The organism is Herbaspirillum rhizosphaerae, from assembly GCF_046025915.1.
Lineage (GTDB): Bacteria > Pseudomonadota > Gammaproteobacteria > Burkholderiales > Burkholderiaceae_D > Herbaspirillum > Herbaspirillum rhizosphaerae_A.
The window spans coordinates 170,764-228,174 of sequence record NZ_JAQQFR010000001.1 but is presented as its reverse complement, the minus strand read 5'-3'; the positions used below and the strand labels follow the sequence as shown (position 1 = coordinate 228,174).

Genomic DNA, 57,411 nt, shown 5'->3' with positions numbered 1-57,411 from the left:
CTTCCATGTTGCCGGTCATGGCCATGATGTTGCGGCGGTGGATCGGCACATGGCCGGGCGGCACCGGATAGTCGCGCCAGGCCCAGGCGTAGCCGGCGGCTTCTTCCGGGTCGATTTCTTCTTCCTTGTAAAACAGCGGATGCGGCGGGGCGCAATAGGCGACCTGGCGCTCCAGCATCAGTTGCGTGTATTGCAGCGCTGTCACGCGCCGCCAGAAATAGCCGATCGCCACCTGGATACTGCCGTTGATCAGCATCTCCTCCAGTTCGCTCGGCGTGCGCACCACGATATCGAGCCGCACTGCTTCGTCGCGCTGACGAAAGCGGCGTATCACTTCGGACAGGCGCGTGTTCTGATGCGTGGGCGTGTGGCCGATCAGGCCGATGCTGAGCCGCCCGACCAGTTTCTTGTCGAGGTTGCGCGCTTCCATGCCGAACTCGGTCAGCGCTTCGATCATGCGGCGCGCCGAGTCGGCAAATTTTTCGCCTTTTGCGGTCAGGCGAAAACCTGCGCGACCGCGTTCGCACAGGCGGTAGCCGAGTCGCGTCTCCAGCGCGCTCAGTTGCGCGCTGATGGTGGACTGGCCGACATTGAGCTTGGATTGCGCAGCCGACACGCCGTGGGCGTCGACTACCGTCAGGAAGACCCGGATCAGGCGAATATCCAGATCGAATACGTTGTTGAGCATGGTGCACGTTCCGGCAAGGGAAAGACCTCAGTCTATACATCGATCCGGATCGATGCAAACGTCGCGAGATACGCATATTTGTTTCCAAACTCCGTCGCTACAATGGGTAAAACCACTTCCCTTTACAAGGACGCGTATCGATGGAACATGCACTGTATCAGCCCATGGGCGGCAATGTGATGCCCCGTTTTGGGGGGATTGCCACCATGATGCGGCTGCCGTATATCGAAAATCCAGCCGGTCTCGACGTCGGATTCGTCGGCGTGCCGCTGGATATCGGCACCTCCAATCGTTCCGGCACACGCTTCGGTCCGCGCCAGATCCGCACTGAATCGGTGCTGCTGCGCCCCTACAACATGGCTACGCGCGCCGCGCCTTTCGATTCGCTCAAGGTCGCCGACATCGGCGACGTTGCACTCAATCCCTACAGCCTGCTCGACTCGGTGCGCATGATCGAGGAAGCCTACGACCGCATCTATGCCACCGGTTGCAAAACCATCAGCATGGGCGGCGACCACACCATGACGCTGCCCATCCTGCGATCCATCCATAAGCAATACGGCAAGGTCGGGCTGATTCACGTGGATGCGCATGCCGACGTCAACGACACCATGAACGGCGAAAAAATTGCCCACGGCACACCATTTCGCCGCGCGTTTGAAGAAGGCCTGCTGGATCCGCAGCGCGTGGTGCAGATCGGCCTGCGCGGCACCGGCTATCACGCCGACGACTTCGACTGGTGCCGGGCTCAGGGTTTTCGTGTGGTGCAGGCTGAAGAATGCTGGAACAAGTCGCTCGCGCCGTTGATGGCAGAAGTGCGCGCGCAGATGGGCGACGGCCCGGTCTATCTGACGTTTGACATCGACGGCCTCGACCCTGCGTTTGCTCCCGGCACCGGCACGCCGGAAATCGGCGGCCTGACCGTGCAGCAAGGCATGGAGATCATCCGTGGCGCCAAAGGCCTGAATATTGCTTCCGCCGATATCGTCGAAGTGTCGCCGCCGTACGACCAGGCCGGCACCACGGCGCTGGTGGCAGCGAATCTGGCGTATGAAATGTTGTGTGTGTTTCCCGGTGTGAAGTACCGCGCTTAGTGCGCTGTGCCGGTTCAGTCTTGTTAAAACGAAATCGAAGGATGGCATTCCATGAGTGAAACCCGGTTGTGGGGCGCGCGTTTCCGCTCCGCCCCTGATGAGGCCCTGATGAACCTGTCGCGTGGAGGCATGGCGCATTTCCGGCTGACGCATTTCGACATCGTGTCGTCGCAGGCGCATGCGCGCGAGTTGCTGCGCGCCAAACTGCTGACCGAGGACGAATGCAATGCCATCGTCGGCAAGCTCGGCGAACTCGACGCCGCCTTCGCGCGCGGCGAGATCACGCCGTCGCCCGCCGATGAAGACGTGCACACCTTCATGGAACGCATCCTCGTCGCCGCCCTTGGCGACACCGGCGCCAAGTTGCGCGCGGGACGCTCGCGCAATGACCAGGCGGCCAACAATCTCAAGCTGTACCTGCGCGCCGAGAGCCGCGCCATCGGTGACCTGCTGCTCGACTTGCAGGATGCGCTGATGGGACAAGCCGGCCAGCATCTGCAAACGCTGGCGCCGGGCTTCACGCATTTGCAGGCGGCGCAGCCTATCGTGTTTGCGCATCAGTTGCTGGCGCATGCCCAGACTTTCAGCCGTGACATGTCGCGCTTCATGGACTGGGATCGCCGCAGCGCGCGCTCTCCATTGGGCGCGGCCGCCATGGCCGGTTCGGCGATCGCCTTGCAGGCGGAGTTGTCGGCCGTCGATCTTGGTTACGACGCGCCGTGCGAAAACTCCATCGACGCCGTCGGCAGCCGTGATCACGTGGCTGAATTTTTGTTTGTGGCGTCCATGCTCGGCGTGCATTTGTCGCGCTTGTCGGAAGAAATCACGCTGTGGGCATCGCGCCAGTTTCAGTGGATAGCTCTGGACGACAGCTTTTCCACCGGCAGCTCGATCATGCCGCAGAAGAAAAACCCCGACATCGCCGAACTCACGCGCGGCCGCGCCGCACGCCTGATCGGCATGCTGACCACCATGCTGGTGGCGCTCAAGGGTTTGCCGTTTTCCTATAACCGCGATCTGGCGGAAGACAAGTTCGCCGCCTTTGAAGCGGTCGATGTGCTGCACAAGGTCTTGCCCGCGATGGCGGGCATGATCCGCACCATGCGCGTCAATACCGCGAAGCTGCGTCGCGACGCCACACAGGGATTTACGCTGGCGACCGAAGTAGCCGACTGGCTGGCGCGTCGTGGCGTACCGTTTTCCGCTGCGCATGAAATCACCGGTGCCATGGTCAAACTGTGTGAAGACAAGCAAGTGGAATTGCACGAACTGAGCGACGCCGAAATGACGGCAATCAGTCCCTTTCTGTTGCCCGAAGTGCGTAGCGTGCTTACGCCCGAAGCGGCGGTCAATGCACGCAGCGGCTATGGTGGCACCGCGCCGGCACAGGTCGCCGCACAATTGCAGCGGCTGCAAAAAACCGTCGCCGGCCAGCGCGTGTGGTGTGGCAATGAAGCCGGGCCGACGGCTTCTTCCGGTTCGTTCAATGCGGGTGCGGCATGACTACGCAATCTTCTTCCCCGTCGTCTTCTCCATTCGCCATCGATCACCTGAAGATCGTGCCGCGCCGTTTCTACGGACGCTGGTTGTCGGCGGCATTGATTCTGCTGGTGTTCGCCTTCATCATCAACGCCTTCGCGCATGGCCAGATCGAGTGGAAAATCGTCGCGCAGTTCATGACCGCCAAGGTCATCATGCACGGCTTGCTCAACACCATCCTGATGACTATCTATGCGATGACCATCGGCATCGTGCTGGGTGTGATCTTCGCCGTGATGGTGATGTCGCCCAACCCCATGCTCAAGGCCATCGCCGGTTTCTATATCTGGTTCTTCCGCGGCACGCCGCTGCTGCTGCAGATGCTGCTGTGGTTCAACCTGGCGCTGGTGTTTCCGATGATGGGCATCCCCGGCGTGTTTGAAGCGCGCACGGTGGATCTGATCACGCCCTTCATCGCCAGTCTGCTGGGCCTGGGCATCGGGCAGGGCGCCTACACCGCCGAAGTGGTGCGCGGTGGCATCCTGTCGGTCGACAACGGCCAGACCGAGGCCGCCAAAGCCATCGGCATGACGCGCCTGACCGCGCTGCGCCGGATCATTCTGCCGCAATCGATGCGCGTGATCATTCCGCCTATCGGCAACGAAGTCATCAGCATGGTCAAGCTGACTTCGGTCGCCAGCGTGATCCAGTTTTCGGAAATCCTGCACAACGCCCAGACCATCTATTTCGCCAATGCGCGCGTGATCGAGCTGCTGATTGTGGCGACCATCTGGTATCTGGCAGTGGTGACGGTGTTTTCCATCGGCCAGCATTTTCTGGAAAAGGCCTTCGCACGCAATCAGCGCAAAGCGGTCAAGACAGTAAAACTGAAAGCGACGCCCGTCGCCATCATCGAAGGAGCGCAACCATGAGCGCCGTCCCGCAAGCGCAAGCGGCCATGCCGATGGTGGTCGCGCATGATGTCCAAAAATATTACGGCAGCTATCACGCCCTCAAGGGCATTTCGATGGAAGTCGCGAGCGGCGAAGTGATGTGCATCGTCGGGCCGTCCGGTTCCGGCAAAAGCACCTTCCTGCGCTGTATCAACCAACTGGAGCGCACTGACGGCGGCGCGATCTGGCTCGGCGGTGAACTGTGCGGCTATCGCCGCAAGGGCAACGAACTGCGCGAACTCAGCGACAGCGAGATCGCGCGTCAGCGGCTGGCCAGCGGCATGGTGTTTCAGCGCTTCAATCTGTTCGGCCACATGACCGCCTTGCAAAACATCATGGAAGGCCCGGTCGTGGTGCAGCAGCGCAAGCGCGCCGAGGTGCGCGACGAAGCCGAAGCCTTGCTCGAACGCGTCGGCCTGGCCGGCAAGTCCGGCGCGTATCCAGGCGAATTGTCGGGCGGCCAGCAACAGCGTGTGGCGATTGCGCGCGCACTGGCGATGCGGCCCAAGCTGATGCTGTTCGATGAACCGACGTCGGCGCTCGATCCGGAACTGGTCGGCGAAGTGCTGGGCGTGATGAAGGATCTGGCGCTGTCCGGCATGACCATGATCGTGGTCACGCACGAGCTCGGGTTTGCCCGCGAGGTATCGGACCGCGTGGTTTTCATGGATCAGGGGCAGGTGCTGGAGTGCGGCACGCCGGCTGAAGTCCTGACGCATCCGCAGCACGCGCGCACCAAGGAATTTATTGCAGCGATTTTGAGCTGATCTTGAACTACTATTTTTAAGGGGAATCAAGTGCAACTATTTAACCGACTTCTGACCAACATGAGCTTGCGCAGTATTGCGCTGGCCGTCACCGCCATCACCGCAATGGGCGCATTGTCGGCACATGCCGCTGATCTGCCTCTGCCGGAGCGCATCAAGAAAGCCGGCAAACTGGTCATCGCGACACAAGCCAACTATCCGCCGATCGCCTACAAGAATCCGGAGACCGGCCAGCTGATGGGCCTCGACATCGAACTCGGCGAAGCCATTGCCAAGGAACTCGGCCTCAAGGTCGAGTATCAGGAAACCGCCTTCGCCCAGGTCTTCAGCTCGCTGGCCACCGGCCGCGTCGATATCGCCATGGTTGCCATCAGCGACACGGCAGAACGCCAGAAGGTCGCCGACTTCATCGACTACATGAAGACCGGCCCGCAGTTCTTCACGCTGCAAGCCAACGCCGCCAAGATCAAGGGTATCGCTGATGTCTGCGGCACCAAGGTCGGCGCCAGCCGCAACACCAACTGGCCGGTTCAGATCGCTGCCTGGAGCACCGATAATTGCGTCGCCAAGGGCAAGCCGGCCATCACCGTGATCGGCACCGAAGGTTCGGTGGATGCGCGCACGCAATTGAAGACCGGCCGTATCGACGTTGCCGTGCAGGGCAGCGAGACCCTGCCGTACTTCCAGACCATGGAAGCCAACACTTACGTGCTGCTCGGCCAGCCGCTGTTCCAGCAGGAAACCGGCATCCCGGTCTCCAAGACCGAACCGGTGCTGCGTGCCGCCGTGCTGGGCGCACTGCAAAACCTGCAACGCAACGGCACCTATGACAAGCTGCTGGCGAAGTACAAGCTGCAATCGTCGAGCATGCCGGTTGCCGTGAATCAGGGAAAATAAGCCATGACCGATGTTGCCGACGTTACCGACAGCGCGGAATGGAACACGCGCTGCGAGCTGGCGGCGCTGTACCGATTGGCGGCGTATTTCCGCATGACCGACATGATCGATACGCACATCTCGGCGCGGTTGCCTGGGCATGAAGATCAGTTCCTGATCAATCGCTACGGCGTGCTGTTTCATGAGATGCGCGCTTCCGATCTGGTCAAGGTCGACCATGCCGGACGCGAACTCAAGACCGGCAACGGCGCGCCTGCCGGGCAGCGCGTCAACGCTGCCGGTTTCACGATCCATTCGGCGGTCCATCATGCGCGGCCCGATCTGCATTTCGTGATCCATACGCATACCTCGGCCGGGATCGCCGTGGCAGCGCAGGAGCAGGGCTTGCTGCCGATCAGCCAGCATGCGATGAAGTTCTACGGCAAGCTCGGCTATCACGACTACGAAGGCATCGCTCTCGACCTGGCCGAGCGCGAGCGTCTGGTCGCCAACCTCGGCAACAACAAGGCGATGATCCTGCGCAATCACGGTTTGCTGGCGGCGGGTTCAACGGCGGCCGAAGCCTTCCACGAAATCTATTTCCTCGAACGTGCTTGCCAGGCACAGGTGGCCGCGCTATCGGGTGGGCAGACTTTGCGTTTACCGCCGGAAGCGGTGCGCCTGCGCACGGCGCAACAGTTCGCCGGCGACAACGCGAGCGGCATCATGGATCTCGCATGGCAGGCGGCATTGCGCCTGATCGAAAACGATCAGCCTGATTATCGTCAATGAGTTTCTGCTGAATTTCCACTGATCCTTTTGCCATGACCAAGCTTGTCTTTCTCGGCGTCAGCTCCGACATCCCTAAAATTGCGGTGCTGGCACGCGAGCGTACCGGCAACATCGAGGTCTTGCAGCCCGGCGACGCCGGTGCAGAAGAGGCTGAAGTCGCCGTCTGTTGGTCGCCGCCACCCGGCGCACTGGCGGCGTATCCACGGCTGCGCCTGATCCATGCAATCGCAGCCGGTGTGGACAACATTCTGTGTGACCCACACTTGCCGGCGCTTCCCCTGTGCCGCGTGGTCGCGCCTGACCTCACCGTCGCCATGACGGAATTCATCACCTGGGGCGTGCTGTACTACCACCGCGATCTGGACCGCGCCCTCGCCAATCAGCGCAACAAGATCTGGCATCGCACTGCGCCTGCTGCGGCGTCATCCTGTACGGTCGGCATCATGGGCGTGGGGCAACTCGGCGCGCATGTTGCCGGTGAATTGCTGCGGATGGGATTCAAGGTGCGCGGCTGGTCGCGTCAGGAAAAGACAGTAGAGGGCATGGAGAGTTTTTATGGCGAAAATCAATTTGATGATTTCCTCAGCGGCACCGATATCCTCGTCTGTCTGTTGCCGCTGACGGCACAAACGCAAGGCATCCTCAATCGCGCCACGCTGTCGGCATTACCTGCCGGCGCCGCCCTGATCCACGTTGGCCGCGGCGGCCATCTGGTATCGGTCGAGGTACAAGCCATGCTTGAGAATGGTCATCTGCGCGGCGCCATTCTCGACGTATTTGAAAAAGAACCGCTATCGGTGGACAGTCCGTTCTGGTCTATGCCCAACGTCATCGTCACGCCGCACATCGCCGCTGCTGCCAGCTACGACAGCGTGCTCGATCAGATCGAAGAAAACATCCGCCGCCTGCAACACGGCGAACCGCTGCGCAATCTGGTGGATCGCAGCAGCGGTTACTGAATCTGCTAAGCCAAGGCAGGTTTGGCACACCGCGCGGACATATTGTTCACGGCGAGCATCGACGTCAGTGCACCGGCCTACGTCCGGCCGGAGGCATCGAGTTCTGCGAACTCTTGCTCGGTCAGGCAGATGCGCGCAGCGGCGACGTTCTGTTCCAAATGTTTGACTTTCGACGTGCCGGGAATCGGCAACATTACCGGGCTGCGCTTGAGCAGCCAGGCCAGCGCGATCTGCGCTACCGTTGCATCATGGCTTGCCGCGACTTTCGCCAGCGTTGACGACAAGGCGCTTTGCAGCAAGTCGCCGCCCGCCAGGGGATACCAGGGGATGAAGCCGATGCCGTGTTGCGTGCAGTAGTCGAGGACGTCTTCGCTGGCGCGGTCGGCTAGGTTGTAGCAGTTTTGTACGGTCGCGACTTTGAAATGGCGCGATGCCGCTTCAATATCGGCCACGGTGACTTCGCTCAGGCCCGCATGACGGATTATGCCGTCGTCGATCAGTTGCCGCACCGTGCCGAACTGTTCGTCGGCCGGCACGCGCGGATCGATGCGATGCAATTGCCACAGGCCGATCTGTTCCACGCCCAGCCTGCGCAGGCTTGTGTGGGCCTGCTGGATCAGGTATTCAGGGCGGCCCAGCGGCACCCAATGGTCGGGGCCGGTGCGCACCAGTCCGGCCTTGGTCGCGACCAGAATGCCGCCGTAGGGATGCAGCGCCGTGCGGATCAGTTCTTCGGAAACGTTCGGCCCATACGAGTCGGCGGTGTCGATGAAATTGACACCCAGATCCGGCAGACGGCGCAGCGTGCGGATCGCTTCGGCGCGGTCTTCCGGTTCGCCCCAGATGCCGGGGCCGGTGATGCGCATGGCGCCGAAACCGAGGCGTTGTACCGGCGTCGTGCCGTCGATCAGAAAAGTGTTGTTGCCGTCTGCCATGTCAGATTCTCCGAAAAATAAAAAGAGCAGCTATGCGTGCGTTCGCATAGCTGCATTGCTCAACTTATGCCGCCAGTGCTGTGTCTGCGTTGACTTCGTGACTCACGTGGAAGGGATAATCGGTATAGCCGACGTCGGTGCCGCCGAAGAAAGTAGGACGATCATACGGGTTTAAGGCCCAGCCGTTGCGCAGGCGCTCCGGCAGGTCCGGATTGGCGATGAAGTCGCGGCCGAAAGCAACCAGATCGGCGTCGCCCGCTTGCAGGATCGCTTCCGCCGTATCGCCCTTGAAGCCGCCCGCCGCAATGAGGAGGCCTTTGTAATGTTTGCGCATGAGCTGGGCCGCGACCGGTGCCGGGTCTTTGCTGTCGTCGTCGACGTTGCCGAGCACGCGCGGCTCGATCAGATGCAGGTAGGCCAGGTCGAGCGCGGAGAGTTGCTGCGCGACGTAAGCAAACAAGGCTTGCGGATTGCTGTCGGACATGTCGCCCCAGGTGCCGCTCGGGCCGAGGCGCACGGCGACACGCTTGCTGCCCCAGACTGTGATCAGTGCGCGCGTGACGTCGAGCAGAAAGCGGCTGCGGTTTTCAAACGAGCCGCCGTAGATGTCGGTACGCTTGTTGCTGCCGTCTTGCAAAAACTGGTCGAACAGGTAGCCGTTGGCGCCGTGGATTTCCACGCCGTCGAAGCCGGCTTGCACGCCGCGTTCGGCGGCTGTGCGAAAGCTCTCGACGAGGTCGCTGATTTCCGCAATCGTCAGTGCGCGCGCCGGTGTGTTGGGAACCCAGCCGGCTTCGGTATAGGCGACGCCGCCGTGTTCCACCGCCGAGGGAGCGACCGGTTGGCCGCCGCCGGGTTGCAGCTGGCTGTTGGATTGACGGCCGGCGTGGTACAGCTGCAGGAAGATGCGGCCGCCCTTGGCGTGGACGGCGTCGGTGACCAGCTTCCAGCCGGCGATCTGGCTGTCGTCATACAGGCCCGGCGCGCCGAGGTAACCGTTGCCGTTGGCGGCGGCGATGGTGGCTTCGCCGATCAGCAGGCCGCCCTGCGAGGTGCGTTGTGCGTAATACTCGGCCATCAGCGCACCGGGAATCGCGCCGGCTTCGGCACGCATGCGGGTCAGCGGCGCCAGCACGACGCGGTGGGAGATTTCGTAAGGGCCGACGTTGACGTCGGTATGGAGTTTAGAGAGTTGGGACATGGTTTGCTCACTGTTGGATTCGATAGGTTGTTGTCTGCAAGACGCAGTGCAGGTTTCAAATGCAAGTGCGGTGTAGGCAATATAGGCGCTCGATCACTTAAGAAAAATAGCCCTGATTTCTCAACATATCGGACAATAGTTCTTGAATCGTTCGCTTGATTTCCTCACGGAAATCCCCCAACAGGACGTGTTAGTTACTTACTCCACCTTGGAACCGGATCATGGACAGCCTCAACGGTATTTCAATGTTTGTGCAGGTCGCGGAGACGCGCAGCTTTACCGAAGCAGGCCGTATTCTCGGCGTGTCGTCGTCGGCGGTAGGCAAGAGCATTGCGCGCATGGAAGAGCGGTTGCGCGTGCGGTTGTTCCATCGCAGCACGCGCAGTATCACGCTGACGTCCGAAGGGGCGCTGTTTCTGGAGCGCTGCCGTCGCATCCTCAGCGAAGTCGACGCCGCCGAGGCCGAGTTGTCGGATGCTGCCGGCAGTCCGCGCGGACGTTTGCGCGTGGGGGCGCCGCAACTGGTCAATCTGCTGATGCCGATCTTCGACAGTTTCATGGCGCGCTATCCTGACATCGATCTTGATATCGACATGTCGGACCGCATGGTGGACGTGGTGGAAGAGGGCTTCGATATCGTGATCCGCACCGGCGAGCAGACCGATTCGCGCCTGGTGGCGCGCCGGCTGGGTGCTTGCCCGCATGTGCTGGTGGCTACGCCCGGCTATCTCAAACAGCACGGCACGCCGACCCATCCGAGCGAATTGACCAGGCACGCCTGCCTGCAGCATCGCTTTCCCGCCACCGGCAAGCTGGAGCGCTGGCCTCTGCGCCGCGAAGAAACCGATCCCGAGCTGGTGCTGCCGGAAACCATCACCGTCAACACCATCGAGCCGCTGGCGTATTCGGTGCTGCAGGGGCGAGGTATCGCTTTTCTGCCTGCCTTCCTGGTGCGCGATGCGCTTGATCAGGGTTTGCTGCAGACTGTATTGGATGATTATCTCGACCGCACCGTGACGTTCTGGATACTGTGGCCGGCGAGCCGTTATGCCTCGCCCAAGCTGCGCGTATTCATCGATCACATGAGCCAGCATCTGCGCATCTGAGCGGGGAGGACATACCCCCGTGAATTGCCCGTGGAAAACATCCCTGTTCCGGCTTTCTCACACTGGGCTGCTTGTTTACACTAAACCGGTGTTAATGCATCTCTCGAAGTTTCCTTTCGGCATTGATTTTTCCGATGCCGGGAAGCCAGCAATTTATTCAGGACATCATGCAATCTGCAACAGCCCTAGCTGCTGACATGTTTCATCTGCATATCTGCCGATCATGAGCAGAGGCTATTCCGCTGCCGTGAGTCGGCTTATCGCCAACCAGCAGCAGCGCTACGCCTTTCCTCTGCCCGATGCCGGACTGCAGGCGTCGATGCCGCGCGTGATTCATCAGCATTTCACCGTAGCCGGCGAAAGCCGCGGCTTGCAGGCGCCGGCCTGGGGCGACTATGTCGGCCGCATTCTCGATTTCCCGGTGTCGCGCGTTCAGCGCGAGTTCGGTTTCAGGGGCGAGATCGATACCTATGTCCTGAGCGACATGATTTACCTCGACAGTCGTACCGACGCCCTGTCGCAGGCCCGCACCAATGCCCGCATCTCGCGCGACAGCGTGCGTGATTACGTTTTCCATGTTGCCGTGGAAGGCATCATGGAAACCGCCATCGGCACCGTCAAGGAGAGGAAATCGTCGCAGTTCGTGCCGGGCATTCTTGCGCTCGACATGGGACAGCCCATGCACATGGTGCGTCCGACCTATTCGCGGGTGCTGGCATTCTTCCTGCCGCGCGCGCTGGTGGAGCAAGAAATCCCCGATGCCGAATCCTTGCACGGCCAGGTCGTCGGGTATACGACACCGCTGACGCGACTTATTCTCGACCGTGTGACGAGCCTGTGTGCCGGCTTGCCGACGATGTCACAGGAACAGGCGGAGGAATCCATTCGCGTGTGTGCGGGGCTGATCCTGGCAGCCTTCAAGAAGCAAACGCGGCGCAGCACAGGTCCCCATGCGGCGGTGCAAACGGCGACGCGCAATCAGATCCGGGATTTCATCGAGCTTAACCTGCGCGACGGCGACCTGACGACGGAAGCGATCCTGCGGACTTTCCCGATTCCACGGCCGACCTTGTACCGCATGTTCGAGCATGAAGGCGGGATCGGCACCTACATCCGCAATCGGCGACTGCGCGAAGCGGCGGAAGAACTGGCCACCGCGCCGCATGTCAGTATCATGGAAATCGCCTACGGCTGGTCATTCGGCAGCCCGTCCGACTTTACGCGGGCATTTCGCCGGGCTTACGGCATGGCGCCGCAGGATTTCCGGGCGCTGGGCGTGGATCTACTCAGAAACTGAGTGCCGTCGGCAGCGTTCGCAGGTCTTGTCTGCGCTGCAAAATTGCCATTTTTTCATCAAAATCGCCGAAGCTGCCGCGCCGGTCGCTTTCCGGCAAAAGGCTTCGCCAACGCCAAAAATCCAATTCTCAAGGCATTCAGGGCGGCTTCGATGTAAACTACTGGCTGATTTTGTGTTGTGCGCCGAAAAGAAAGCGTCCGCGACTCGGAGTTTTGCGGAATTAACTTTCTTTTACGGCAACATTTCTTCTTTGAAACACTCTCCTCAGACTGTTTCAGCGCAATGAAGATTGACGACAGGAAGCGCCAATACAATCAGGCCTTGGCAAACGGCTGCACTGAATAAACACATAGAGAAGCAAAACCGACACATCAACAGCAAGGACGTCATCATGACCACAGATAAATCCACCATCATCTATACGCTTACTGACGAGGCGCCGCTGCTGGCGACGTACTCCCTCCTGCCGATCATCCGAACCTTCACCGCACCGGTGGGCGTCGATGTCGTGGAAAGCGATATCTCGGTGGCGACGCGTATTCTGGCCGAATTCCCGGATCGTCTGACACCTGAACAACGTGTTCCAGACAATCTGGCCGCGCTGGGCAAGCTGACACAAGATCCAAGCGCCAACATCATCAAGCTGCCGAACATCAGCGCCTCGGTGCCGCAGCTGCAAGCCGCCGTGCGTGAACTGCAATCGCGTGGTTACGCCATCCCTGATGTGCCGGAAGATCCAAAGACCGACGAAGAAAAAGAAATCCTGAAGAGCTATTCCAAAGTGCTCGGCAGCGCCGTGAACCCGGTTCTGCGCGAAGGTAACTCCGATCGCCGCGCACCGGCATCGATCAAGCGCTTCGCACGCAAGCACCCGCACAGCATGGGCGAGTGGAGCATGGCATCGCGCTCGCACGTTGCGCACATGACGCATGGCGACTTCTACCATGGCGAAAAGTCCATGACCATCGGCGCTGCACGCGACGTCAAGATGGAACTGATCGGCAAGAGCGGCAAGACCACCGTCCTGAAGGCCAAGGTTGCATTGAAGGCCGGCGAAATCATCGACAGCATGTTCATGAGCAAGAAGGCGCTGTGCGATTTCTACGAAGAGCAATTTGAAGATGCGCGCAAGACCGGCGTCATGCTGTCGCTGCACGTCAAGGCAACCATGATGAAGGTCTCGCACCCGATCGTGTTCGGCCACGCCGTCAAGATTTTCTACAAGGAAGCGTTTGCCAAGCATGGCAAGCTGTTCGACGAACTGGGCGTGAACGTCAACAACGGCCTGGTCAACCTGTACGAAAAAATCGAAACACTGCCGTCGTCGAAGAAAGAAGAAATCATCCGTGACCTGCACGCCTGTCACGAACATCGTCCATCGCTGGCGATGGTTGATTCGGCCAAGGGCATTTCCAACCTGCACGCACCGAACGACGTGATCGTCGATGCATCGATGCCGGCCATGATCCGTATCGGCGGCAAGATGTGGGATGCCAACGGCAAGCCGCAAGACACCAAGGCAGTGATCCCGGAAAGCACCTTTGCCCGTATCTACCAAGAAGTCATCAACTTCTGCAAAACCAACGGCAACTTCGATCCGACCACCATGGGTACCGTGCCTAACGTCGGTCTGATGGCGCAAAAAGCGGAAGAATACGGTTCGCACGACAAGACATTTGAAATCGCTGAAGACGGCGTCGCCAATATCGTCGACCTGGCGACAGGCGAAGTGCTGCTGACACAAAACGTCGAGCAAGGCGACATCTGGCGCATGTGCCAGGTCAAGGACGAGCCGATCCGCGACTGGGTCAAACTGGCCGTCACCCGCGCACGCAACTCCGGCATGCCGGCAGTATTCTGGCTCGACCCGTACCGTCCGCACGAAGCAGAACTGATCAAGAAGGTTGAGACTTACCTGAAGGATCACGACACCAAGGGCCTGGACATCCAGATCATGTCGCAAGTGCGCGCCATGCGTTACACGCTGGAACGCGTCATCCGCGGCCTGGACACCATCTCGGTGACCGGCAACATCCTGCGCGACTACCTGACCGACTTGTTCCCGATCATGGAACTGGGCACCAGCGCCAAGATGCTGTCGATCGTTCCGCTGATGGCTGGTGGCGGCATGTACGAAACAGGCGCAGGCGGTTCGGCGCCGAAGCACGTCAAGCAACTGGTGGAAGAAAACCATCTGCGCTGGGATTCGCTGGGTGAATTCCTGGCGTTGGCCGTGTCGCTGGAAGACATGGGCATCAAGACCGGCAACAAGAAGGCACAGGTTCTGGCCAAAGCGCTGGATGACGCCACCGGCAAACTGCTGGATAACAATCAGTCGCCATCGCCGAAGACCGGTGAGCTGGACAATCGCGGCAGCCATTTCTACCTGGCCATGTACTGGGCACAAGAACTGGCAGCACAAAAGGACGACGCCGAACTGGCAGCCAAGTTCGCACCGCTGGCCAAGACACTGACAGAGAACGAAGCCAAGATCACTGCAGAACTCAAGGCAGTGCAAGGCAAGCCGGTCGACATCGGCGGCTATTTCATGGCCGATCCGAAGAAGGTCAGCGAAGTCATGCGTCCTAGCGCGACTTTCAATGCAGCACTGAGCAGCGTCAAGTAATCAGGCAACGTTCAAGCAGGCAGTTGAAGTACCGCTTGAAGTAAAGAGCAAAACGGATCTGCGCAAGCCGGCAGATCCGCAAAACAAAAAAGGCAGACCAATTCGTTGGTCTGCCTTTTTTCATTCTGCACGAACACCACGCCTTCCCCCCGTCCGGCGTGTATGTCCCTTGCAATGTTGCTGAGATGCTTATCGATGCAGCGGCACGCGTGCCGCCGGATCAGGCGCCGGAATAGAGCGTGTCGCCGTGCTGCGCAGTCTGCAATTGCTGTTGAACGTTCTTGCGGCTCAGCGACGATGGTGCTTGCGACACGACAGGATAGTTGTCGCCTTCCGACAGCAGGCCCTGATGTTCTGCCTGGATCAGGTCTTGTTTGACCTGCGCACGCGAGACGGTCGATGTGAACGGCTTGTCGACTGGATACGGTGCTTCTGCAAAAGCGCTGGCAGCGGTGCTCAAGGTAAGGACGGCGAGGGCGATGTGAAATTTACGCATGGTAGTTCTCCAAATATCAGACGATGGCCGCAGTCAGCCATGCAGACGGCATGGCTAAAGGGAAGCATTGATGCGTTAAAGCGTTAAAAAGGGGGCTGCGTCCATCGTGAATCACAGTGTGCGCCTCGCCGCTCAACACCAACATGACGAACGCATGACAATTTCGTCACACTCAAGTCAGCTTTTTGCCAGCGTTCCGTCAGCGTTCTTCTGATTTGCTGGCCTGATCAAAACATGTTCCTGGCTCTATGGATAGATCCAGCGCTCCTTTAGGCTGTCTCCATCGCCGTGACGCGCAATGCGTCCGCTTTTTCAATCCAGTCAGCCCAGGAGCTGTTCATGCAAGATTCCTTATCCTCACCTTCTTCCGACGCCGTTGGCGTCGATATGCTGCAAGCGTTTTCAGACGCGTGGAACCGCCATGACTTGCCGGCGCTGATGAGTTTCATGCATGAGGAGTGCGTCTTCCTCACCGCCGCCGGGCCGGAAGCCTGCGGCACGCGCCATGTTGGCCACGCTGCCGTCGGCAAAGCCTTTGCCGCGGCCTGGACCAATTTCCCGGATGCGCAATGGCGTAACGGCCGCCATTGGGTCAGCGGCGAACGCGGGGTTTCGGAATGGACGTTCACCGGTACCGCCGCTGACGGGACGCGCTCGGAATCCGATGGTGTCGATCTGTTCACTTTCCGCGACGGCAAGATTCTGGAAAAGAACGTGTTTCGCAAAGACCGTCCGCGTCTGCCCGCTGTGGTCTGATCGATTTTTCTTCTTCCGCCAGGTTCACAGGATTCGCCATGAACAGCCCGTATTCCGCTTTCGCCCAAGTGCCGCCGCAAGCTTATGACCAGCATTTCGATCCGCTGGTGTCCGCCAGCATCGGCCGCAATACTGACTACGCACCGACCTATTGGGTCGCGACCGCAGGCGAGCCGCCGCAGCATGACGGCCCCGTCAGCGGCGACGTCGATGCCGATGTGGTGATCATCGGCTCCGGCTTCACCGGGCTGGCGACGGCTTTATTTCTGGCGCAGGAGCATGGCATCCGGGCCACCGTGCTGGAAGCCAATCAGGTCGCCTGGGGTTGCACCAGCCGCAACGGCGGGCAAGGTCAAAACGCCAGCGGCCGGTTATACCGGTCGCAGTGGATAGAGCGCTGGGGTTTGAAGACGGCGCTGCGCCTGGATGAAGAAATTCGTTACGGCTTCGACACTTTCAAGAATCTGGTGGCGCAGATCGATTGCGATCCGCAGCCCGGTGGACATCTCTATATTGCGCATCGTCCCAAGAAGATGGCTTTTCTGGAGAACGAAGCGCGCATCATGCGCGAGCAATTCGGCTACGACACGCGCATCCTCAGCAGCGATGAGGTACGGCGCGACTGGTGCGGCGACCAGGAGGCGGCCGGCGCCATGCATGAAGCGGAAGGCATCTGCGTGCATCCGCTCAAGCTAGCCTTCGGCTATCTGAAAAAAGCCCGCGTACTCGGCGCGCGGGTGCATCCGTCGAGCCCCGTTATCGGCTGGGAGACTAAAAACGGCGTGCATCATCTGCGCACGCCGGGCGGCATCGTACGTGCCCGCACCGTCGCCATTGCCACCGGCGCTTATGGTATTCCGGGGCTGACGCCGTTGCTGAAAAATCGATTGTTCCCGGTGCTGTCGAACTCCATCGTCACGCGTCCGCTGACGTCAGAAGAGCTCAAGGCGACCAACTTTCTGACGCATCAGGCCATCACCGATACGAGAACCTTGCGCTTCTACTACCGCCTGCTGCCGGATAACCGGGTACAGATCGGTAGCCGCAGCGCCATCGCCGGGGCCGAAGCCGACCGCGAGACGCACTACCGTTTACTGGTCGAGGGTCTGGCGCGAAAATTCCCGGCGCTGGCCGGCATCCAGATCGATTATTCGTGGTGGGGCTGGGTCGATGTCAGCCATGACATGATGCCGCGCGTGGTGCAGCCAGATCCGAAGCAATCGGTTTTTTATGCACTCGGTTACGGTGGCAACGGCGTGTCGTTCTCCGCGCATGCGGGACGGCGCATGGCCGAACGCGTCGCAGGCCTGCGCGACAAGAGCATGGATTTGCCGATCTACGACAGTCCCTTGCCGTTTCCCGATCAGGGCGAATGGGCGGCACCGTTCCGCCGTTTTGGACAAAGCATGCTGTATCGCTGGTATTGGCTGCGCGACGAAATTCTCTGATTATTTTTTGAAGCCTGTCAGACTGCTCAAGCTGTCAGGATGCGCCTGCGCAGCATCGGTGCGGCCAGTATCGCCAGTTCACGGATGCCGGACTCGATGCGTTCTGCCGGTATTGATGAAAAACCCAGGCGCACACAATTGAACTGCCCTTGCGGTGACAAGAAAAACGCCTCGCCGGATTCGATCAGAATCCCCTGTTCGGATGCCACTTTGCGCAGCAAGCGCGTATCGACATCTTCCGCAAATGTTCCCCACAGCGCTGAGCCGCCGTCCGGCGCGACGAACTGCATCTCCGGCAGATAGCGGCGCACCGCCTCGATCAGAACGGATGCGCGCTTGGCCAGTTCCTCGCGCATGACATGCAAAAAGCGATCGTAATGTCCGTGCGAAATGAACAACGCCGCCGCCAGCTGGTTGTTGGTGGCGGGATGGCGGATCATCAGACGGCGCAGCACGCGCAGTTGCGTGATCACCTCCGCCGGCGCCACGATGTAGCCGATGCGCAAGCCGGGCGACAAAGTCTTTGACAGGCTGCCGATGTAGATCACGCGCTGATCGTGATCGATGGCCTTGAGGGCGGGTGAAGGCTTACCGACGTATTGCATCTCGGCGTCGTAGTCGTCTTCGATAAGAATGCCGTCATGCTCGCGCGCCCAGGCTAGCAAAGCCAGCCGCCGTTCGGTATTGAGCGTGATGCCGGTCGGGCATTGATGGCTGGGCGTGCAATACACGGTCTGCGACGATGCCAGTACGGCCGGATCGGGCAGCACGCCGTCGCGATCCAGGCCCAAACCCTGCAGTTTGGCGCCACGCCGCAGGAAGATGTTGCGGGCATCCATGTAGCCGGGATCTTCCACCGCAACGGTGGAGCCGGGCGGCACCAGCAATTCGCCGACCAGATATAGCGCCTGTTGCGCACCGACGGTCAGCAAGACTTCTTCGCGCTTGGCGGCGATGCCGCGTCGCGGCAACACGCGCCGGATCAGTTGATCGACCAGCGATGCGTTGTCGTTGTCGATGGCGTCGGGGGCCCAGCCGCGGATAGCGCTGACGTCCAGCGCCTGGCGGCTGCATTCGCGCCAGTCGGCAATCGGAAACAGGCTGGGGTCGAACTGGCCGTAGAGAAAAGGATAGCGATAGCGTTGCCAGTCGCTGGGTTTGTCCAGCCATTTCATCGCGTCCGGCAGGGCGCTCATGCGTGCATTCCAGTCGACGCGATGGCTGTCGCGCTCTGGCATCACGGGTTTGGCCGCGCTGGCGTCGCGCACCTGGCGCAGATACTGATCGCTGACATAGTAGCCGTTGCGTGGACGGTTTTCCAGATAGCCGTCTTCGGCCAGCTTCTCGTAGACCAGCACCACGGTATTGCGCGAAATCGACAGCATGTCGGCCAGCTCGCGGCTGGATGGCAGGCGCATGCCCGCCATCAGCCGGCCGTCCAGCACGGCATCGACGAAGCACACGCGCAATTGGCTTTGCAACGTCGTGCCGCGCCGATCCGGCTCGGGGAAAATCTGATGCCACATGACCTGATGAGCGTCGCTGATGCGCACGTGCTTCTCCAAAAACCAGATGCCGGCAGTGCCAGCATCTTTCGTGCCAATTGAAACGATAGAAACAATCTGGATGCAGCGGCGACCGCTTACATCTTGCCCTTCCAAGGAATCAGCCGGACTTCCATCTTGCGCATGAGAACGTCGATGCCGTAAGCCAGCAAACCGATCACGACAATGCCCATGATCACGACATCGGTGCGCAGGAAGTTGGAAGCATTCAACACCATCTGGCCGATGCCGGCCGTGGCCGCGACCATCTCGGCCGCCACCAGCGTGGTCCAGCCGAATCCGATGGCGATGCGCATGCCGGTCAGAATTTCCGGCAGCGCCGCCGGCAAGACCACCAGCCGGATCACCTGCCAGTTGCTGGCGCCCAGCGAGCGTGCGGCGTTGATCTGCTCTACCGCCACCGAGCGCACGCCGGCTTTGGAGGCCATCGCCAGCGGTGCGAAGCAGGCCAGGTAGATCAGTGTGATCTTGGCGCTTTCATCGATGCCGAGCCAGATCACGATTAATGGCAGATAGGCCAGCGGTGGCAGCGGCCGGTAAAACTCGATGAGTGGATCAGCGATGCCGCGTGCAATGCGCGAGGTACCCATGGCGATACCGACCGGCACGGCGGTCACGACCGCCAGCAAAAACGCCGACATCACGCGTGAGATGCTGATCAGCACATGCTGAGCCAGCGGCGTATCGCCTTGCGTCTGTCCCTGCAATGCACTGACGAAGGCTTTGAACGTTGCCGCCGGCGACGGCAGAAACAGCGGCTTGATCCAATGCATGCTCGTCGCCAGCCACCATAGCGCCAGCAGCGCGATGACAGTGACGCTGCTGATGACCCAGGTGCTGCCCTGGCCGAGCGCACCATAGCTGCGCGCGCGTTTGCGGCGCGCCGCATTGGACAGTGGCGCAGGCGCGGCCTTCTTGACGACGGTAGTGTCGATGGACATGGTCAGCTCCGCGTTGGGTCTGCCGATAGAGGACGTGGCAGAGGAAGAAGTAGAAGATGCGGAAGACATCAGTGCATTCCTCCCGATGAAGTTTCGTGCACCAGCGTCAGTACGCGTTCGCGCGCTGCGATGAAATCGGGGCTGGCTTTGGTGCCGCGGGCGTCGCGGGTTTCCAGGTAACGGCGGGCGAAGGGTAACTCCATCTCATGCACCACGCGGCCCGGATGCGGCGCCATGATGATCAGCCGGGTGGCGAGGAACAACGCCTCTTCGACATCGTGGGTGATGAAGAAGAACACGCCTTTGGCCTCATCCCACAGATTGAGCAGCAACTCCTGAATCGACTCGCGCGTGAAGGCGTCGAGCGCACCCAGCGGTTCGTCAAGCAACATTACCGACGGCGATGACGCGATGGCACGCGCCACGCCGACGCGTTGCTGCATGCCGCCGGACAATTCGTAGACCTGCTTATAGGCCGACGACAGCAGGCCGACCTTGTTCAGACATTCGAGTCCGATGCGGCGGCGTTCATGCAGCGGCATTTTGCGCAGGCGCAGTCCGAACTCGACGTTTTCCACCACATTCATCCACGGCATCAGCGCGTGCTTTTGAAACACCACGCCGCGCTCATACCCAGGTCCCTCGACTGCGGTGCCGTTGAGCAGCACCTCGCCGCGGGTAGCGGGAATGAAGCCGGCGATGGTGTTGAGCAGCGTGGTTTTGCCACAGCCCGACGCGCCCAGCGCCACCACGAACTCACCCGCGGCAATCGACAGCGATACATTGTCCAGCGCGAGGCTGGGAGGCCCTTTGCGTGCGGCGTACTCGATGGACACATTGTTGATTTCCAGCATGGTCGGTCTCCGTGAATGAACGTGTCTGGATTTACTTGGCGAGCGCCTTGACGTACTGGTCGGTCACGCCCACCGAGTAGTCAGGCAGGGTGCTTTGCAGCGTCTTTTGTTCCTTCAGGAAATCGGCGGTTGCCTGCAGCGATTTCACTGCGCCTGCGTTCTTGCCGCCGGACAGCCATTTCACCGAGGCCTGTTCGGCCGGTGTCGGGAACTGATACAAGGCCAGTGCTGCCGCCACTTCGCCCGGCTCGCCACCGCTGATGGTCGCCACTGCTTTACCCTGCGGCGTGCTACCGGTCCATTGTTCAGGATGCGCACGATACATGGCGTCGTACTTGGCGAGGATCTTGACCAAGCTCATCATGAAAGCTTGATTGCCTTGCGCCCATTCGCTGTTGACCACGAAGCCGTCAAAGGTCGCGATGCCGGTGTCGGCGGCGATCTTGCCGGAGCTGGTGATGGCTTTGCCGCTGGCGGAGATTTTTGCCAACACCGGATTCCAGACGAAGGCGGCATCGATGTCGCCACGCTCCCAGGCTGCCGCGATTTCAGGCGGACGCATGTTGAGTACTTTGACGTCGCTTGGCGACAGGCCGGCTTTCTTGATTGCCAGTAGCGCGTGGAAATGGCTGGTCGAGACGAACGGCACACCGAGGCGCTTGCCCTTGAGTTGTGCCACGCTGGTTACGCCGGAACCGTTGCGCGCCACCATGGCTTCGGCATCGTTGATGTTGTCGAGAATCCAGAACAGCTGAATCGGCAAGCCCTGGCTCAAACCGGCAGCAACCGGGCTGGAACCGGCTTCACCGATTTGCACGTTCCCCGACGCCATGGCGCGGATGACGTCGCCACCACCACCGAATTTGCGGTAACTGACCTTGTAGCCGGTTTCCTTGGCGACTTCGTCAAGCTGCTGCGCGTAACGCCACGGCACCATCATGTCCTGAAAGGCGATCGTCACTTCCTTGTCGGCGGCGAAGGTGCTGCCGGCGGCCGTCAACAGACTGGCGGAAACCAGCAATTGAGCAGACTTCCGAACCCACTTCTTCAGTTGCACATTGTTGATGCTGGCAATCATGCGATACAACGCGGATGCTTTCATGTGATACCCCTCGATGAGATGTGATGTTAAGTAAGCTGTCGACACGGCGTGCCGCAACACATCTACTGTGACGCAGAATCCGGGCCAGACCATGGTGCCACGGCGAGCTTTCGATTGGACCAGCCGCGTGCGTGCGGCTTGTCGAGCCATCTGCATCGATGTGTACAAAGCCCGACCGCTGCACTCGCCGGTCGCCACTTCCGGCCATCCGCAAACAGCGCGCGGGCTTGATGCCATCCGCTCCCGATCTGTGCATGTATCAGCACTGCGGCACTGTTTTTGTGCGAGCGATGGGAGGGCTTCGCTGGATCCATCGATTGCTGCGCTTGGTCTTATGCGCTCGTGTTCATCAATGCAATGATTGCGCCAACTCAATCCGATAGCGGTCCACGCCATGATCTCGTTTTCCATTTTGTTGCCGCTGGCGCTGATCAGTTTGCTCGCCGGCATGGCCAAGGGCGTTACCGGGTTCGGTGCGGCGATGGTGATGGCGCCTTTGTTTGGTCTGCTGCTGCCGGCGCCTGAAGCCGGCGCATTGATTGTGCTGGTGCATTGCGCGACCTGCGTGCAAGGCGTGCGTCGCTGGGGGCGTCTGGTGCAATGGAAGTCGGTTGTGCCGCTGGCGCTGGTGGCGCTGATATGTACTGCAGTGGCGATGCGCTGGATAGCGTCCTCGGGCAATCCACAACTGCACCGCGTGATCGGTTTTGCGGTACTGGCGATAACCGTCCTGCATCTGCGCGGCTGGCGCTGGCGGCACGGCGGCGGTATACGGCCGACGATTACCGCTGGTGTGCTCAGTGGCGCGATGACCGCAATCGGCGGCATGGGTGGCCCGCCTGCAGTGTATTACTTCAGCGGGATGAGCTTGACGGCGGAGAAGGGCAATAAAGGAGAGAGTGGGATCCGTACAGATACCGTCGTCTTGCGCGCCAATCTGCTGGGTTACTTTGCTGTCTTGTTCGTCGGCGCGACCATCCTGCTCGCGGCCAACCGGCAACTTCACGCGCCGTTGTTGATTTCCACATGCTTGCTGGTGCCGGCCTTTGTCGGAGGCGTGGTGCTTGGTGAGCGTCTTTACGGCTGGCTGCCGGCCGTCTGGTTCAACCGCATCGTGGTCGGATTGCTGTTGGTCTCGGGAGGCGTGGCGCTGGTTTAGCGTCGATCGCTACACGCCGGTGTAAGATAGACATGGTCACGCACTAACCATGTTTCTCAGCACAGGGTGAGTCAATGATGATGAAACAACTATCTTCCGTATTTTTTATCGCGAGCGTCGCGGCAATGTCGCTGCATCAAGCCGGCGCACAAACCGCTGCGCCTGCCACATCGGTACCGGCTGTCGATCCCAGCTGCGATTGCCAGCAACCCGTCGGTGCTTGTTCCGCATCCATCGCCGTTAAACCGGTGGAAGCGACCACGCTGGGTTCGTATGCGGCGGAATTGAAATTCACATCCTCCGCGCCGGCCTGTTCCAAAGTCAATTACTACGTCGACGGCACCCCGTATTTCAATGTACTCGTGAGCGGCAACACCGGCACCGACAACATCTGGGGACCGAAGCAGATCAATCGCGCCAACATCACCGAGATCAGTTGCCAGGTCTGCAAACAGGTATCCATCACGCCGATCCCGCAAGACAAAAAGCCGGTCAAGAGCGAACTCAAGCCGACGCTGTTCGACGGTCAATGGGCGGGAGCGGGGAATAACTCTTTCGGCTCGGCGCAACGCTGGACGCTCAGCTTCGCCACCACAGCGGCAGGGCAAGCGGCCATCACCGGCACCATGGAAGGCAACTTCCCGACGGTGCCGATCAGCGCCAGTGGCACGGTCAGCGGCAGCACGCTCAGCTGGAAGGATCAACAGACGCTTTGTTCCGCCAGCTTGCTGACGGATGTGTCGCTGGCCTTTGAATGCCATGGACAGGGATCGGTGCAGATGGTGATGAAGCGGCAATAATCTCTGGATGTCAGCGACGTTTTGTGTTCTTGGTCCAATAGCCAAACGGCTCTTCATGGCAATCAATGTCCAGCTCGGCGACACGGCTTTGCAGTTGTTCCTGGGCATCGTGGATGGCGGCGTTGTAGACCAGTGGCCCGACTTCTTCGAGGAAGAAGTGCAGCAGTGACTCTGCCTGCAGGCTGCCTGCTTCGGCATCGAAGTTATCGCGGAGGTAGCGTTGAATCGAAGCGACGGCTTCCTTTTGCAGTCCTTGTTCCAGCTTGATGGCCATGATGTTTGTTTCCTGTCGGTGATGATGCTGTGTGCAGCCGGGGCGCTATTGTAGACCGGCAGGCGAGGTGGCTTGCAAGCGTCTTTGCGTTCTCTTTCCTTCTCGTACCTTCTGCAAATTCCGCTATCCTGTGGTCATCGCTCATCTTCTGATTGCCATGCCGGATTTCCCTTCCTCTTCTTCTCGCCCACCCGTGGGGCGCCTTCGCAAGCTCATCTGGATTGCCCTGTGTCTGTTGTTAACGCTGGCGATCACCGCAGCGGGCGTGTGGACCGGCTTTGCCTTGTGGTTTCAGTTGTCCGCACCGATGCAGATCAAGGTAGCGGCCATCGTCTTTCTTGCGCTTGCCGTGCTGGCGGCCATGCACGCTTTATGGCAACGGCGTTGGAGGCCGCTGATCTGGTTCGTGGTTTTTTTCACCGGCGTACTTGGCTGGTGGAGCACTTTCAAGCCTTCGCATGATCGTGTCTGGGCCGATGATGTGGCGCGGCTGCTGCACATTGATGTCGAGGGCAGCAAGGTACGACTGACCAATGTGCGCAATTTCGACTGGCGCAGCGAGACCGATTACACCGTGCGTTGGGAGAATCGCGAATACGATCTCGATCACCTGGTCACGGCCGATCTGGTGCTGTCGTATTGGATGGGGCCCGCGATTGCGCATACGCTGGTGTCCTTCGGTTTTGACGATGGCCGCTACCTGACGTTTTCGGTGGAGATCCGCAAGGAGAAGGGCGAGAGTTTCTCGGCGCTGGGCGGGTTCTTCCGCAAATTCGAAACCGTGCTGGTGGCGTCGGATGAGCGCGACATCGTCCGCGTGCGCACTAATGTACGCGGCGAGGATGTGTATTTTTATCGCCTGCAAGTCGAGCCGGCAACGTTGCGCAAACTGTTCATCGGCTACGCCGGCGAAGCGCGCAAGCTGGAAGAAGCGCCGGCCTTTTACAACACCCTCACCAGCAATTGCACCACCATCGTGTTCGATCTGGCGCGCGCCATCAATCCGCAATTGCCGCTGGACTACCGCTTGCTGGCTTCAGGCTATCTGGCCGAATATGCCTACGATGTCGGCGGTCTCACGCCTGGTTTTGACCACGCTACGTTGCGGGCGCGTGGACGCATCACTGAGCGCGCACTGGCGGCCGGTAACGATCCGCGGTTTTCTCAATTGATCAGGGTCGGCATTCCCGGTGTGGCGCCACTGAAAAGCCGCTGAAATAAGCGGTTCAGGTCCAGCGTGCGGCAGAACCCACCGCCGCTGGCATCGCCTCACGCATGGTTTCGATGAAGTAGCGCAGCCGCGCCGGATAGAAGCGGGCGTAGGGATAGATGATCGAGACCGGCAACGGTACGGCTTCCCATTCGGGCAGCAACGGTACCAGCCGGCCGTTTTCCATATGTTCCTGCAGCAGCCAGGCCGAACCGAGCATCAGGCCCACGCCTTCCACTGCCGCGTTGGTCAGGGCATACAAACTGTCGGAGCTGAGCCGGGGCTGGAATGCCACCTCGGCGACCTCATCGGTGATGACATTTTTCAGCGTGATCTCGCGTCGATAAAACTGGGGAATCGCCAGCCACGGCATCCCTGCCAGATCGCGCGGATGCGCAGGCATCGTGTGTTGCGCCAGCAGCGAAGGGGCAATTGCCAGCATGCGCGGGACTTCCGCCAGCCGGATAGCTACTACCGAGGGATCGGTCACTTCGCCGACCTGGATCGCGCAGTCGATGCCGTGCGCGATGAAGTCGGCGATGCGGTCGTACAACAGCCATTCCACGGTGATGCCGGGATGACGCCGCATGAACTCGGCCAGCGGCGCAATCAGCTGGCGTTGCCCGAAAGCATTGGGCACCACTACGCGCAGCGAACCGCCGGCTTCCACATTGGCGCCGCGCAAATCGAATTCGAAAGACTCCCATTCCGCCAACAGGTTGAGCGCGCGCTCGTAGCAGCGCTCGCCGTCTTCGGTCAGTTTCATTGCATGGGTGGAACGTTGCAGCAGGCGCAGGCCCATCGAGCGTTCCAGCAACTGCAAGCGGCGGCTGATGGTCGGTTGCGTGGTGCCCAGCTGCTGCGCCGCCGCCGACAGGCTCCCTGCCTGAACGATGCGCACAAAGGTCTGGATCAGCTCGATGCGGTCCGAGGCTGTGGGGGCGGGCGGGTTGAAGTTTTCGGGCGGGCTCATACGTCAAGCGTATAACAATTCTGCGAGCCATGCTACTACCGCAGCGCAGCATCCGGGCGCAAACTGCGATCCATCAACAAATTAAAGGGGTACATATCATGTCTTCCATTCAACAAACGCATACAACAGCGGGGGCTAAAAGCCATGCTGCTGCAACCACTATCGCAGCGCCAGCACCAGCGGGCGCCAACCTGCCGGCTTCGCTGATGCTGCTGTTGTCCGCCGGCGCCGGTCTGGCCGTCGCTTCGCTGTACTACTCGCAGCCGATGCTCGGCATTCTGGGCGCGGACATCGGTGCTTCTGATCGCGCCGTCGGCATGGTGCCGATGCTGACCCAGCTCGGTTATGCCCTCGGCATCCTGTTGCTGGCGCCGCTCGGTGATCGCTATGACCGCCGCCGCATCATCCTGATCAAGGCCGCCGTCCTGACCGGCGCACTGCTGCTGGCAGGGGCATCGTCCGGCATCACCATGCTGCTGGTCGCGAGTCTGGCCATCGGCTTGTCGGCAACGCTGGCGCAAGACATCGTGCCTGCCGCCGCCACGCTGGCTTCCGAAGAGCATCGCGGCAAGGTGGTCGGCACCGTCATGACCGGCTTGCTGCTCGGCATCCTGCTGTCGCGTGTCTTGAGCGGCTTCGTGGCAGAGCACTTCGGCTGGCGCGTGATGTTTGTCGCAGCTTCGGTGAGCATTGCGCTGATCGGTGTCGCGGCATGGCGGGGTCTGCCACGCTTCAAGGCGACTACCCATCTTGCCTATAGTGCATTGCTGGGTTCGCTGGGCAAGCTGGTGCACAAGCATCCTGCATTGCGCCGCGCGGCATTGGCTCAAGGTTTGCTGTCGGTCGGTTTCAGCGCCTTCTGGTCCACATTGGCAGTGATGTTACATGCTGCGCCATTCCATATGGGCAGCGCCGCTGCCGGTGCGTTTGGTCTGGCAGGCGCCGCCGGTGCGCTGGCTGCACCACTGGCCGGCCGCATCTCGGACAAGAAAGGCCCTGAACTGGTAACCCGTCTGGGGATTGGCCTGGCGATTCTGTCCTTCATCGCGATGGCCTTCGCACCAGCCTTCTCGACCAGCGGTCAGTTGTGGTTGCTGGCATTGGCAGCAATTGGTTTCGACCTTGGCGTGCAGGCCACACTGGTGGCGCATCAAACCATCGTCTACAGCATCGAACCCGGTGCCCGCAGCCGTCTGAATGCAGTTTTGTTCGTCGGCATGTTCATCGGCATGGCCGCCGGTGCTGCGCTGGGCAGCTTGTTGCTGGCGCAATGGGGCTGGATTGGTGTGGTTGCTCTGGCGACTGCTGCTTCGGTGGGTGCGCTGATTGTACGGATGTGGCCGGGCAAGAATCGTAACGTTTGAATTTGAACTTGCGCGGAAAAAAGCCGGAACAGCTGATTGCTGTTCCGGCTTTTTTGTTTCCAAGGCACATTCATCAATGTAAATAAAACGACAATAATTTCCATTGATACCCGCTTCCGTCCGCAAAAAGCGTGTGCCTGCACTTGAAGAACACTGCGCCTGCTACCATTTAATTTGTCTGTGCAAACACGCACCGGAGCGCGCTCGGAGGGGAGTACGCCCCTTGCATTGAGCAAAAGAAAGTAATCGGCGCAAATCCGCGCGCCTGAAAGAATTGAAGCCGCGAGGTAAGATACGCGGCTGCGTCGCTCAAAGACGCTTCAGGTCATCACATTAGGTTCATCATGCCGTCAACAGAAAACATCGAAACAGACGTCGTCATTCCCGAAGAAAATCTGGAATTCGTCAGCTCCTGCGCATTGCCCATGCCGTGGGCAACTTTTCAATTGCATGCCTTCGTCGATCACGTTTCCGGCAAGGAACATCTGGCACTGGTGCTCGGCGATGTTGCCAACGGCGAACCGGTGCTGGCGCGCGTGCATTCCGAATGCCTGACCGGCGACGCCTTGTTCAGCCAGCGCTGCGACTGCGGTGCCCAACTCGAAGCCGCCTTGAAACGCATCGCCAAGGAAAAGCGCGGCGTGATTTTCTATCTGCGTCAGGAAGGCCGCGGCATCGGTCTGCTCAACAAGATCCGCGCCTATCATTTGCAAGACGGCGGCGCCGACACGGTGGAAGCCAACCTGCAACTGGGTTTCCCGGCCGACATGCGCCGCTACACCATGGTGGTGCCGATGATCGATCATCTTGGCATCAAGGGCTTGCGCCTGATGACCAACAATCCACGCAAGGTCAACGCCTTGGAAGAAAACGGCATCGAAATCCTCGAGCGTGTGCCGCTGGTGGAAAATCGCAACCCCTTCAACATCCGCTATCTGCGCACCAAGGCGACCAAGCTGGGTCACTTGCTGCCATCGCACGATAATGACTAAGCGCAATTAAGCACAATCGGGCTCGACTGGCCCGATTGTGCGCCCCCCGGCAGTATGTTCGCCGGGATCCTTGCTGCGGTTACTGTTACCTCACCGCCGCGACGCTGATTGTCGTGTTGCGTCTCTTGCCAGATCTGTCTTTCCTCGCTTTCTCTCCCACTCAGACTTCCCACTCCGTCACTCGGCGCCCTCAGGGTTTGATCGCCGCACATGGATTGAATCTCATTTTGCAACTAAGTTGCAAAATGAGATTCATCGGGATATGATCCGTTCAAATGCCATTTGCAACACAGTTGCAAATATGTATGCAGCTCGTTTCAAAGCAGCCCGCCCATCTCTGGAGAACAACACATGCCAGCCATCGATCAACGCATCACCCGGTCTCAAGACCCGCGACTGCCGGTAACGGTTCTGTCCGGCTTTCTCGGTGCCGGCAAGACCACCTTGCTCAACCATATCCTGTCCAACCGCGAAGGCTTGCGAGTGGCGGTCATCGTCAATGACATGAGCGAAGTGAACATCGACGCTTCGCTGGTGGAAAAATCAGCCACCAACAACGGCGCAGCCTTGTCGCGTACCGAAGAAAAACTGGTGGAGATGAGCAACGGCTGCATCTGCTGCACATTGCGTGAAGACCTGCTGATGGAAGTCCGCAAGCTCGCAGTGGAAGGACGCTTCGACTATTTGTTGATCGAATCCACCGGCATCGGTGAACCCATGCCGGTCGCCGCAACCTTTGACTTCACTGACGAGCAGGGTAATTCGCTCAACGATATTGCGCGCATCGATACCATGGTCACCGTAGTCGACGCCGTCAACCTGCTGCGCGACTTCAGCAGCGACGATTTGCTGGAACAGCGCGGCGCAATCGCCGGCGACGGCGACAACCGTACTCTGGCCGGTTTGCTTACCGAGCAGATCGAATTCGCCGACGTGGTGGTCATCAGCAAACTCGACATGGTCACGGAAGCCCAATTGCAAGCTGTGATGGGCGTGGTCAAGGCACTCAATCCGGAGGCGGAAATCGTCCCCGCAGAACGTGGCAACGTCCCGCTGAGCAAGCTGCTCGGCACCGGAAAATTCGATCTCGACAAGGCCAGCAGCATGGCCGGATGGGCCAAGGAACTGGCTGGTGAACATCATCCGGAAACCGAAGAATACGGTATCAGCAGCTTTGTCCTGCGCAGCCGCGAACCGCTGCACCCGCAACGCTTTTCCGACTTCCTGCAGCAGCCCCTGTCAGGCCTGATTCGTGCCAAAGGATACGTCTGGCTGGCGAGCCGTCCGGAGTGGGCGCTGTCGTACTCGCGTGCAGGCAACACGGCAACGCTGGAGCCGGTCGGGCAATGGTGGGCTGCTGCGCAAGACCGCATGCCGCCACGCGGATCGCCACAACGCGCGGCCATCGATGCGACCTGGGAAGAGCCCTATGGCGATCGTATCTGCGAAGTCGTTTTCATCGGGCAGAACATGGATCGTGAACTGATCGAGAATGCCTTCAAGGATGCGCAACTGAGCTTTACCGAAACGCGCAAGGGCATGCGGCACTGGCAGACTTTCGCAGATCCGTTTCCAGACTGGACAAGGATCGAGGAAGAAGATGCGGCCATGGCAGATGTCTGAACACCTCGTGCAAGTGCGTACAGACAGACTCATGTAGCATAGCGGGATTCCATTGTTATCAATGGCCGGCGCGAACTATCGCGCCGGCCATGCCATTTTTGCCATGACACAAGAAACTCCCGCACTGATCCCGATTTCCCTGCTGACCGGTTTTCTCGGCAGCGGCAAAACCACCTTGCTCAACTATCTGGTGGCGCAACCCGAGCTGAAGGACACGCTGGTCATCATCAATGAATTCGGCGAGATCGGACTCGACCATTTGCTGGTAGCGCACAGCCAGGACGACATCGTTGTGGAGATGAGCAGCGGCTGTCTGTGCTGCACGATACGCGGCGATCTGAAAAAAACGCTCAAAGACATCACCTGGCGTTTCGCTGAAGGCGGCAAGCGCAAATTCAACCGCGTCATCATCGAGACCACCGGCTTGGCATCGCCGATTCCGATCCTGCATACCTTGATGACGGACAACTTCATCGCTTCCAAATACCGGCTCGACGGCGTCATCACGACCATCGATGCAGTCAATGGCAATCAGACGCTGGACAACCATATCGAAGCGGTGCAACAGGCCGCCGTCGCCGACCGTCTGTTGCTGACCAAGAGCGATCTCGCCGACGCCGCGACATTGAAGAATTTGCAGGCGCGACTGGCGCAAATGAATCCCAGCGCCGAGCAAATTCTGTCGCAACAGGGGCAGGTTTCGCCGCAGAAATTGTTGGATGCCGGGTTGTTCAAAGCGACGGAAAAAACGCCCGATGTCGAGCGCTGGCTGAACGAAGAATCCTATGCGCAACCTGCACACGATCATCACGGGCATGCGCACGGTCATCATCATGGTCATGAGCATGATCACAAGCATGCCACCCACAGTCATGAAGACGTCAATCGTCACGACGATCACATCCGCGCCTTCTGCTTCAGCTTCGATCATCCAATCGAGCCGCATCTCTTTGATGAATGGCTGAGTCTGCTGGTGGGTTTCAAAGGGCAGAACATCCTGCGCATCAAAGGCATCATCAATCTCGCCGGTGACGACAAGCCGACCGTGATTCATGGCGTGCAGCACATCTTTCACCCGACCGTGACCTTGCCGGCCTGGCCATCTGAAGACCGGCGCACGCGCATTGTGTTCATCACCAAGGATATCGAGCGTTCGACGATCGAGCGCTCCTTCACTGCTTTCATGCAGGCGCAGGCCATCGAGCAAGAACAAAAAGCACAACGCGCGCAAGACGGCGGCAAGCCATCCGGTGCGTGGTAAAAATGCCGCAATTGTCGCAATACGTCGCGTATTACTATTTCTTTTCGGACATCTCAATGCGCGACACTTTGAGGCGCATAACGGCCACTCATTCGCCCCGTTATGGTGAGGTGCTGCGCACAGCAAGAGTTTCCCTTGTAGGACAGCGTCGCGCCGTTTTAGGGAGGCTCGCTCTGCATTACTCTTCGCGCCGCGAATCAAAAATTGCCTGAAATAAAGTTGGGAAAAAATTAATTAATATTCTGGCGGCTGAGGCGACCGCGCGTTTATGATGGTTCCATCAGGGTCACGAAAAACGTTATCTCGGCATGTACAAAACGATCAAACGCGTGGGGTCGTCCATCTCGGTGTCTTTGACATTGATCATCGGATTTGGGGCGACAGCATTGTTGTTCCTGGGGACCTGCAAGCTGGAAGACGACGCGTTCAATCAGGATTTCGAACGGCGTGCGTCGTTGCGCGTGACGACTTTGCAGCGCGGGCTGGAAGAAGCCGTGCAGGTGTTGACGGTGATCAACCGTCTGTTCACCACGGTCGATAATCCCACCCGAGACCAGTTCCACACCTTCACCGATCCGCTGCTGCAAAAATATCCCCACGTACAGGCTTTCAGTTTTCAGCGCTTCGTGATGCGTGGTGAGCGTTACGATTTTGAAGCAGCAATGCAGCCGCGCTATCCCAAATTCGGCATCACCACGCTAGTCGAAGGCAAGACGATTTCCGCGCCATTGCGCGACCGTTATCTGGTAGTGGATTATTTGGAACCCATGCAGGGTAATGAGGCTGCGCTTGGTCTGGATCTCTCTGCCAATCAGCTGGTCATCGATACGCTGCAGCGCGCTATCGAGACCAACAGCCCCGTATCGACCGGTGCCTTGCGACTGGCGCAGGCTTCGACCAATGAGCGCGGTCTGCTGGTACTGATGCCGGTCTACCGTCACGGCATGCCGCTGACCACGGCAGCAGAGCGCCGCGCAGCCGTTATCGGCGACACCACGGCTGTATTCAATGCGCGTGTCTTGCTGGAGCGGATCTTCAATTCCTTCGGGCCGGTCCGGCGTGAAGGGTTGGAAGTCAGCGTTTATATCGGCACCAGCGCCAGCCGCGAAGATCTGGTCTATCGCACCGATGACATCCGGAATCAGGCGATGGTGCCGGGTTTGCCAAGCTGGCTGGGCTACCGTCGTCCGGTGCTTGTGCGGCGTACCTTCGACATTGCCGGCCAACCCTGGCATCTGGAAGTGAAGTCGGCACCGATTCCACTGACTTCCAATCATTCCAACTCGCTGCTGATACTTGGTGCGGGAACCTTGCTGACCTTGCTGGCCGCTGCCTATCTGTACACGCTGTCGATGCGCTCGCGCCGCATCCAGCGCACGGTGGACGAGCGTACCGCCGAACTGCGGCTGACCAACGTCCTGCTCAAGGAAGACATCCACGCGCGCCAGCAGGCTGAACGCGCCTTGCAGCTGCGTCAGCGCGCCATCGAAGCCAGCGCCAACGCCATCATCATCATGCGCGCGACTGCGCCGGACTATCCGATTGAATACGTCAATCCGGCGTTCGAGCGCATCACCGGCTACAGCACCGCGGAAGTCGGCGGCAACAGCATTCGCATGCTGGAAGGCCCGGACGTCGACAAGCAAGGCTTTATCGACATCTGGAGCGCGCTGAACGAACAGCGTGAGTGCAACGTCGTCCTGCGCACCAACAACAAGGACGGCGGGATGATGTGGAACGACTTCTACATTGCGCCGGTGAAAAGCGAAGAGGGCAAGGTGACGCACTTTGTCGCCGCGCTCTACGACATCACATCCATGAAGCGCTACGAAGCCGAGCTGGAATTCCAGGCCAATCGCGACGTCCTCACCGGGCTGGTCAATCGCAATATGTTGCGCAAGGTGCTGGAAGAAGCGATGGCTTACGCCGAGCGCTACCAGCGTTCGCTGTGGGTGGTGTTCGTCGATCTGGATCGTTTCAAGTTCGTCAACGACACGCTCGGCCACAAGGCCGGCGACTTGCTGCTGAAGACGGTCGCGGGACGCCTGCGCGGGGCGGTGCGCGACACCGACACGATTGCGCGTCTCGGCAGCGACGAGTTTGTCATCGTCATGTCGGAGTACACCGATGTCGGTCTAGACACGCGAAATCTGCAACGCATCCAGGCCGCCATCGCGGCACCGATGACGATTGAGGGACATACTTTCTTCCCGACCTGCAGTCTGGGCGTGGCGGCCTATCCGGATGACGGGCGCGATGCCGAGATGCTGGTCAAGCACGCCGACATTGCCATGTATCGCGCCAAGCAAAGCGGCCGCGACAACTACCAGTTCTACACTCCGGCGATGAACGAGCAGGCGCTTGAACGCCTGCGTATCGAAGGCGATCTGCGCCTGGCGTTGGAACGTAACGAATTCCTGCTCCACTACCAGCCGAAGATCGACCTGCGCAGCGGCGAAATCGTCGGCATGGAAGCATTGATTCGCTGGCAGCATCCGGAACTCGGAATGGTATCGCCGGTGCGTTTCATCAGCCTGGCCGAAGAGACCGGCCTGATCTTGCCGATCGGTTCCTGGGTGATCCGTACTGCCTGTGAACAGACCAAAGCCTGGCAAGACGCCGGCTGGGGCAAGCTGCGCGTGTCGGTGAATCTGTCGGTGCGCCAGTTCGTGCAAAAGGATCTGGTGTCCTCCATCGCGGCCGTGCTGAAAGACACCGGACTCGATGCCGATTTACTGGAACTGGAACTGACGGAAAGCCTGGTGATGACCGATGTCGAGCACGCCATCGGCATTCTGCGCCAGCTCAAGGAACTCGGCGTGCATCTGTCCATTGACGACTTCGGAACCGGCTATTCCAGCTTGTCTTATCTGAAGCGATTTCCGATCGACGTGCTCAAGATTGACAAGTCTTTTGTGCGCGATATCACTCTTGACGCCGACGATGCGGCCATCACGGTATCGATCATTTCGCTGGCGCACAGCCTCAAGTTGCACGTCATTGCGGAAGGCGTGGAGACGCAGGAGCAGTTGTCCTATCTGCGCCGCCATGGCTGCGACGAAATGCAGGGATATCTGTTCAGCCCGCCGGTCCCGGCCGAACAGTTCGAGACACTGCTGCAGCAAAAAGTTGATCTCATGAAGAGTGCTTTGGTGAGCAGCTCTCGCTAAAAAACGTCAGATCTCCACCACCAGCTGCGGATTGAAATGCGGGTTCTCCCATTCGATTTCCGCCAATGATTGCGCCTGTCTGAGATTGAGCGCATAGCCGCGGGGGTTGGTGATGACGCGGCAACCTTCCACTTCATAATCAAAACTGTTGTGCACGTGGCCGTGTATCCACAGATCCGCCTGCGCCAGCAAGGGCGTGAGGTCGCTGATGAAACCGGGATTGAGCGGAGAACCGGCGAATCGCGCGTGGATCGACTGCGGATGCACGCCATGATGCGTCACTACCACGGTCGGGCCGTCGAAATCCTGTGCCAGTTGTTGCGTCAGCCAATGGCGTGATTGCCGATGTAATTCCAAGGCATGTTGCGGCAGGAAGACGCCATCCGGCATGGTGATCACGCGATGGTCGTAAAGGATTCTGCCTGCCTCTTCCATCGCCGCTTCCAGCGTCAGCGGTTCCACGCCTTCTTGCTGCAAAGAATAGTCGGTCCACAGGCAGCAACCGAGAAAACGCACGCCGCCGATGATGCGTGCATTGTTTTCCAAATGGATGACATTGCCGCCATGGGCATCGGCATGGCGGCGGATGTCCTCGACCACGACCGGGTATTGCGCGTCGTAGGCTTCATGATTGCCATGGATATAAATCGCCGGCACCGGCCAGTCGGCGAAGGCATCGATTGCAGCGACGCCGTTGTGGATGTCACCGGCGATCACCAGCACATCGGCATCGGTCGGCTCGACCGCGCGGTAGCCGGGAAAACCACTCATGCGTTCAAGGTGCAGGTCGGAGGCGATCTGGATTTTCATAGGCGGGTTTGGTATGAACTCAGTGGGCAATCCAGGCGAGGATCAAGGAGATCGTCACCAGCGACGTGGTCGTGGAAATCAGAATCGCGCGCGACATCAGTGCCGCTTCGCGTTGATACAGCTCCGCCAGCATGAAGGGGCCGGTGCCGATCGGCATGGCCGACAGCAGCAGCGCCGTGTCCGCCCACAATTTAGGCAGTGGCAGAATCCAGTAAGCGAACACCGCTGTGATGGCCGGATGCAGCAGAAGCTTGAAACTCACCAGCAGACTGACCGAGCCGGACTCTTTGTTCTGTATCGGCTGCGCGAGGAATAGTCCAAGCGACACCAGTGCGCAGGGGCTGGCGGCGGCACCCAGTAGTTTGAACAGCTGCTGCACACCGGTCGGCAATACATAGCCGCTGCTGGCCACCAGCCCGCCGAGAATGGGTGCGATCAGGATGGGATTGCGAATCAGCGAATTGCCGGTCTTGAGCAGGCTGCGGCCGATGTGTTTTTCGGCGTGCAGGCAGATTTCCAACAAGACAATCGCAATGGCAAACAACAGACACGCCGTCATGACCATGGCGATCACCGCCGGCGGCATGCCGTCGCGGCCGAAGGCCAGCAAGCAGAGAGGAATGCCGATGAAGCCGACATTGGCGTACGAAGTGCCGAGGCTGTCGATGATGATGTCGGCGGCTGCCGCGCCCTGGCGATACTTGATCCATACCGTCAGCAGGAACACGGCGGCGATGCCGATGGCGAACACGGCAATGAAGCGCAGATTGCTGAAGTCAGCCGGTGTCAGACGCGCAATCGAATCAAACAGCAGCGCGGGCAGGCCCAGATAGATGACGAAGCGGTTCAGCTCGCTGGCGGCATTGACGCTGAGGATATTGCGCTTGCGGCACAGGTAGCCGAGAAAGATCAGCGCGAAAATCGGAAAAACGACATTGAAGATGGCGAGCATGGATGGCGGTCAATCGCAGGCAGTGGCAGGCAAAAAGTTGCGCACAACGCGCGCAAGCGTAAAAGGAGCGGATCCGAAGGCGTAACGATTTTAATGCGTTTCCTTCGGTCCGTCTTTTTACACCCGTTTATACCCACTCAGGTCGGCTGCATTTGCCCGGTGGGGATGTCGACGGCCTGATCGTCAATCGGAAAATGCAACAGCGCTGCCATCAGTCCTGCCGCAACCGTGGCGCCCCACACGAGGGTGTAGGAGCCGGTCAGGTCGAACATGAATCCGCCCAGCCATGCACCGAGGAAAGAGCCGATCTGATGGCTCATGAAGCACACGCCGAACAAGGTACCGAGATGGCGTGTACCGAACACCTTGGCGACCAGTCCACTGGTGAGCGGTACGGTACCCAGCCAGGTCAGGCCCATGACGGCCGCAAAGATCACGACAGAGGTAGTGCTGGTCGGCAGCAGCAGGAAAGCCACGATGGCGGCGCTGCGGATCAGGTACAGCCAGCCCAGTACATATTGCTGGCGAAAACGTCCGCCCAGCCAGCCGCAACCCCAGCTGCCAGCCATATTGAACAGGCCGATCAGCGCCAGCGCAGTCGCACCCAATCCAAGCGGCATGTGGCAGAGCAGCAGATAACCCGGCAAATGGGTACCGATGAACGCCAACTGAAAGCCGCAGGTGAAAAAGCCGATGGTTAGCAAACGATAGCCGCGATGGCGGGCGGCGAGGGCCAGTACATCTTTCAGCGACGATGAGCTTGAGTCCGTTGGTGTTGTGGCGTTGGTGTCAGGAAGAGCGGATGGGGAGGTAGCGACAGACTTGCGCCGGCTCCGGTCGAGCAACATACCGGCGGGCGCGATCAGTAGCGTCAATACTGCCAGCACGAACAGCGACATCGAGACGCTGGCGCTTTCGCGGACGGTTTGTGCCAGCGGCACCAGCAGCACCTGGCCGAGCGAGCCACCGGCGCTGGCGATGCCCATCGCCATGCTGCGTTGCTGCGGTGTGGCGACACGGCCCACTGCCGCCAGCACCACGCCGAAGCTGGTACAGCTGATGCCGATGCCGACCAGCACGCCCAATCCCAGCACCAGCAATAATCCCGATGGTGCGACGGCAGCCAAGGCCAGACCGCCGGCAAAGGTCGCCGCACCGAAAGCGACCACCGGCGTTGCGCCATAGCGGTCGGCCGCTGCGCCTGCAAACGGCTGGGCGAATCCCCAGACCAGATTGTGCAGGGCGATGGCGAACGCGATGATCGTCACCGGCAAACCGCGGTCGTAGGAAAACGGATTGATGAACAGGCCGAAGGTCTGGCGTATGCCCATCACGACGCTGAGCACCAGCCCGGCGGTGAGGACGACGATGAGTGCGTTGCGGCTCAGCGGCTGAGATGAATGTGTTGAAGGTGCCGGCATGGTAGCTGTCCTGGATGCGATGACAGCCGTCACACTAGCAGCGCGCCCGCGCCACGACAAAGGAAAAACTGTTGACGACAGATGAGCCGAACTCATCTATGCATGGGAACGCGCTACGCCCGCTGTTCTTCGAAGCTGCGCGCTTCTTGCAGCAGCCAGTGTTTGAAGCCGGACAGGTCGGGGCGATGTCCGGTGTCCTGCGCGCTGACCAGCCAGTAGGCGGTTTCGGCGTCAACTACTTGCGGGCTGAGTTCGACCAGCATTCCCGCTTCCAGATCGCGGTCCACCAGCGGGCGTCGTCCCAGCGCCACGCCGAGGCCGCCGGCTGCTGCTTCAAAAGCCATCTGGATGGTGTCGAAGCGCAGACCGCGATGCGCGTCGATGTCTTTGAGGCCGGCATGGGCAAGCCAGGTCGACCAGTCTTCGCTAGCCTGGCTAACGTGGATCAGCGTAGCGCGGTGCAGGTCACGGGACAGGTCAATCTCACCTTGCGCATCAAGTTCAAGTAGGCGATCACGATAGGCCGGACTGCATACCGGCACCAGCTGCTCTCCAAACAATCGCGCCCAATTGGCGTCAACAACTTGCGCACGGCTCATGCGGATGGCGAAGTCAAAACCATCCGTCGACAGATTGACCTGGCGCTGCGAGGTGTCCACAGTGACATTCGTATCGGGCCAATGATCGCGGAATGCCGGCAGGCGCGGCAGCAACCAGCGCGATGCCAGCGTCGGAGCGCAACTGACGGTGATGCTGCGCTGCAGACCGTAGCGGTCGCCCTGACCGGGCAGGCGTTGCGTGCCGGTGGCGATCAGTGCGAAGGCTTCCGAGATGTAGCGCAGGTAGTCGGCGCCTTCGGGCGTGAGACTCAGTTTGCGCGGTTCACGCACGAACAGCGTGACGCCCAGGCTTTGTTCCAGACTGACGATGCCGTGGCTGACGGCGCTGGGCGTGACATTCAGCTCGGCCGCTGCCAGCTTGAAACTTTGCAGCCGGCCGGCGACTTCAAAAAATCGCAAGGCGGACAGCGGGGGAAGGCGCGTGTTGGAGGAAGGGCGTTGCGGCATAAGGAATGAGGGAAATATTTCCGGCAGCTGGCGGTGTCGAGCAAGGCAAACACAGTGAAAGGACAGCGTATCATATCGGGCAAGCTGTCGTTGTCTCGGCAGCAGGTCTGTCCTCTGTCCTCTTTCTTCATTTGCATGACGCCATCTTCGCCGGATTATCCTCAGTTTAACGACGCCGACTTGCAGCGGCATTGGCGCGGGCGTACGCAATTCACCATCTTGCAAAACGGCTTTGGCGACGGCGTGCAACTGCTGCAAGCCTGGTTGGCATGGAGATCGGACACGGAGGCGCCGGGCCGCCTGCACTACCTGGTCATTGATCCGCAACCGCCCACGCGCGAACAGTTGGCGCAATGGCCATCAGCATTACCCGAACAACTGCAGCAAGCCTGGCCGCCGCAAGTACCGGGTTATCACCGGTTGTTTCTGACGCAAAGGAAAAGGCAGCTGGTGTTCACGCTGATCAATGGCGATCTGCTGAGCAGCCTGCCGCAATTGGACGCGCGTATCGACTTCTTTCTCTTGCGCAGCGATCAGGCTTGGAACAGTGCGCTGTTGAAATGGCTGAGTCGATTGGCGGCGCCGCAAGCGCGTGTGCTGGCGCAAGGAGCGTTGCCGTTTGGGCGTCGGGAATGGCAGCAGGCCGGTTTCATCTCGGAGAACAAGAGTGAGGATGAGAGCAACTTCATGCCCGCACTTTTTTCACCGCGTTGGGAGACGTCATCGGCCACAAGTCATATCGAGCGCAAAGCCATCGTCATTGGCGCCGGGCTAGCCGGCAGCGCTGCCTGTGAAAGCCTGGCCGCGCGCGGCTGGCAGGTGACGCTGATCGAGCAACATGCACAGGCCGCGCAGGAAGCGTCCGGCAATCTGGCAGGCGTCTACATGCCGGCGATTTCGCGCGACGACAATCCCACGGCGCGGCTGACGCGCGCGGCGTTTCTGTTTGCGCAGCAGGTCTGGGCGCGCAGCGGCGTATTCGACCGCGCTCGTCAGGCGGGGCAGGCATGCGGCGTGCTGCAGGTGGCGCGCGATGCCGAACAGGCCGACGCCTTCGAGCAAGCCGCACGGCATTGGAACTATCCCGCCGGTTACGCCCAATGGTTGTCGGCGGATGAGGCCAGCGCGCGTCTGGGCATGGCAACCGGCAGTGGCTGGTTCTTCCCGACCGGCGGCTGGTTGCGGCCGGCCATCGTCTGCGAAGCAATGCTGGAGGCATGTGGCGACCGCGTACAGCGGCACTTCCAGCAGACGGCGAGTTCTTTGCGGCGTACCGACGATACCTGGCAGGTCTGCAATGTGGATGGAAAAATGATTGCGCAAGCGCCGGTCGTCATTCTGGCCAACGGCATGCATGCCACACGATTTGCGCAGGCCGATTCTTTGCCCTTGCAGGCGATACGCGGGCAGGTCAGTCATTTGCCTGCCTCCGCTTTGCCGGACTTGCCTTTTGTATTGTGCGGCGATGGCTATCTTACCGGCGCGGTTGACGGCGTGATCAGCATGGGCGCCAGCTACGATCAGGACGATGATCCGGCATTGCGCATCGACAGCCATCGCGGCAATCTCGATAAGCTTGGTCAGTTGCTGCGGCAACCCGAGCTGGCAGCCACATTGACGTCGGCTGCAAATGACATGCCCTTGTCGGGCCGGGTCGGTTTTCGTTGCGTGTCGGCCGACCGCTTGCCATTGATCGGCTCCTTGCCGGATGATGCTGCACTAGCCAGCGCGGGAGAGGTGCAACTGCGGGACGTACCGCGTCAGCCGCAACTGCACGGCCTGCTGGCTTGCGCATCACGCGGCCTGATCTGGGCGCCGCTCGCAGCAGAAATTCTCGCCTGCCATCTGGAGGGAGAACCGGCACCGCTGGCTAAAGACTTGCTGGGTTTGCTGGATCCCGCGCGGTTTGCGTTGAAGGCGCATCGGCATGGTAGGCGGTGACGGTCATTCCAGCGAACAGAATTTGAGACTATCAAAGGAGCGTTGCATGTTGGCAGATCATCAATTCGATATTGAGACCGTAGAGAAGCTGGAAGCCTTGTTCGGCCAGCCTGCACAGGCCTCGCTGGCCAAAGAACTCGATCACATCGACGAGTACTACCGGCAATGGATCGCCGCATCGCCTTTTCTTGCTCTGGCGACGGTCGGGCCGGATGGTCTGGATTGTTCGCCGCGCGGCGATCCGCGTGGTTTTGTCGACGTGGTCGACGCTCACACGGTGATCCTTCCCGAGCGTCGCGGCAATAATCGTATCGACAGTCTGCGCAATCTGATCAGCGATCCACGCGTGGCGATGCTGTTTCTGATTCCGGGTCTGGGCGAGACGCTGCGGATCAACGGTCGTGCACGCATCAGCACCGATCCGGCCTTGCTTGCGCGCTATGCCATCGACGACAAGCAACCCAAGGTGGTTCTGGTGATCAAGGTGGAGACGATTTTCTTTCAATGCTCGCGTGCGGTGGCGCGCGCCGGATTGTGGGACGCTGCACGCCATGTCGAGCGCAGCAGCCTGCCGACGCCGGGGCAGATTCTGGAGCGTGTCAGCCAGGCGGCTATTGATGGCGCTGCCTATGATGCCGCCTTGCCGGAACGCGTGAAGACGACGCTGTACTGACAGGTGTTTTTTGCGGCAAGGCTGCAGCAATTAAAAAGCCTGCATGGTTACCATGCAGGCTTTTTTGCTTCGACGAGGATCGGAGCTTCCGGATCAACGTTCCCAGCCACCGCGATTGAAACGCCAGCCGTCCGGATCCTGATGCCAGCCTGGTGGGGCATAGCGATGGTAGCCACGGCGTACGCGCTCCCAGTGACCGCCGACCCAGACGTGGCGATGGCCATTCCATGCCCAGTAACCCGGCGCCCACACGTAGCCGCCACGTGGCGGTGGCGCGCGTTCATAACGTGGTGGTGGAGGTGGCGTGCCGATGCGGATATCCACCGAGGTGCGTGCTTGCGCTTGTGCTGCCGGCGCCATCAGCACTGCCGATGCAGCGCTCGTGGCCAGCAAGACTGCCAGGACAATATTCTTGTAGGTCATGATGTACTCCCGTGTTTTTAAATGAGTCGTCGGTTCTTGCGGCGCTCTCCGATTGCCACGCAGCCGATGACTCCAATGTAGATCAGCTGAAATGTACAGACTGTAATTTTGTGTATCCGTTACAGGGCACTTGTGACGAAACGGAAATAGCCGGAAACAAATCCCCGTCAGTCGGCTGTCAGAAATACGCAACTGCTGCAGCACTTTCCGGCGTCGAATTCGGCACTGGTCTTGTCCCCGCCGCATCGCGCATGCGACGATAGGGTTGTGGGTCAGCTGAATCAAGGTCAAGGTTCAAGAGTAGGAAGCACAGGGGAAATCATGAAAAAACCATCGCAAACCGGTCTGCTGCGCGTACGGGACGGTCACGAAGCACGCGTCTCGTTCGTGGAATTATTCTTCGATCTGATCTACGTGTTCGCTGTCACCCAGCTCTCGCACCGCCTGCTGGAAAACCTCACCCTCAACGGCGCCATCGAGACGCTGGTCTTGTGGTTTGCGGTCTGGCTGGCGTGGCAATACACCTCGTGGGTCACCAACTGGTTTGATCCGGAGACCTTGCCCATCCGCATTTTGCTGTTCGCCATCATGCTGGTCGGCTTGCTGATGGCGGCGGCAATTCCCGACGCCTTTGCCGGGCGCGGCCTGGTGTTTGCGATTGCCTACGCCGTCATCCAGGTCGGGCGCACGCTGTTCGTGCTGGTCTGTCTCGGTTCGCGCCATGCACTCACGCCCAACTTCCGTCGCATGTTCGGCTGGCTGGTGATTGCTGCGGCATTCTGGATTGCGGGCGGCATGTCGCAGGAACATCGTCTGCTGTTCTGGATCATTGCCGTCGCCTGTGAGTATTTTTCGCCGATGACGGGTTTTGCCCTGCCGGGCATGGGCCGTTCGGATACGCAGGAATGGACGATCGAAGGCGGACACCTGGCCGAGCGCTGCCAGTTGTTCGTGATCGTCGCACTGGGCGAAGCCCTGCTGATAACCGGCGCCACCGTCGCGCACGCGCATGAGTGGGAAGCGCCGGTCATGGTGGCGTTCATCGTCACCTTCATCGGCAGCCTGGCGATGTGGTGGCTGTACTTCGACACCAGCAGCAAGGACGGCAGTGAGGCCATCGTGCTCTCCAGTGATCCCGGCCGCATCGGTGCTTACTTCCACTACGTACACGTGATCATCGTCGCAGGCGTCATCGTGTCGGCGGTGGCCAATGAACTGGTGATTGCGCATCCGGATCAGCATATTGCTCCAACGACACTGCTGGTGCTGATCGCCGGGCCTGCCATGTATCTGTTCGGTAATGCGGTCTATAAAAAGGTCGTGTACCGGCGTTTTCCGCTGTCGCATGTTGTCGGGCTGGTGCTGCTGGCCGTGTTGGCGATGTTCGCCCATGTCACGGATCTGCTGATGGTGGGCGGGCTGACGACGGCGGTGCTGATTTTTACGGCAGTCTGGGAAAGTTGCTCTCGTCGCAAGACCGCCTTGGGCTATCAGGACGAACATGCATCGCAGTGGTGAGGTAGTGGTAACGCGGGGGTGAAATAGTGATTCAGGGCATTCGACAAGGCCCGCTTCCCGCCGAAGCGGGTTTTTTGTTGTCGTGTTGTCATCCTGCAAGCCCAGATGGGAAGCGCCGGCAGGCCGCGCGGTAGAGTAAAATGCCGGCTGCCCCGGAAGACTGTCTGCAGACGTGCAGCAGCGAGGCGGCAATGAATAATGGAAAGAAGTAGATGCTGCGAATTAGTGAAATACAACTCCCCCTCGAACATCCTGAAGCTGATTTGCGCGCAGCGATTCTGGCGCGCCTGGGCGTACCCGACGCGGAGTTGTTGAGCGTGAGCCTGTTTCGCCGCAGCTACGATGCCCGCAAGAAATCGGCAGTCACCCTGAATTACACCGTCGACGTCGAAGTCAGCGACGAGACTGCCGTCTTGCGCAAGCAGAATCTCAAGGACAAGTCGCCGATCGTCCCCACGCCCGACACCAACTACCATTTCGTCGCCAAGGCACCGGCCGGACTGAGCAAGCGTCCTATCGTCATCGGCACCGGCCCGTGTGGTATTTTCGCCGGCCTGATCCTGGCCGAGATGGGTTTCAATCCGCTGATCCTGGAACGCGGCAAGACCGTGCGCGAGCGTACCAAGGACACCTGGGGCCTGTGGCGACAGCGCGAACTCAAGCCCGAATCCAACGTGCAATACGGCGAAGGCGGTGCCGGTACTTTCTCGGACGGCAAGCTCTACAGCCAGGTCAAGGATCCCAAGCATTACGGCCGCAAGGTGCTGACTGAATTCGTCGCCGCCGATGCGCCGCCGGAAATCATGTACGTCAGCAAGCCGCACATCGGTACTTTCCGTCTGGTGAAGATGGTGCAGCTGATGCGCGAAAAGATTGTGTCACTGGGCGGTGAATTTCGCTTCGAGCAAAAGGTCGACGACATCCTCATCGAAGACGGACAAGTGCGCGGCGTCACGCTGGCCAGCGGCGAACATATCGCTGCTGACCATGTCGTGCTGGCCATCGGTCACAGCGCGCGCGATACCTTCCAGATGCTGTACGACCGCGGCGTCTACATGGAAGCCAAGCCGTTCTCGGTCGGCTTCCGCGCTGAACACCCGCAATCGCTGATCGACAAATGCCGCTTCGGTCCAAGCGCCGGCCATCCCATCCTCGGCGCGGCGGACTACAAGCTGGTGCATCATGCCTCCAACGGCCGTTCGGTTTACAGCTTCTGCATGTGTCCGGGCGGCACCGTGGTGGCGGCGTCCTCCGAGCCGGAACGCGTGGTTACCAACGGCATGAGCCAGTATTCGCGCAACGAGCGCAACGCCAACAGCGGCATCGTGGTCGGGATTTCGCCGGCGGATTATCCCGGTCATCCCTTGGCAGGTATCGAATTCCAGCGCCAATGGGAGTCGCGTGCCTACGAGCTGGGTGGCCGCAACTATGATGCGCCGGGCCAGCTGGTCGGCGATTTTCTGGCGAAGAGGCCGTCGACTCAACTTGGCAGCGTGATTCCCTCGTACAAGCCGGGCGTGCTGCTGGGTAGCCTCGATACGTCTTTGCCGGATTACGCGATTGATGCGATCCGTGAGTCGCTGCCATTCTTCGACAAGCAGATTCGTGGTTACGCCATGCACGACGCCGTGCTGACCGGCGTGGAGACGCGCACGTCGTCACCGGTGCGCATTCGTCGCAATGACGATACCTTGCAAAGTCTCAATACCAAAGGTTTGTACCCAGCCGGCGAAGGCGCCGGTTATGCGGGCGGGATCATGTCAGCGTCCATCGATGGCATCAAGATTGCCGAAGCGGTGGCGCTGGCGATTGTCGGCGAGTAACTGACGCCGATCGATTTGATCTATTTGATCTATTTGATGTGATGGCAGCTGCTTAAGGTGTTCAAGCTTCTTAAGCAGCCTGCCGGTACAAGCGCACCAGCATCAGCTCTGCAGCGCTGGCATCGATGATGCAGCTCTTCTCTTCTGCCGTGAACATCACCGCATCTCCGGCATGCAGCCTGGTTTCGTCAGCCAAGCTGCAGCTGCCATTGACCACATAGATCAACACCGCGTCGCCATTCATCGGCAAGGCTGTTTGCTGTATGACGGTGATTTGCTCCACCGTGTGTGTGAAGGCGGCACGGCGCGTCATGACGTTGAAGTCGACGATACCGCCGCCGATCAGCGTGGAATGGACGTTCGTTGCACCATCAAAGCGCAATACCGGATCTCGCGGCGTCAGCGTTTGCGAGACACCTGCGATATCCAGCGCGATACCCTTGCCTTCCAGAATTGCCAGTGAACGGTCGATCCCCGGGAACAGCGAAAACGGGCCGCCTTGCTGCACCGTGGCGACGCTGACGCGCCAGTCGAACGTTTCCAGCGAGCTGTTTTCCGGAAAACGCAGAATTTCGCACGTCATTCCCCCGCCGTTTTTCCAGCGCATCAGGCGTTGCTTGGATTGTGGGATCTGCTGAGGCATGAAGACAGTATAGGACGAATGGCGGGTGTTATCCCGCACCTTACAATTTCATGCGGGTTGCAGGATGAGATGCGCCAGTCGTGCCGCCACCTTGGCCGTCATGCCGTCGCGGTCGTAGACCGGATTGCATTCCGCGATGTCGGCTGCAGCCAGTTTGCCGCTGGCCTTGATGGTCGCGACCAGCCGTTCGACTTTTTCCAGCGCCATGCCATACGCAGCCGGGGCTGAAACGCCAGGCGCCTTTTCACCGGGCAGGACGTCGAGATCGATGGTCAGATAGACATCGTCGACCTGCTCCAGCCGCGTATGCAGTTGCGCATTGAGGGTATTGAGGCTGCCGAGTGCGACGTCGGTGTCCATCACGTATTCCACATCCAGTTCGCGTGCACGGTTGAACAGCGCCGGCGTGTTGCCGAGCTGGCTGATGCCGTAGCAGAGGTAGTGGAATTCGACGTCGGCCCATTCGCACCATTCCGCCATTTGCTTGAACGGCGTGCCGGAGGTCGAACGGTCGGCTTCACGCAGGTCGAAGTGGGCGTCGAAATTGACGATCAGCAATTTGCGTTGCGCCATGGCCTTGCCGAAGTAGCGCGTGATACCGAGGAAGGTGCCATAGGCCACTTCATGGCCGCCACCCAGGATCAGCGGAAACACGCCTTGCGATTTGACGTCGGCAATCTTGGAAGCCAGGCGTTGTTGTGCCTGTTCCAGATCGCCGTCGTTGCAGTCGATATTGCCGGCGTCCGACAGCGCGTCAATCCGATGCGCCGGCAGGTTGGCCATCATGCGGCGGATGGCATCCGGCCCTTGTGCCGCGCCAACGCGGCCGTGATTGCGCCGCACGCCTTCATCCGAGGCGAAACCGATCAGTGCGCCGCCGTTTCTGATGCTGTTGTCGAAGGGGCGTACCAACTGATGCAGGCGGCGTGTATCGCCGGCGCTGTCATGGTCGAGACGACCGTTCCAGAGAGAGTGATCCATATTTTTCTTGTCTGTCGCTATCTTATGCGGCGGTTGATTCCGGGGCGGAGGAGTTGTTGCGCGTCAATACGGCTTGCAGGAAACTGCGTGTGCGCTCCTGCGTTGGATTGACGAAGATCTGGTCGGGCTTGCCGGCCTCGACGATGCGGCCCTGATCCATGACCACGACGACATCGGCGACTTCACGCGCGAAGCCCATTTCATGTGTGACCACGATCATGGTCATGCCCTCGTTGGCGAGCGCCTTCATCACTTGCAGCACTTCACCGACCAGTTCCGGATCAAGCGCCGAAGTGGGTTCGTCGAACAGCATGACTTTCGGCTGCATCGCCAGTGCGCGGGCAATCGCCACGCGCTGCTTTTGTCCACCCGACAGGGTGGCCGGCATGGCGTCGGCTTTGGCGGCCAGGCCGACTTTCGCCAGCAGGCTGCGCGCCAGGGTTTCGGCTTCGTCCTTGGGCGTGCCGCGAATCTTGCGCGGACCGACCGTGACGTTCTCCAGCACAGACAAATGCGGGAACAGGTTGAACGACTGGAACACCATCCCGACCTGGGTACGCAGATCGTTGAGGGCGTGGTCGGCGATCATCTTGCCGTTGACCAGCAAGTCCTGATTGCAGATGGAGATGCTGCCTTCCTCGGCGACTTCCAGCCCGTTGCAGCAGCGCAGCAGCGTGCTCTTGCCGGACCCGCTGGGGCCGATGATGACGACGACTTGCGAGGCGGCGACTTCCAGATCGATGCCATGCAGGATACGGTGGCCTGAAAAGGATTTGCCGAGTTGGGTGATGTTGATCATGGGCGATGTTGTGGACGGCTGCATCAGACGGCTCCTCCTGCGCGCAAGTGTTTCTCGACCCGTTGCAGGGCCATGCTGGTGAGGCTGGTCAGCACCAGATACACCAGCGCGACGGCGATATAGACTTCCAGCGAGCGGTAAGACACGCTGATGATTTTCTGGCCTTCGTGCATCAGGTCGGCGATGGTCAGCAGCGACACCAATGCCGAGTTCTTGATCAGCGCGATGAATTCATTACCCAGCGGCGGAATCATGCGCACGATGGCCTGTGGCAGGATGATGGTGCGCATCGCCTTGCCGGACGACATGCCCAGCGAGCGTGCCGCTTCCATCTGACCCTTGTCGATCGACTGGATGGCGCCGCGCACGATTTCCGACACATACGCGCCGGAGTAGATGCCCATGCCCAGCACGCCGCACAGGAAGGCCGGCAGCAGGATGTCGAATTGCGGCAGACCGAAAAACAGCAGGAACAACTGCACCAGCAGCGGCGTGCCGCGGATGAAGGTGACGTAAGCAGTACAGATGGCGTAGCGCAGGCGCTTGGTGCGGTCCAGCCGGCCCAGGCCGACCAGCAGGCCGAGGATGCAACCCAGCACCAGCGACGCGGCGGTGATTTCCACCGTCACAATCGCGCCATGCAGCAGGTCGGGCCAGCCTTCAAGTACCGGCAAAAAATCGAGGCTCATCTGTTCTCCTTACGTCTGTTCTTTTATTGAATTGCGTTGTTGCTGAATGACCTGCTTACTTGGCCGATGACGACAGCCACTTTTGCACCAGCTTGTCGTAGCTGCCGTCGAGCTTGACCTTCTTCAGCGCGACGTTCATTTCTTCGGTCAGCTGCGGCAGATCCTTGCGCACGGCGTAGCCATACAGTTCGACGCTGACCTGCTTGTCCAGCACCTTCATGCCGGGACGGGTCTTGGCGTATTCGATGGCGGCAGGCTTGCCGGTGACGGCGGCGTCGGCGCGGCCGATTTCAACCAGGTTGAACATTTCCTGATTCTTTTCGACTTCGATGCGTTCGGCTTGCGGGTAGTACTCCTTCAAGTAGTTGGCCGACTTGGTGCCGACCTGTACCGAGACTTTCTTGCCGGCCAGATCCGACGGTTGCTTGATCGAGGTATTGCTGGCCTTGGTCAGCACAACCAGACCGCCCGGATAGTAAGGATCGGTGAAGTTGACGACGCGGCGGCGTTCTTCGGTGATGTAGATCGCCGAGGATGCAACATCGAAGCGGCGCGACACCAGACCCGGGATCAGACCCTTGAAGTCGATATCAGTCCATTCGACTTTCTTGTGCATGGTCTTGGCCAGCAGTTCGATCAGTTCGATATCGAAACCGGTACGCTTGCCGTCCTTGAAGAATTCGAACGGTGGGAACGTCGCATCGGTTGCGACGCGGATGACGTCGACGGTCTGAGCGGAAGCCAGTGTAGGCACAACACTGGCGGCGAAACTGAAAGCAAGGCTGACGGCGAGCATGCTGGCAAAGCGGCGGCGGTGAATCATGGTTTCTCCCTGGAGTGAATAGTTCTGATGACTGCTGAAAACTGCTGGTTTAAAACAATGAAAGACGTTCGCTGATGGTGGCCGCTGCCTGAACCGTGGCGGCAATCAGCTCACGCTGCCGCTCTTCGGCCCGGATTGCCGGCGCCATCAGGGTAATTGCACCGGCCGCCTGGCCGGGTTTGTAAAACACGGGGGCACTGACACCCCACACGCCCCAGTCGACTTCACCTTCGCTGACCGCATAACCTTGCGTACGGATGGCGGCGAGTTCTTTTTGCAGGCGGGTGATATCGTCATCCTGTCCATGTAATTGGCGCTGCACGATGTTGTCGGCCATGGCGATGGGCAAGTGGGCGAGTACCGCCTTGGCGGACGCGCCGCGCGAAAGCGGATGCGAGCGGCCTTTGGAAAACGAGCAGCGCAGCGATTGTTCGCTGTCGACCATGTCGAGGCAAGTGACCTGATCGTTGACGGCGACCATCAGGCCGACGCTTTCGCCGCATTTCTTGGCCAGTTGCAGCATTTCTGGCTGCGCATTGCTGACCAAGTAAGACGTATGGTCAAAGCCCCAGGCCAGTTGCACGCTCAATGGGCCGGGCGCATAAAAATTGTCTTGCTCCTGTACCAGTCCCCATTTTTTCAGCGGCAGCAGATGGCGGTACAGGGTACTTTGCGGCAAGCCGGTCAGTTCTTTCAGCTTGCGCACCGCGATCGGTTTGCCATGCCGGGCGATGACCGACAACACCATGAGCGAGCGTTCGCTGGTGGCGACGACGGGTACTTGCGGAGTGCTGGCGGCTGAGTTCATGGGCGGATAATTCCTCATTTTTCTCATATTTGAAAATTGGATTCTCGTTTTGTGAGAATTTGAGTGTAAATGAGTTAGGACCAGCCTGGTGCAGCAATGCGACAAGCCCGTCGCAAAAATGAGGGGAAGGGATGGAATGCTTTGGGATGGGGGCAAAAAAAAGACCGCCTAGGCGGTCTTTTCAATGTTCTGCAGGTATTGGTATTGCAGCAGTCTGGCGACTGCGCCCTGCAGGGTATTCTTGCGAATTACTTCTTACGGCTGGTGGTCTTTTCAGCAGCTTGTGTGAATTGCTTGGCCGCGTTGCTCAGGTGGCCTTCCAGTGTTTCCACGGCTTGCTTGGTGTTCTTGGTCAGTTGCTCGTAGCTGGCGTTGGCGTTGCCGATAGCCGACTTCAGCAGGGCGACAGCGTTTTCCGAACCGGCTGGTGCGTTCTTGGCGATTTCATCGACCAGAGCGCTGACTTTACGGCTGGTTTCAGCGACTTGCGCTTCAGTTGCCTTGGTCAGTTCAGCTTGAGTTGCCGACACGATGCTTGCCAGATGACGGCCATAAGCGGCAGCCTTTTCAGCTGTCGGTTGCGCTTGTGCTTGCGCCAGTGCCAGCAGTTCTTGCGGATCCTTGATGGATGCGAATTGCTGAGCAGTAGCGGCCGACTCTTCCAGCGATGCCTTGGCAGCGCTCAGATTCAGTTCGACGATCTTTTCCAGACCTTCGAAAGTCTTGGTTGTCAGTGTATTGATCAGATCCAGTTGAGCCTGGAAGTGGGTCTTGGTTGCAGCGGAAAATTGGTCTTGATACGAAAACATATGCTTCTCCTTTGGTTTTTAAAAACAGCTGGGGACTAGCGGCTTCGGTCTCGAAAAACTATTTTTGTGCGCCGCAACAATTACTATTTTACGCACTTAAATGGTGAGGTCAAGAACTTTTTGTGCAACGCACAAAAATGTGAAGAATTGCAATAATAACAACATATTTTGTTATTGCACAGCGACAATATTTCTTTTTTATGCCCCGTCACTGCTCTTAGTTCCATCCTCATATTCCATCTTCATTGCTTTAATCTCTACTGCCAGGCTCTTCCATCAGCCGGTCGCGACTTCGACCACCGCCGGCAGTTCATGCACCACAACGCCCGTATCGGAAACCTGGAACGGGCATCCCTGGCTGACCTCAATGCCACGCATGGCATCCTGATAACCCTGTTCCCAGCGCCACTGGATCGAGCCGCGTGAGAAATTGACATCCTTCGACGCCATGTTCCAGTCGCGTCCTGCATAAGGCAGACGCACGATGTGGATGGTGGTGTCCGCACCGAGTTCCGCCAGTTGCTTGCGATCACCGGGTTTGCGCAGGTCGGCGGGCAGACGCTCGTAGAGCTCGCGTGCGAGCTTGCGCAGCTGATATTGTTTCAGATAGGCCTCGATGTGACGTTGCGAGCGCGAGGCGAAGGTCACGTCTTTCTGGCGCGTCTGGACTTCTTCCAGCGTGCGCGGTTCGGGTCCGTCGGCGTGCCACAGATCGACCATCATGCACAGCGTATCCTGGCGCGGCTCGTCATTGAGTACTGCCTCCAGCGGCGTGTTCGAGTAGAGGCCGCCATCCCAGTAGAGATCGCCGTCGACGCGTACCGGCGCAAAGCCCGGCGGCAACGCCCCACTGGCCATCACGTGCTCGGCGCTGATCGATTGATTGCTGGTATCGAACTTGACCAGCGTGCCACAGGTAACCTTGACGGCGCTGATCGTCAGGCGGATGCCGGCATTCTTGCTGTTGAGATAGTCGAAATCGACGTATTTGTTGAGCGTTGCACGCAGTTCTTCGGTGTTATAGAAACTGGCTTCTTCCGGCGGGACAGCCAAACCAATCGCAAACGGATTGAACGGACGCGGTGTAAAGAATCCCGGCACGCCGCGCGCGAAGGTATCCATCGTCGTCATCCATGTCGCCAACTGGCGGGTGGAGTCGGGCACTTGCTGTAGATTGATCAGGTCGGCGTGTGAAACGCTGTCCCAGAATTCGCGCAGGCGCTGGATACGGAACTCGCGCTCATTGCCGGCGATGATGGCGGCGTTGATGGCGCCAATCGAGGTGCCGACCACCCAGTCGGGCGTCAGGTTGTTCTCATGCATGGCCTGGTAGACACCGGCCTGGTAGGCGCCGAGCGCGCCACCGCCTTGCAGCACCAGGGCGATGCGGTGCTTGCGTTCAGTTGATACGGATGCCGGGGAAGGGCTTACAGCGGGTTTGCGTCGCATCTCGATCCTTGGGGTTGGAATACAACAGACTGCGCATCAGGCGAATTGTTCAATGCAGCAAAGGATAAAAATCATACGCCACAAATGTGACAAGCAAGCCGCGACGCTGTAATCAGGCCAATCAGACGTTTTGGGGTGTTCGCGCCTTGCGCCAGGTATCGATCAACTGGCGTGGTTCCTTGCCAACGGTGTCAAGGTCGACGGCATGCGCGTGGTCGATGATCATCAACGCGTAGACATCAGCCAATGCATTGACCTCGGGCGACAGTGCGCATTCCTCGCCCGTGGCGGGACGCTGGATACGCCAGTAGTTGATCGCCTCTTCCAGTTCCGTCAGAGAAAGCGTGGTGGAAATCGTCATGTCATTCATGCGCTTTATTGTACGCCTGCTGCTGGTTCCGCAAATAAAGAGAGCGGGAAGTGCGCCGATTGGCCGGAGGGCATTATGCGCATTCATACTAATTCAGGTGAACATCACACGGCAATGTCATGCAATTTTCAAACTAAGAAATACGAAATACTTCGTTTTGCAAAAACGCCGACTTTGATTAAATGGCTGATCGTTAATCTTGCCTGCGCTTGCTGCTCTCCGTTCTTCGCAGCAAAGTGGTCAATCTCTCGGAGCCATTCCATCATGTCAGCGGTCATCGAAAAGTCGATCGCGGGCGCAGCCGTCTCTACGCCCCGTGCGCCGGCGCACCGCATCCTCAGTGAACAAGAAGCAATCGATACAGCACGCAAGCTGGCGCTGGATTTTGCCGTGGAGGCCGCAGAGCGAGACCGGCAACGGCGCTTGCCGCATGCCGAAATCGAGCGATTCTCTTCCAGCGGACTGTGGGCAATCACGGTACCCAAGGCATACGGCGGCATCGGCGCATCATGGGTGACGCTGGCTGAAGTCGTCAAGATCATCTCCGCTGCGGATCCCTCCATCGGCCAGATTCCACAAAATCATTTCGGCATTTTGAATGTGCTGGCGCAGACTGCAAGCGAAAGTCAGAAGCATTACTTCTATGGCGAGGTTTTGAAGGGCGCACGCTTTGGCAATGCCGGTCCCGAGCGCACCAGCAAGAATGTGCTCGATATTCGCACACGCATTACCAAAGACCCGGGCAGCCCGGACTATCTGCTCAACGGCACGCGTTTCTATTCCACCGGCGCGTTGTATGCCGACTGGGTGCCGACGCGCGCGCTGGACGACGAGGGAAAAGGCCTGTTTGTCTTTGCCGATCGCCACGCGTCGGGCTTGAGCGTGGTGGACGACTGGTCGGGCTTTGGCCAGCGCACCACGGCCAGCGGTACGGTCATTTTTGACAACGTGCGCGTAGCCGCCGGTCACATTGTGCCATTGCATCAGTTGGCGACGCAGCCCAACAACATCGGCCCGGTCGCGCAACTGATACAGGCCGCGATTGATGCCGGTATCGCGCATGCTGCAGTCGACGATGCGATCGCGTTCATCCGCCAACGCTCGCGTCCCTGGGCCGACAGCGGTGTCGAACGCGCCGGCGATGATCCACTGACCATCAACCAGATCGGCGACCTGAAGATTCGGCTGCACGCTGCTGATGCCTTGCTGGAACGTGCAGCCCGTACGCTCGACAACCTGCCGCTGCCAATCAACTACGAACAAATGGCGCAGGCCTCTGTCGCCGTGGCGGAAGCCAAAGTACTCACCACCGAGATTGCCCTACACGCCAGCGAAAAATTGTTTGAACTGGCAGGCACGCAATCGACCTTGTCCGCACACGATCTCGACCGTCACTGGCGCAACGCCCGCGTGCACACGCTGCATGATCCGGTGCGCTGGAAGTATCACGCCGTGGGCAACTACTACCTCAACGACACGCCGCCGCCACGTCATAACTGGTCCTGAGCTGGTACTGAGCCGTCCAGCCATTTTCATCGAAAGCACACATCATGAGTCATCCCGCCACTGCCGTCGCATCCACCGATGCGCCATCGCGTTCCGCAGAGCCGCGTCTTGTCGCCAGAATCCGTGACGACGCCGAAGCCATCGACGTCGCGCACAAACTTGCCGCCGAACTGGCGCGTGAAGCCTCGGAGCGTGATCGCGAACGCCGTCTGCCGTGGGCTGAATTGGAGCGCTATGTCCGCTCGGGTTTGTGGGGTATTACCGTGCCGAAGGAATACGGCGGTGCCGGTGTCTCCAATGTCACTCTGGCACAGGTCACGGCGATCATTGCTGAGGCGGACGGCTCGCTCGGCCAGATTCCGCAGAACCATTTTTATGCCGTGGAAATCATCCGCGTTAATGGCAGCGAAGCGCAAAAACGCTTCTACTTTGACCGCGTGTTGCAAGGCGATCGGTTCGGCAATGCCCTCGCGGAAATCGGCACCAAGAATTCCGCCGAGCGCAAGACACGCCTGACCAAAGACGATACGGAAGACGGCGCCGGCTACCGTATCAACGGCCGCAAGTTCTACGCCACCGGCGCGCTCTATGCCAACTGGGTGCCGACCTCCGCCATTGGCGACGACGGCGTGCAGCAGTTGGCGCTGGTGCCGCGCGATGCCGCAGGCCTGACCATCGTTGACGACTGGTCGGGATTCGGCCAACGCACTACCGGCAGCGGCTCGGCGATCTTCGACAATGTGCGCGTGCCTGCTGATGCCGTGCTGGGTTTCCAGGCTTCGTTCGACCGTCCGACGACGGTGGGGCCGCTCGCACAGATCCTGCACGCCGCGATTGACCTTGGCATTGCACGCGCCGCCTACAACGACCTGATCCGTTTCGTCTCGACCCGTTCGCGGCCATGGATCGACAGCGGTGTCGAACGCGCCGGTGACGATCCGCTGACGATCCGCGAAGTCGGTGACCTGACCGTGCAACTGCACGCCGCGGAAGCATTGGTGGATCGCGCCGGATTGAAGGTCGATCTGGCCGCTGCCAATCCCACGGCAGATACCGTCGCCGCCGCTTCCATCGCGGTCGCCGAATCGCGCGTGCTGACCAACAATGTGTCGCTGGCCGCCGGTAGCAAGCTGTTCGAGCTGGCAGGTACGCAATCCACACTGGCCGAAAACAATCTCGACCGCCACTGGCGCAACGCTCGCACGCATACGCTGCACGACCCGGTGCGCTGGAAGTATCACGCCATCGGCAACTACTACCTCAACGACAAGAAGCCGCCGCGCCACGGCGCGATCTGAGTCTTTGCCAATAGCTGACTACGCCTCTACACAAAAAGAAAAGACATCATGCACAATCGCCTCACGACTTCTTTGATTTCCGGTCTGGTGCTCGCCTCCCTGCCGTTCATTGCTGCAGCACAGACTCAGGCATCGGCACCGGCGCAGGCGCAGGTACCGAAAGCCGGCGGCACCCTCGTCGCCATCGTTCAGCCTGAACCGGTCACGCTGACCGGCGCCGTCAACACTGCACAACCGACATCGCTGATCGCCACCAACGTTTATGACGGCCTGCTGTCCTATGACAATGAGCTCAAACCGCATGGCCAGCTGGCAGAACGCTGGGAAGTATCGAAAGACGGTCTCGCCATCACCTTCCATTTGCGCAAGGGCGTCAAATGGCACGACGGCAAACCGTTCACTTCGGCCGACGTCAAATGGTCGGTGGAAAACGTCTGGAAAACCATTCACCCGCGCAACAAGGCCATCCTCGTCAACCTGACCCAGGTCGATGCGCCCGACGCCAACACCGCGATCTTCCGCTTCACCAAGCCGTCGCTGGCCTTGCTGTCGACACTGAATTCCTGGGGCGCGCCGGTGCTGCCGAAGCATCTATACGAAGGCACCGACGTGCTCAACAATCCGAACAACAACAAGCCCATCGGAACCGGTCCGTTCGTGTTCAAGGAATGGAGCCGCGGCAACTACATCACGCTCGAGCGCAACCCGAATTATTGGGACAAGGGCAACGGGGTGGCCAAACCTTACCTCGACAGGATCATCTTCAAGGTCGTGCCTGATGCCGGTGCGCGTGCTGCGATGCTGGAAAATGGTGATGCGCAATATGCCGTGTTCAGCCCGGTGCCGCCGAAAGAAGCGCAACGCCTGGCCGAGTCCGGCAAGGTCAAGGTCGAAACCAATGGCTATCAATGGTCGTCGCCTGTGCTTTACCTCGACTACAACCTCAATAACAAATATCTGAAAGACGTACGCGTACGCCGCGCCATCGCCCACGCGGCAAATCTGGAAGGTCTGAACAAGGTTGTCTGGTACGGCTACGGCAAGCCATCGGTCAGCATCGTGCCAACCACGCTGTCGCAGTTCTTCGACAACACCGTACCGCGCTATCCGTATGACACCAAGAAGGCCGAAGCCTTGCTGGACGAAGCCGGCTTCCCGCGTGGCGCCGATGGCGTGCGCTTCACCATAAGCAATGACTACCTGCCCTACGGCGACGACTATCGCCGCACTGCCGAATACCTCAAGCAATCGCTTAAGCGCGTTGGCATCGAAGTCAACATCCGCAGCCAGGACACGGCAGCCTTCACCAAGCGCGTCTACGGCGACCGCGATTTCGACACGGCGATCACCTGGAATGCCTCTTTCCCTGATCCGCAAATCGGCCTCACACGCATGTACTGGTCAGGCTGGATCGGCAAGAACATCCCGTGGACCAACAGCTCCGGCTATAGCAATCCGGAAGTCGACCGCGTGATCGAACAGGCGCAAGGCGCAGCGACGCAAGCCGAACGCATTGCGCTGTTCAAGAAATTCCAGCAGATCACCCAGACCGAATTGCCGACTTTGCCGCTGATCGAGTTGCACTTCTTTACGGTCCATTCGCCGCGTCTCAAGGGCATCACGCAGGACGGCGACCAGTCGCAGGGTTCACTGAAAAACGCATGGCTGGAACCTGCCAACGCCAACGTGGCCAAGGCTGGGCAATAACGGATAACCAATAACAATACCGAGGGAATACACGACATGAACACAAAGATTTTCAAACTGCTTGGCGCCACGGCGCTGACGCTGGCGTTTGCCGCCAATGCCACAGCGCAGACCCGCGGCGGCACGCTGACTACGATCAT

Annotated in this window: 52 protein-coding genes (2 of these 52 cut by a window edge); 28 read left to right on the top strand and 24 right to left on the bottom strand. The window is 59.6% G+C overall.

Translation table 11 applies throughout. From position 1 onward, the window contains the following. Positions 1–688 carry the 5' portion of a LysR family transcriptional regulator gene (locus PQR63_RS01090; protein WP_408164873.1) on the bottom strand. 209 nt of this gene lie to the left of the window's left edge, so 688 of the gene's 897 nt are visible here — the first part of the coding sequence; its start codon is at positions 686–688; its stop codon lies off the left edge, out of view. 140 nt (positions 689–828) lie between these two features. On the opposite strand from PQR63_RS01090, the gene speB reads away from it, so the two are divergent. The 7 genes from speB to PQR63_RS01055 are packed head-to-tail and all read left to right on the top strand — an operon-like array spanning position 829 to position 7,608. Next, complete coding sequence (gene speB, locus PQR63_RS01085) at positions 829–1,782, top strand: agmatinase (protein ID WP_094565857.1); 954 nt, start codon at positions 829–831, stop codon at positions 1,780–1,782. Positions 1,783–1,833: 51 nt separating this feature from the next. Next, positions 1,834–3,285, top strand: a complete 1,452-nt coding sequence (gene argH, locus PQR63_RS01080) for an argininosuccinate lyase (RefSeq protein WP_408164870.1) — start codon at positions 1,834–1,836, stop codon at positions 3,283–3,285. Then, positions 3,282–4,193 carry an amino acid ABC transporter permease gene (locus PQR63_RS01075; RefSeq protein ID WP_408164868.1) on the top strand — a complete coding sequence of 304 codons (912 nt, stop codon included), beginning with the start codon at positions 3,282–3,284 and terminating at the stop codon, positions 4,191–4,193. The genes argH and PQR63_RS01075 overlap by 4 nt, the downstream gene beginning before the upstream one ends. Further along, the gene (locus tag PQR63_RS01070) at positions 4,190–4,981 is read left to right on the top strand and encodes an amino acid ABC transporter ATP-binding protein (protein ID WP_408164867.1); all 792 of its coding nucleotides are present in this window, start codon (positions 4,190–4,192) and stop codon (positions 4,979–4,981) included. The genes PQR63_RS01075 and PQR63_RS01070 overlap by 4 nt, the downstream gene beginning before the upstream one ends. A gap of 30 nt (positions 4,982–5,011) precedes the next feature. Then, positions 5,012–5,878 (top strand): ABC transporter substrate-binding protein, encoded by an 867-nt coding sequence (locus tag PQR63_RS01065; protein WP_408164865.1) that lies wholly within the window; start codon positions 5,012–5,014, stop codon positions 5,876–5,878. Between the two features lie 3 nt (positions 5,879–5,881). Continuing rightward, the gene (locus PQR63_RS01060; RefSeq protein WP_408164863.1) at positions 5,882–6,649 is read left to right on the top strand and encodes a class II aldolase/adducin family protein; all 768 of its coding nucleotides are present in this window, start codon (positions 5,882–5,884) and stop codon (positions 6,647–6,649) included. A 32-nt stretch (positions 6,650–6,681) separates the two neighbouring features. Then, entirely contained in the window at positions 6,682–7,608 is a 927-nt protein-coding gene (locus PQR63_RS01055; RefSeq protein ID WP_408164861.1) for a 2-hydroxyacid dehydrogenase, read from the top strand. Between the two features lie 77 nt (positions 7,609–7,685). Here the strand turns inward: PQR63_RS01055 and PQR63_RS01050 are convergent, their stop codons facing one another. Beyond that, the gene (locus PQR63_RS01050; RefSeq protein WP_408164860.1) at positions 7,686–8,543 is read right to left on the bottom strand and encodes an aldo/keto reductase; all 858 of its coding nucleotides are present in this window, start codon (positions 8,541–8,543) and stop codon (positions 7,686–7,688) included. Between the two features lie 64 nt (positions 8,544–8,607). Further along, positions 8,608–9,744, bottom strand: coding sequence for an alkene reductase (locus PQR63_RS01045; protein WP_408164859.1), 1,137 nt, complete (start codon positions 9,742–9,744; stop codon positions 8,608–8,610). Positions 9,745–9,965: 221 nt separating this feature from the next. Between PQR63_RS01045 and PQR63_RS01040 the strand changes: the two genes are divergently transcribed. From PQR63_RS01040 to PQR63_RS01030, 3 genes are all read left to right on the top strand, one after another. Further along, positions 9,966–10,850: a LysR family transcriptional regulator gene (locus tag PQR63_RS01040; protein WP_408164857.1), complete on the top strand. Its 885-nt coding sequence runs from the start codon at positions 9,966–9,968 to the stop codon at positions 10,848–10,850. Positions 10,851–11,073: 223 nt separating this feature from the next. Continuing rightward, positions 11,074–12,147 (top strand): helix-turn-helix domain-containing protein, encoded by a 1,074-nt coding sequence (locus tag PQR63_RS01035; RefSeq protein WP_408164855.1) that lies wholly within the window; start codon positions 11,074–11,076, stop codon positions 12,145–12,147. 391 nt (positions 12,148–12,538) lie between these two features. After that, entirely contained in the window at positions 12,539–14,773 is a 2,235-nt protein-coding gene (locus tag PQR63_RS01030; RefSeq protein WP_408164853.1) for an NADP-dependent isocitrate dehydrogenase, read from the top strand. A 220-nt stretch (positions 14,774–14,993) separates the two neighbouring features. On the opposite strand, the gene PQR63_RS01025 is transcribed toward PQR63_RS01030, so the two are convergent. Further along, positions 14,994–15,269, bottom strand: a complete 276-nt coding sequence (locus tag PQR63_RS01025; protein WP_408164850.1) for a DUF4148 domain-containing protein — start codon at positions 15,267–15,269, stop codon at positions 14,994–14,996. Positions 15,270–15,608: 339 nt separating this feature from the next. Between PQR63_RS01025 and PQR63_RS01020 the strand changes: the two genes are divergently transcribed. Continuing rightward, positions 15,609–16,025, top strand: coding sequence for a nuclear transport factor 2 family protein (locus PQR63_RS01020; protein ID WP_408164849.1), 417 nt, complete (start codon positions 15,609–15,611; stop codon positions 16,023–16,025). A 38-nt stretch (positions 16,026–16,063) separates the two neighbouring features. Further along, positions 16,064–17,473: an NAD(P)/FAD-dependent oxidoreductase gene (locus tag PQR63_RS01015; protein ID WP_408164848.1), complete on the top strand. Its 1,410-nt coding sequence runs from the start codon at positions 16,064–16,066 to the stop codon at positions 17,471–17,473. Between the two features lie 26 nt (positions 17,474–17,499). Here the strand turns inward: PQR63_RS01015 and pdxR are convergent, their stop codons facing one another. The 4 genes from pdxR to tauA all read right to left on the bottom strand — a co-directional run bounded on the left by pdxR (position 17,500) and on the right by tauA (position 21,911). Further along, positions 17,500–19,026 (bottom strand): MocR-like pyridoxine biosynthesis transcription factor PdxR, encoded by a 1,527-nt coding sequence (gene pdxR / locus PQR63_RS01010; protein WP_408164847.1) that lies wholly within the window; start codon positions 19,024–19,026, stop codon positions 17,500–17,502. Positions 19,027–19,115: 89 nt separating this feature from the next. After that, on the bottom strand, positions 19,116–19,979 hold the full coding sequence (locus tag PQR63_RS01005; protein WP_408164846.1) for an ABC transporter permease subunit: 864 nt from the start codon (positions 19,977–19,979) through the stop codon (positions 19,116–19,118). A 68-nt stretch (positions 19,980–20,047) separates the two neighbouring features. Beyond that, on the bottom strand, positions 20,048–20,833 hold the full coding sequence (locus PQR63_RS01000) for a taurine ABC transporter ATP-binding protein (protein WP_408164844.1): 786 nt from the start codon (positions 20,831–20,833) through the stop codon (positions 20,048–20,050). Between the two features lie 31 nt (positions 20,834–20,864). Beyond that, a complete protein-coding gene (gene tauA / locus PQR63_RS00995; protein ID WP_408165348.1) occupies positions 20,865–21,911 on the bottom strand; it encodes a taurine ABC transporter substrate-binding protein in 1,047 nt (348 codons plus the stop codon). A gap of 418 nt (positions 21,912–22,329) precedes the next feature. Between tauA and PQR63_RS00990 the strand changes: the two genes are divergently transcribed. Beyond that, positions 22,330–23,094, top strand: a complete 765-nt coding sequence (locus PQR63_RS00990; protein ID WP_408164842.1) for a sulfite exporter TauE/SafE family protein — start codon at positions 22,330–22,332, stop codon at positions 23,092–23,094. A 74-nt stretch (positions 23,095–23,168) separates the two neighbouring features. Beyond that, positions 23,169–23,894, top strand: coding sequence for a hypothetical protein (locus tag PQR63_RS00985; RefSeq protein WP_408164840.1), 726 nt, complete (start codon positions 23,169–23,171; stop codon positions 23,892–23,894). Between the two features lie 10 nt (positions 23,895–23,904). On the opposite strand, the gene PQR63_RS00980 is transcribed toward PQR63_RS00985, so the two are convergent. Then, positions 23,905–24,168, bottom strand: coding sequence for a DUF2164 domain-containing protein (locus tag PQR63_RS00980; protein ID WP_408164838.1), 264 nt, complete (start codon positions 24,166–24,168; stop codon positions 23,905–23,907). Between the two features lie 157 nt (positions 24,169–24,325). Between PQR63_RS00980 and PQR63_RS00975 the strand changes: the two genes are divergently transcribed. Then, positions 24,326–25,384 (top strand): Lnb N-terminal periplasmic domain-containing protein, encoded by a 1,059-nt coding sequence (locus tag PQR63_RS00975; RefSeq protein ID WP_408164836.1) that lies wholly within the window; start codon positions 24,326–24,328, stop codon positions 25,382–25,384. A 10-nt stretch (positions 25,385–25,394) separates the two neighbouring features. Here the strand turns inward: PQR63_RS00975 and PQR63_RS00970 are convergent, their stop codons facing one another. Continuing rightward, the gene (locus tag PQR63_RS00970; RefSeq protein WP_408164834.1) at positions 25,395–26,351 is read right to left on the bottom strand and encodes a LysR family transcriptional regulator; all 957 of its coding nucleotides are present in this window, start codon (positions 26,349–26,351) and stop codon (positions 25,395–25,397) included. Positions 26,352–26,449: 98 nt separating this feature from the next. Here PQR63_RS00970 and PQR63_RS00965 point away from each other — a divergent pair, with 98 nt between their 5' ends. From PQR63_RS00965 to PQR63_RS00945, 5 genes are all read left to right on the top strand, one after another. Continuing rightward, a complete protein-coding gene (locus tag PQR63_RS00965) occupies positions 26,450–27,715 on the top strand; it encodes an MFS transporter (protein WP_408164832.1) in 1,266 nt (421 codons plus the stop codon). Positions 27,716–28,059: 344 nt separating this feature from the next. Further along, a complete protein-coding gene (gene ribA, locus PQR63_RS00960; RefSeq protein WP_408164830.1) occupies positions 28,060–28,707 on the top strand; it encodes a GTP cyclohydrolase II in 648 nt (215 codons plus the stop codon). A gap of 351 nt (positions 28,708–29,058) precedes the next feature. Beyond that, positions 29,059–30,330, top strand: coding sequence for a GTP-binding protein (locus tag PQR63_RS00955; RefSeq protein WP_408164828.1), 1,272 nt, complete (start codon positions 29,059–29,061; stop codon positions 30,328–30,330). A 103-nt stretch (positions 30,331–30,433) separates the two neighbouring features. After that, entirely contained in the window at positions 30,434–31,591 is a 1,158-nt protein-coding gene (locus PQR63_RS00950) for a CobW family GTP-binding protein (RefSeq protein WP_408164826.1), read from the top strand. 308 nt (positions 31,592–31,899) lie between these two features. Continuing rightward, positions 31,900–34,761, top strand: a complete 2,862-nt coding sequence (locus tag PQR63_RS00945) for a bifunctional diguanylate cyclase/phosphodiesterase (protein ID WP_408164825.1) — start codon at positions 31,900–31,902, stop codon at positions 34,759–34,761. A gap of 6 nt (positions 34,762–34,767) precedes the next feature. Here PQR63_RS00945 and PQR63_RS00940 read toward each other — a convergent pair whose 3' ends face one another. The 4 genes from PQR63_RS00940 to PQR63_RS00925 form a co-directional block, all read right to left on the bottom strand. Then, positions 34,768–35,571 (bottom strand): metallophosphoesterase, encoded by an 804-nt coding sequence (locus PQR63_RS00940; RefSeq protein WP_408164823.1) that lies wholly within the window; start codon positions 35,569–35,571, stop codon positions 34,768–34,770. A 19-nt stretch (positions 35,572–35,590) separates the two neighbouring features. Further along, positions 35,591–36,523 carry an AEC family transporter gene (locus PQR63_RS00935; RefSeq protein ID WP_408164822.1) on the bottom strand — a complete coding sequence of 311 codons (933 nt, stop codon included), beginning with the start codon at positions 36,521–36,523 and terminating at the stop codon, positions 35,591–35,593. 137 nt (positions 36,524–36,660) lie between these two features. Beyond that, positions 36,661–37,944, bottom strand: coding sequence for an MFS transporter (locus PQR63_RS00930; protein ID WP_408164820.1), 1,284 nt, complete (start codon positions 37,942–37,944; stop codon positions 36,661–36,663). Between the two features lie 113 nt (positions 37,945–38,057). Further along, positions 38,058–39,011: a LysR substrate-binding domain-containing protein gene (locus tag PQR63_RS00925; RefSeq protein WP_408164818.1), complete on the bottom strand. Its 954-nt coding sequence runs from the start codon at positions 39,009–39,011 to the stop codon at positions 38,058–38,060. Positions 39,012–39,146: 135 nt separating this feature from the next. Between PQR63_RS00925 and mnmC1 the strand changes: the two genes are divergently transcribed. Both mnmC1 and PQR63_RS00915 read left to right on the top strand, forming a co-directional pair. Beyond that, on the top strand, positions 39,147–40,952 hold the full coding sequence (mnmC1, locus tag PQR63_RS00920; protein ID WP_408164816.1) for an FAD-dependent 5-carboxymethylaminomethyl-2-thiouridine(34) oxidoreductase MnmC1: 1,806 nt from the start codon (positions 39,147–39,149) through the stop codon (positions 40,950–40,952). Positions 40,953–40,998: 46 nt separating this feature from the next. Further along, positions 40,999–41,625 carry a pyridoxamine 5'-phosphate oxidase family protein gene (locus PQR63_RS00915; protein WP_408164814.1) on the top strand — a complete coding sequence of 209 codons (627 nt, stop codon included), beginning with the start codon at positions 40,999–41,001 and terminating at the stop codon, positions 41,623–41,625. Between the two features lie 93 nt (positions 41,626–41,718). Here PQR63_RS00915 and PQR63_RS00910 read toward each other — a convergent pair whose 3' ends face one another. Then, the gene (locus tag PQR63_RS00910; protein WP_408164812.1) at positions 41,719–42,048 is read right to left on the bottom strand and encodes a YXWGXW repeat-containing protein; all 330 of its coding nucleotides are present in this window, start codon (positions 42,046–42,048) and stop codon (positions 41,719–41,721) included. Between the two features lie 321 nt (positions 42,049–42,369). On the opposite strand from PQR63_RS00910, the gene PQR63_RS00905 reads away from it, so the two are divergent. Beyond that, on the top strand, positions 42,370–43,566 hold the full coding sequence (locus PQR63_RS00905) for a low temperature requirement protein A (RefSeq protein WP_408164810.1): 1,197 nt from the start codon (positions 42,370–42,372) through the stop codon (positions 43,564–43,566). A 212-nt stretch (positions 43,567–43,778) separates the two neighbouring features. Beyond that, on the top strand, positions 43,779–45,389 hold the full coding sequence (locus PQR63_RS00900) for an NAD(P)/FAD-dependent oxidoreductase (protein WP_408164808.1): 1,611 nt from the start codon (positions 43,779–43,781) through the stop codon (positions 45,387–45,389). Positions 45,390–45,459: 70 nt separating this feature from the next. On the opposite strand, the gene PQR63_RS00895 is transcribed toward PQR63_RS00900, so the two are convergent. The 9 genes from PQR63_RS00895 to PQR63_RS00855 form a co-directional block, all read right to left on the bottom strand. Next, positions 45,460–46,032: a HutD/Ves family protein gene (locus tag PQR63_RS00895; RefSeq protein WP_408164807.1), complete on the bottom strand. Its 573-nt coding sequence runs from the start codon at positions 46,030–46,032 to the stop codon at positions 45,460–45,462. A 48-nt stretch (positions 46,033–46,080) separates the two neighbouring features. After that, entirely contained in the window at positions 46,081–47,013 is a 933-nt protein-coding gene (gene hutG / locus PQR63_RS00890; RefSeq protein ID WP_408164805.1) for a formimidoylglutamase, read from the bottom strand. Between the two features lie 22 nt (positions 47,014–47,035). Then, entirely contained in the window at positions 47,036–47,836 is an 801-nt protein-coding gene (locus tag PQR63_RS00885) for an amino acid ABC transporter ATP-binding protein (protein ID WP_408164804.1), read from the bottom strand. Continuing rightward, positions 47,836–48,501, bottom strand: a complete 666-nt coding sequence (locus tag PQR63_RS00880) for an amino acid ABC transporter permease (RefSeq protein WP_094565824.1) — start codon at positions 48,499–48,501, stop codon at positions 47,836–47,838. The genes PQR63_RS00885 and PQR63_RS00880 overlap by 1 nt, the downstream gene beginning before the upstream one ends. Positions 48,502–48,556: 55 nt before the next feature. Continuing rightward, complete coding sequence (locus tag PQR63_RS00875) at positions 48,557–49,324, bottom strand: transporter substrate-binding domain-containing protein (protein WP_050478352.1); 768 nt, start codon at positions 49,322–49,324, stop codon at positions 48,557–48,559. Between the two features lie 49 nt (positions 49,325–49,373). Then, a complete protein-coding gene (locus tag PQR63_RS00870; RefSeq protein ID WP_408164802.1) occupies positions 49,374–50,132 on the bottom strand; it encodes an IclR family transcriptional regulator in 759 nt (252 codons plus the stop codon). Positions 50,133–50,380: 248 nt separating this feature from the next. After that, positions 50,381–50,941 (bottom strand): TIGR01841 family phasin, encoded by a 561-nt coding sequence (gene phaP / locus PQR63_RS00865; protein WP_007884453.1) that lies wholly within the window; start codon positions 50,939–50,941, stop codon positions 50,381–50,383. Positions 50,942–51,217: 276 nt separating this feature from the next. Further along, a complete protein-coding gene (locus tag PQR63_RS00860; protein ID WP_408164800.1) occupies positions 51,218–52,390 on the bottom strand; it encodes a patatin-like phospholipase family protein in 1,173 nt (390 codons plus the stop codon). A 121-nt stretch (positions 52,391–52,511) separates the two neighbouring features. Next, positions 52,512–52,751, bottom strand: a complete 240-nt coding sequence (locus tag PQR63_RS00855; protein ID WP_408164798.1) for a DUF3717 domain-containing protein — start codon at positions 52,749–52,751, stop codon at positions 52,512–52,514. Positions 52,752–53,024: 273 nt separating this feature from the next. On the opposite strand from PQR63_RS00855, the gene PQR63_RS00850 reads away from it, so the two are divergent. The 4 genes in view from PQR63_RS00850 to PQR63_RS00835 are tightly spaced (at most 48 nt apart) and all read left to right on the top strand, a layout consistent with a single transcriptional unit that may run on beyond the window. Next, positions 53,025–54,266, top strand: a complete 1,242-nt coding sequence (locus PQR63_RS00850; RefSeq protein ID WP_408164797.1) for an SfnB family sulfur acquisition oxidoreductase — start codon at positions 53,025–53,027, stop codon at positions 54,264–54,266. A 44-nt stretch (positions 54,267–54,310) separates the two neighbouring features. Next, positions 54,311–55,564 (top strand): SfnB family sulfur acquisition oxidoreductase, encoded by a 1,254-nt coding sequence (locus tag PQR63_RS00845; protein WP_408164795.1) that lies wholly within the window; start codon positions 54,311–54,313, stop codon positions 55,562–55,564. 48 nt (positions 55,565–55,612) lie between these two features. Next, positions 55,613–57,271, top strand: coding sequence for an ABC transporter substrate-binding protein (locus tag PQR63_RS00840; RefSeq protein WP_408164794.1), 1,659 nt, complete (start codon positions 55,613–55,615; stop codon positions 57,269–57,271). A 36-nt stretch (positions 57,272–57,307) separates the two neighbouring features. Then, positions 57,308–57,411, top strand: the start of a protein-coding gene (locus tag PQR63_RS00835) for an ABC transporter substrate-binding protein (protein WP_408164792.1). Its footprint extends 1,516 nt past the window's final position; only the first 104 of its 1,620 coding nucleotides appear in the window; its start codon is at positions 57,308–57,310; its stop codon lies beyond the right edge, outside the window.

Bases quoted from the DNA above. Each gene is read 5' to 3' on its own strand.
- speB (WP_094565857.1), top strand. From the start codon at position 829: ATGGAACATGCACTGTATCAGCCCATGGGCGGCAATGTGATGCCCCGT.
- argH (WP_408164870.1), top strand. From the start codon at position 1,834: ATGAGTGAAACCCGGTTGTGGGGCGCGCGTTTCCGCTCCGCCCCTGAT.
- PQR63_RS01075 (WP_408164868.1), top strand. From the start codon at position 3,282: ATGACTACGCAATCTTCTTCCCCGTCGTCTTCTCCATTCGCCATCGAT.
- PQR63_RS01070 (WP_408164867.1), top strand. From the start codon at position 4,190: ATGAGCGCCGTCCCGCAAGCGCAAGCGGCCATGCCGATGGTGGTCGCG.
- PQR63_RS01060 (WP_408164863.1), top strand. From the start codon at position 5,882: ATGACCGATGTTGCCGACGTTACCGACAGCGCGGAATGGAACACGCGC.
- PQR63_RS01055 (WP_408164861.1), top strand. From the start codon at position 6,682: ATGACCAAGCTTGTCTTTCTCGGCGTCAGCTCCGACATCCCTAAAATT.
- PQR63_RS01050 (WP_408164860.1), bottom strand. From the start codon at position 8,543: ATGGCAGACGGCAACAACACTTTTCTGATCGACGGCACGACGCCGGTA.
- PQR63_RS01045 (WP_408164859.1), bottom strand. From the start codon at position 9,744: ATGTCCCAACTCTCTAAACTCCATACCGACGTCAACGTCGGCCCTTAC.
- PQR63_RS01040 (WP_408164857.1), top strand. From the start codon at position 9,966: ATGGACAGCCTCAACGGTATTTCAATGTTTGTGCAGGTCGCGGAGACG.
- PQR63_RS01035 (WP_408164855.1), top strand. From the start codon at position 11,074: ATGAGCAGAGGCTATTCCGCTGCCGTGAGTCGGCTTATCGCCAACCAG.
- PQR63_RS01030 (WP_408164853.1), top strand. From the start codon at position 12,539: ATGACCACAGATAAATCCACCATCATCTATACGCTTACTGACGAGGCG.
- PQR63_RS01025 (WP_408164850.1), bottom strand. From the start codon at position 15,269: ATGCGTAAATTTCACATCGCCCTCGCCGTCCTTACCTTGAGCACCGCT.
- PQR63_RS01020 (WP_408164849.1), top strand. From the start codon at position 15,609: ATGCAAGATTCCTTATCCTCACCTTCTTCCGACGCCGTTGGCGTCGAT.
- PQR63_RS01015 (WP_408164848.1), top strand. From the start codon at position 16,064: ATGAACAGCCCGTATTCCGCTTTCGCCCAAGTGCCGCCGCAAGCTTAT.
- PQR63_RS01005 (WP_408164846.1), bottom strand. From the start codon at position 19,979: ATGTCCATCGACACTACCGTCGTCAAGAAGGCCGCGCCTGCGCCACTG.
- PQR63_RS01000 (WP_408164844.1), bottom strand. From the start codon at position 20,833: ATGCTGGAAATCAACAATGTGTCCATCGAGTACGCCGCACGCAAAGGG.
- tauA (WP_408165348.1), bottom strand. From the start codon at position 21,911: ATGATTGCCAGCATCAACAATGTGCAACTGAAGAAGTGGGTTCGGAAG.
- PQR63_RS00990 (WP_408164842.1), top strand. From the start codon at position 22,330: ATGATCTCGTTTTCCATTTTGTTGCCGCTGGCGCTGATCAGTTTGCTC.
- PQR63_RS00985 (WP_408164840.1), top strand. From the start codon at position 23,169: ATGATGATGAAACAACTATCTTCCGTATTTTTTATCGCGAGCGTCGCG.
- PQR63_RS00980 (WP_408164838.1), bottom strand. From the start codon at position 24,168: ATGGCCATCAAGCTGGAACAAGGACTGCAAAAGGAAGCCGTCGCTTCG.
- PQR63_RS00975 (WP_408164836.1), top strand. From the start codon at position 24,326: ATGCCGGATTTCCCTTCCTCTTCTTCTCGCCCACCCGTGGGGCGCCTT.
- PQR63_RS00970 (WP_408164834.1), bottom strand. From the start codon at position 26,351: ATGAGCCCGCCCGAAAACTTCAACCCGCCCGCCCCCACAGCCTCGGAC.
- PQR63_RS00965 (WP_408164832.1), top strand. From the start codon at position 26,450: ATGTCTTCCATTCAACAAACGCATACAACAGCGGGGGCTAAAAGCCAT.
- ribA (WP_408164830.1), top strand. From the start codon at position 28,060: ATGCCGTCAACAGAAAACATCGAAACAGACGTCGTCATTCCCGAAGAA.
- PQR63_RS00955 (WP_408164828.1), top strand. From the start codon at position 29,059: ATGCCAGCCATCGATCAACGCATCACCCGGTCTCAAGACCCGCGACTG.
- PQR63_RS00950 (WP_408164826.1), top strand. From the start codon at position 30,434: ATGACACAAGAAACTCCCGCACTGATCCCGATTTCCCTGCTGACCGGT.
- PQR63_RS00945 (WP_408164825.1), top strand. From the start codon at position 31,900: ATGTACAAAACGATCAAACGCGTGGGGTCGTCCATCTCGGTGTCTTTG.
- PQR63_RS00940 (WP_408164823.1), bottom strand. From the start codon at position 35,571: ATGAAAATCCAGATCGCCTCCGACCTGCACCTTGAACGCATGAGTGGT.
- PQR63_RS00935 (WP_408164822.1), bottom strand. From the start codon at position 36,523: ATGCTCGCCATCTTCAATGTCGTTTTTCCGATTTTCGCGCTGATCTTT.
- PQR63_RS00930 (WP_408164820.1), bottom strand. From the start codon at position 37,944: ATGCCGGCACCTTCAACACATTCATCTCAGCCGCTGAGCCGCAACGCA.
- PQR63_RS00925 (WP_408164818.1), bottom strand. From the start codon at position 39,011: ATGCCGCAACGCCCTTCCTCCAACACGCGCCTTCCCCCGCTGTCCGCC.
- mnmC1 (WP_408164816.1), top strand. From the start codon at position 39,147: ATGACGCCATCTTCGCCGGATTATCCTCAGTTTAACGACGCCGACTTG.
- PQR63_RS00915 (WP_408164814.1), top strand. From the start codon at position 40,999: ATGTTGGCAGATCATCAATTCGATATTGAGACCGTAGAGAAGCTGGAA.
- PQR63_RS00910 (WP_408164812.1), bottom strand. From the start codon at position 42,048: ATGACCTACAAGAATATTGTCCTGGCAGTCTTGCTGGCCACGAGCGCT.
- PQR63_RS00905 (WP_408164810.1), top strand. From the start codon at position 42,370: ATGAAAAAACCATCGCAAACCGGTCTGCTGCGCGTACGGGACGGTCAC.
- PQR63_RS00900 (WP_408164808.1), top strand. From the start codon at position 43,779: ATGCTGCGAATTAGTGAAATACAACTCCCCCTCGAACATCCTGAAGCT.
- PQR63_RS00895 (WP_408164807.1), bottom strand. From the start codon at position 46,032: ATGCCTCAGCAGATCCCACAATCCAAGCAACGCCTGATGCGCTGGAAA.
- hutG (WP_408164805.1), bottom strand. From the start codon at position 47,013: ATGGATCACTCTCTCTGGAACGGTCGTCTCGACCATGACAGCGCCGGC.
- PQR63_RS00885 (WP_408164804.1), bottom strand. From the start codon at position 47,836: ATGCAGCCGTCCACAACATCGCCCATGATCAACATCACCCAACTCGGC.
- PQR63_RS00880 (WP_094565824.1), bottom strand. From the start codon at position 48,501: ATGAGCCTCGATTTTTTGCCGGTACTTGAAGGCTGGCCCGACCTGCTG.
- PQR63_RS00875 (WP_050478352.1), bottom strand. From the start codon at position 49,324: ATGATTCACCGCCGCCGCTTTGCCAGCATGCTCGCCGTCAGCCTTGCT.
- PQR63_RS00870 (WP_408164802.1), bottom strand. From the start codon at position 50,132: ATGAACTCAGCCGCCAGCACTCCGCAAGTACCCGTCGTCGCCACCAGC.
- phaP (WP_007884453.1), bottom strand. From the start codon at position 50,941: ATGTTTTCGTATCAAGACCAATTTTCCGCTGCAACCAAGACCCACTTC.
- PQR63_RS00860 (WP_408164800.1), bottom strand. From the start codon at position 52,390: ATGCGACGCAAACCCGCTGTAAGCCCTTCCCCGGCATCCGTATCAACT.
- PQR63_RS00855 (WP_408164798.1), bottom strand. From the start codon at position 52,751: ATGACGATTTCCACCACGCTTTCTCTGACGGAACTGGAAGAGGCGATC.
- PQR63_RS00850 (WP_408164797.1), top strand. From the start codon at position 53,025: ATGTCAGCGGTCATCGAAAAGTCGATCGCGGGCGCAGCCGTCTCTACG.
- PQR63_RS00845 (WP_408164795.1), top strand. From the start codon at position 54,311: ATGAGTCATCCCGCCACTGCCGTCGCATCCACCGATGCGCCATCGCGT.
- PQR63_RS00840 (WP_408164794.1), top strand. From the start codon at position 55,613: ATGCACAATCGCCTCACGACTTCTTTGATTTCCGGTCTGGTGCTCGCC.